The organism is Variovorax sp. P4_B11, from assembly GCF_056402355.1.
The window spans coordinates 273,543-328,079 of the sequence record NZ_JBFUHO010000001.1 but is presented as its reverse complement, the minus strand read 5'-3'; the positions used below and the strand labels follow the sequence as shown (position 1 = coordinate 328,079).

The following is a 54,537-nucleotide window of genomic DNA, read 5'->3' as shown; positions in this document are numbered from 1 at the left end:
ATACGCGCGGTCTTTGTTCACCGTCATCATCACAGCGTCATCGTGCCAGCTTCGCAGGGGCCGAAGTCGCAAGCCTTGAGGCTCTTGGAGGCCGCTGGAATCAGGAAGCTGATGACAGCAACGGCAGCGACCAGAACAGCGACGATGAGGGTCTTTTTCATGGGGATCTTCGAACTTTTAGTGGCCGCGATTTTGACAGACGCGCTGTATGCTGGCCCCCCATGAAGTTCCGAGAGCTCCCGGTCGGCGCAACCTTTCGCTTCTTCATGCGCGGCCACCTGCTGACGAAGACCTCCTCGACCACCTATGCGTCGGAAAGCGTGCGGAGTCAGGCGGCCAAGCCGGATGCAGAGGTGATTCCCGAAGACCTTGAACCGGGCCGGCCGGTGACCTTTGATCCCTACGGCGAGACCAACGAAGTCGATTTTCAGGGGCGAGCGGTGCGGCTCGATGGCGTGTTCAACGTGGCCCAGCTGGAGGCAGTGCTGGCCGATCTGAGGAAGAAGAAAGGGCCGTGAGCGGGCGCTATGCTGGCGCTCATGTCCTTCACCGACAACGGCATTCTGGCCTCGAGCCGAAGTAGCTATCCCGCTCCGACCAATGCGCCCCCGGCCTAGGCTGGGGGCGCATTTTGCGTTTGCATGATGGGCTCCGCCACTGGGGCGTGAATCGGTGAGGGTGCGGGCTCGGCCCCCTTGGCGTAGACACGCCGCAGCGCGAAGAAGGGCTTTTCCACGACGAAATAGGACAGGCTGCTGAGCCCGATGATGAGGGGGAGCGCCACCAGCGCGAGGTTCAAATACCACTCGCCGAAGACGTCCGCCGAGGTCGCCTTTTTCAACGCCATAAGGATGGGGAAGTGCCACACGTAGAGCGAAAAGCTGATCGATCCCAAATAGCACAGGACGCTGTCAACGCTACGGTTGAAATGCCATTTTTGGTTCAGGTAGGAGAGGGATAGCGCTGCCCAGAGCAGAGCTTCGATGGTCGGGGAAATGATCCAAGCGGCGCTAGTCGGGGAGTTCGCTCCATAGTAGCCACCTGTCCACCGATACCAGAGCATGGACCAGAGGTAGAGGGCTGCGGCGGAAGTTGCGAGCGCGAGCGGCGACGACAGAAAACCGCGCCGGCGCGCATACAAGACGGCTGCGAGCATGCCTACGCAAAATTGATCGATCCGTCCGAGGATCGTCCAGTAGGCCGCGTCTTTGATGGTGCCGTCGGTCAAAAACATCATCCCTCGAATGATGAGCGCGAGCACAACGAAGCCGGCGATGTACTTCGCGCCATATCTGCCAAGAAAGAGAACGAGAAAGGGGAAGACCAGGTAGAACTGGAACTCGACCGCGATGGTCCAAAGGTGAGTGAATGCGGGGAGGAGTGCGACGTTTGCGACCACTCCTACTGTCGACAGCATCGCGATGATGGACAGAAAGTCCATATGACGGCCACTCGAATAGGCGGCGACGCAGATCGCCAACACGTATAGCGGGTAGATGCGCAACAAGCGGTTGTAGAGGAAGTCCTTGTAGATGACAGCTTTGCCCAAGGAGATGCGGGTCAAAATGAATCCGCTGAGGACCATGAAGAGGCCTACGCCGGACTCGCCCTCACGGATCATCACCAGCAGCGGATTGATCGTGTCAGAGGTGACCGTTCCGCCGGCGAAATGGTAGGTGATAACCAGCAGCGCCGCCAGAAATCGAAGGTGGTCGAGCCTTGATATGTACGACGTATTCTTTGAAAGCACGGGGGGTGGCTACGCTTTGGGCGCCTGGTGGGGGATCAGCCCGCCAGCATAACCGGGCCAAGAATCACCGTCTGTCGAAGCGCGTCTCGGATTCCGGCGTGATATCGCCGTCGCCAATCTCGCGCACTTCCTTGCTACCCCGCACCATCACCAGGATCCGCAAGTCGCCCGCGGCGAAGGAGGGCGATGTCGCCATGCTGCTCTGGTACATCGACCAGTTGCAGGCCGAGCTCGGGCGCTACGACAACCTCGACCTGACGGCCGTCTTTACGAGACGATCCATCTCCTGGCACCGACGGGTGGTAACAATAGCCGCGTCCTGGAGGAAGGTCTCGCCGTCATGTTCTCCGAGGACTTCGTGGAGAGCACGTTTGGAATCTTGATACCTGGCACGGCGGCTAATTACGAGGAGGTGGCCAAAAAGGTGCGCTCGCTGTTGACAGCGGCGCCTCAAGCGATCAAGGCGCTGCGCGCGGTCGAGCCGTCGTTTGCCGCCATGACCAGCGAGACTTTCATGAAGGCAGGACTGAACCTGGACGCCAACTTCGTCGACCAGCTGCTCTCACCCTTCGCCGGCTGAGGCGACCCTTGGGCGAGCTTCCTTAGGAGCGTCCCGCGGCGGAAAAATCGGAACCGCTCACCTTTGGCCAACTCGCTGAATTTCATGTCTGCAGGGTGGAAATTGTTGGAATAAGCGCCAAGTGCTTAGAGGGAACGATAGCCAAAAAACCTGCCATCTTTGGAATATGAAAATTGGCTGAAACCCGCATGAATGCTCACTTCTTGCTCCGGCCTGCCACGCCGGGGGTCGCGGGTTCGAGTCCCGTCCACTTGTCAGGTCTTGGACGCAACTCGGGCGCCCCCAAACACGTAGTACTTGTTAAAAACGAAGGACAGCCCGAAGTACACGACGCCGGCGATGACCTGCGCCACACCCTCATGCCAGCCAAAGCGGCGGATCAGCAGCACGAGGACTCCAAGGTTGGCGAGGTAAGCCAGCAGGAAGATCGCCACGAACCGGATCATCTCCGCGCGACGTGCCCCTGAACTGCGAAACGTGAAGCTTCGATTCAGCGAGTACGAGACCACCAGTCCGACTGCATAGCCGAGGACGTTGCTGACCACGGCACCGAGCCCGAGCAAGTACATGCAACCGAAGATCACCGCGTAGCCCAGGGCCGTGTTCAACACCCCGACCATCGCGAACTTCAGCAACTGCCTCATCGGGCCTGGCCCGCGCTGACCCAGTACTGCCCTCCGAGCGGAAGCCACCCAAGGTGCTTTTCTAGAGGCATCAGCCAAGACAGCTTCGGGGGAACGAAAAGGCAATACGACTGCCGCATCAACTCGAGACCCGCGCCTCGAAACAGCGCGCGCAGCTCCGCCGGCTTGAGCAGCACCGCATCAGCGTCAAACGGGCACGTGCTCACGATCCGCCTTGTCACGGGATTGAAGGGGTTGTGCTCGAAGATGTCGATCGAGCCACCGGGCGCAAGCCGCCGCGCCAGTGTGCGCATGACCGTTGGTCGCTCGGGCGGCGGAATGTGGTGGAACACGCTCGCGACAAAGATCAAATCAAAAGCGCCTATGTCCAGCCCCTCACGCTCGACCTCGAATGGTGACTTCGGATGGGCCGCCCTTGCGATATCGAGACTCGCGGCTGAAACATCGGTGCCGACGATTTCGGCATCGGGAAACGCAGCCTGCAGATAAGCGATATTGCGGCCGGTTCCGCATCCGTATTCGAGGACTCGCCCGATCGGATGTCGGACTGCATCCTTGATCAGATCTACTTTGTAGCGTGCAAAGTACTCTGAATCTTCGGCGTAGAGCTTCGTGCTTTCATGCAGCAGCTCGTCATAATTCGTCGAGTAGTCGTCGAAGTCGATCTTTCCCGCCGCTGGATGGCTTTCGGCTACCTTCGATACGGTAGCAGTAGGGGGGGGCACACCTGCCCGGTGATTATTCCCAGACACGCCAGGGCGCCTTTCCATTGCTCCAATGTGCTTCAAGCTCTCGCTTGTCACGCAAGGTGTCGCATGGCTGCCAGAAGCCCGTGTGCTGGTAGGCGGCAAGCTGGCCATCACGCGCGAGATTCATGAGCGGGGCACGCTCCCAGGAGGTTGCATCGTCGGCAACGTAGCCAATCGCCGCAGGTTCGAGGATGAAGAACCCCCCGTTGATCCAGCCAATCTCGTCGCTGGGTTTTTCTTCGAAGCTGGACACGTGCTGATCCGCGTCGAGATTCAACACGCCAAAGCGGCCGGGTGGCTGCACCGCGAGCACGGTGGCGTGCTTGCCTTGGCGACGATGGAATTCAAGTTCCGCGCTGATGTCTACATTCGACAATCCGTCGCCGTAGGTCAGGCAGAAGGTCTCATTGTCGAGATACTTGGCGGCGCGCTTGAGACGACCACCGGTCATGGTCTCCGCGCCCGTATCCACGAGCGTGATGCGCCAGTCTTCCGCATGATTGTTGAGAATCTGGTGATCGCCCGTGCGGAGGTCGATGCGCATATCCGACATGTGCCGGTAGTAGTTGAAGAAAAACTCCTTGATCACATAGCCCTTGTAGCCGAGGCAGATCACGAAGTCGTTGATCCCGTGGTGGGCGTAGATCTTCATGATGTGCCACAGGAGCGGACGCCCGCCGATCTCCACCATGGGCTTCGGCTTGGTGTCGGACTCCTCGGCGATGCGCGTGCCGAGCCCGCCGGCAAGAATGACTGCTTTCATGTGCTTTTTTATCAACTAGAGCTTGAGTTCGTCCGGTCGCATGTTGAGACTGCGCTCGACAATGGCGATCGGGTCGGATCGAAGTACACGGTATATCCGCAAGATGTATTCGCCAATGATGCCCAGCAGAAACGCATTGAGCCCGATGCCGAACAACACCATCACCTGGATGCTCACAAAACCACGCGGAAGATCAGGTTGAAGCAAACGCAGGGTCACGTAGTACAAGGCACCGATCAGGCTGCCCGCCAAGATCACAATGCCCAGGAACGATGCCATGCGAAGAGGCACCGTCGAATGATTGAATACCGCGGTCAGCCCGAGCCGCATCAGCCGCCTCACGTCGAACTTGCTCTCGCCTGCGGTCCTCGCGTCGCGGTCATAGACGATGCCGGTCTGGTTGAAACCGAGGCCGGCGATCATGCCGCGCAGGTAGGGGTTGGCCGTGCGGAACCTGGCGATGGCCTCGATCACCGCACGATCGACCAGCCGGAAGTCGCCGACGTCGCGCGGAATCGGATGCTCGCTGACCTTGTCGATCACCCAGTAGCCGCACTTGCGGATCAGGTTGAGCATCCAACCTTCGGGCCGCTTGCGCCGGATGCCGTAGACCACATGAAAGCCCTGCTGCCACAGCGCGAAGAACTGCTCCAGCATCTCCGGCGGATCCTGCAGGTCGGCATCGATCTGCATGACCGCGTCGCCCCGCGCATGAAGATAGTTGGCGAGGATCGAACTCTGGAAGCCGAAGTTGCGCGAGAAGCGCATCGCACGCACGCGCGGGTCGGCAGCAGCGAGCTTGACCAGCATTGGCCAGGTTTCGTCGTCCGAGTGGTTGTCGGTGAAGACAAATTCGATGTCGCAGCGGTCCCCCATGCGATCGGCCAGGGCCGCGAGCCGCGTATAGAGCATGTCGATATTGCCGGCCTCGTTGAGGACCGGGATCGCGATCGAAACAAGCGGTCGGCGCGTAGGCACCTGCGTGGAGTCGTCGTTCATTCTTGGTCTGGTGAATCAGCCAGCACGGCCTGTACGTAGGCCGTCACGCCCTGCAGCGTCGGACGGAATTGGACTTGTCTGATCGCAGGCGGGCGCTGCAGCACGGTCGCGTAGTTGTCGTCGGGCGGCTCGGGGCGCGCGCCGATGCGCAGCAGGTCGACGCGTTCCATCGAAGTGAAAACACGAATTGCCAGTTCGCGCAGCGTGCAGGGTTCGCCGTGGCTCAACGCCGTGACGCCGGTCGTGCCGGCTGCGAGCACGGCATGTATCGCGGCCACGTCGTCGTCCACATGGTGGTATTCGCGCAGCTGGCGGCCCGGGGACATCTCGAACGGGCGCCTTTCGCGCAGCGCGCTGCAGAGCTGGCCGAGGAACATGAAGGGTGCGGGCTCGCCGCCGCCGTAGAGCGTATGCAGCTGCAGGTGCATGACGGCGTCGCCCATCGCGGCGCGCTCTGCCGCGAGACGACCCAATTCGGCCTTGGCGGCGATGTAGGCATTGGGGTGTTCGAGCAGCCGCTCCATCACCGTGCCGAAGGTCACCACGCGCAGCCCCGCAGCGCAGGCGCCTTCGATGACCCGCGCTGGTAGTTCGACGTTGACACGGCGGTGCTCGGCGCGCGGCAGCGCCGGATCCAGCAGGCCGGCCACGACCAGCACCACCGACCCGGGCGCCGCGGCCTCGAAGAAGCGGCCGATCGATGCGCCTGCATCGCCTTGCCACCAGTTCTTGTAGACCTCGCGGTCCAGCGCAACGATCTCTTCCTGCGGGCGCGATGCGCAGAGCGCGCGCCCGAGCCTGCCGCGTCCACCTATCACGTAGATCATGCGGCGATGTCCTTGCGCCAGGCGTCGATCTGCCCGAGCGTGAACGCCTTCGCGGTGTCGGGCGCCGCGTAGTAGTTGCGATACCAGGCCGCCGTCTCTTGGATCACGCGTTGCGTATCCCAGGCGGGCTGCCAGCCGAGTAGGTTGCGCGCCAGCGAACTGTCGAGCGCGAGTGCGCCAGCCTCCGGCAGCGGGTTATCCATGAACTCCAGTCCCGGGCGCTGCCACTCGCTGCTCATGCGTTCGAGGACCTCGCGAACGGGGTAGTGCTTGAGTTCTTGCGGCCCGAGGTTCCACGCGCGCGCGAAATCCTGAGCCCGTGGCCCCAGCAGCTTCGCCATCAGCAGCAGATAGCCGTGCACCAGTGCCAGGACGTGCTGCCAGGGTCGCGTGGCTTCGGGATAGCGCAGCGTGAGCTGGGTGCCGTTGACCACGCTGCGCACGAAATCGGGAATGAGCCGGTCTTCCGACCAATCCCCGCCTCCGACGATGTTGCCGCCACGCGCGGTCGCGATGGCCGGCCCCTTGCCCTCGGCGAAAGGATAGGACGCCGCATAGCTCTGGATCACCATCTCGGCTGCCGCCTTCGAGGCGCTGTAGGGATCCTTGCCACCGAGCGGGTCGTTCTCGCGATACGGCCACGGCCATTCGTTGTTGCGGTAGACCTTGTCGGTGGTCACGCAGACCACGCCGCGCACGCTGCCCACGCTGCGCGCCGCTTCTAGCACGTGGGCCGTGCCCTGGGCGTTGACCTGGAAAGTCCAGAGCGGCTCGCGGTAGGAGCGCCGCACGAGCGGCTGCGCGGCCAGGTGCAGCACGAGTTCCGGCTCGAACTTGCGCATTGCATCCAGAAGCGGTTCGTACTCACAAATATCACCGAGCGTGCTGGCGTGCATCTCGGCTCCGACGCCCGCCGCGGCGAAGAGCGATGGCGCGGTGTCAGCGGGCAACGAGTAGCCCGCGACCTTGGCACCGAGCGATTGCAGCCAGAGGCAGGCCCATCCGCCGGTGAATCCGGTATGGCCCGTAACGAAGACTTTGCGGCCCTTGAGCGCCGCTTCGAATTCCTTCACCATTGTCATTCGAACAGCTCCGCGTCATCCAGCGTCGAAGCCTGCTGGTCTTTCGCCGACAACTGGGGCGCCACACCGGTGCCCGGCCACTGGATGCCGAGGCGCTGGTCGTCCCATCGGATCGCCCGCTCATGCGCCGGAGCGTAGTAGTCAGTCGTCTTGTACAAGAAATCCGCCGTCTCGCTCAAGACAAGGAAGGCATGCGCGAATCCTACAGGCACCCACAGCTGCTTGTGGTTCTCTTCGTTGAGTTCAACACCAACCCATTGGCCGAACGTCGGCGAAGACTTGCGGATATCGACCGCGACATCGAAAACGGCGCCGCGCACGACGCGGACCAACTTCCCTTGCGGCTGTTGAATCTGATAATGCAGGCCGCGCAGTACACCCCTGGCCGACCTTGAATGATTGTCCTGCACGAAGTCGACGTGTTTGCCGATCGCCTCGTCAAAAGCCTTCTGATTGAAGCTCTCGAAAAAGAAGCCCCGGACATCCCCGAACACCTTGGGTTCGATGATGAGCACCTCGGGGATTGCAGTCGGCGTGACTTTCACGAACGTACCTCGTCCATCAAAAGGTGGTTCAGATACTTGCCATAGCCGCTCTTCTCCAGCGGCGCGGCCAGCCTGGCGAGTTGCTCGCGGTCGATGAACCCATTGCGCCACGCGATCTCTTCCGGACACGCAATCTTGAGCCCCTGCCGATGTTCGAGCGTCGCGATGAACTGCCCGGCTTCGAGCAGACTCTCGTGCGTGCCGGTATCGAGCCAGGCGTAGCCGCGCTGCATGATCTGGACATTGAGCTGCCCGAGATCCAGATAAGCTTGGTTGACGGCAGTGATCTCCAGTTCCCCGCGCGCGCTCGGCTTGACCGCCTTGGCAATGTCGATGACATGGTTGTCGTAGAAATAGAGCCCGGTGACCGCATAGCTGCTCTTGGGCTTGGCAGGCTTTTCCTCGATGCTGCTGGCCTTCCCCTTCGCATCGAACGCCACCACGCCGTAGCGCTCCGGGTCATGCACGTGATAGGCGAACACCGTGGCGCCCGCGTCCTTCGCATCGGCATCCGCCAGCAGGTGGACGAGGTCATGCCCGTAGAAGATGTTGTCGCCCAGCACCAGCGCGCTCGGCGAGTTGCCGACAAACTTCTCGCCGATGATGAAGGCCTGCGCCAGGCCATCGGGGCTCGGTTGCACGGCGTACTGCAGGTTGATCCCCCACTGGCTGCCGTCGCCCAGCAACTGCTGGAAGCGCGGCGTGTCCTGCGGCGTGCTGATGATCAGGATGTCGCGCATGCCGCCGAGCATCAGCGTGCTCAACGGGTAATAGATCATCGGCTTGTCATAGACGGGCAGGAGCTGCTTGCTCATCGCCAGGGTGGCCGGATGGAGACGGGTGCCGGAGCCGCCGGCCAGGATGATGCCTTTGCGTTGGGTCATGTGTTCTTCTTTGTGCGTGGGTCAGAGCGTTTCTCGCAGCATGCGCGCGACGCCGGCTTGCCAGTCCGGCAGGCTCAGACCGAAGGTCGATTGAAGCTTGGCGGCGTTCAACCGGGAGTTGCGCGGCCGCGTCGCCGGTGTCGGAAAGGCAGTCGTCGGGACGGGATCGACCGACGCCGGCGTCGCCTTGAGTTCGACGCCCGCCTGCGCCGCCTGCGCGAGCACGAAGCGCGCGTAGCCGTGCCACGTCGTCTCGCCGCCAGCCACGACGTGATACAGGCCCGCTTTGTCAGGATCGCGCAGCGTGTCGCGGATCGCGTGCGCCGTGACATCGGCCAGCAGCTCGGCGCCTGTCGGCGCGCCGAACTGGTCATCGATCACGGTGAGACGCTCGCGCTCCTGCGCCAGGCGCAGCATGGTCTTGGCGAAATTGCCGCCACGTGCCGCGTAGACCCAGCTGGTGCGAAAGATCAAGTGCCGGGCACAGTGCTGCGCCACCAACTGCTCGCCTTCGAGCTTGGTGCGGCCATACACGCTGAGCGGCCCCGTCGGGTCGTCTTCCCGCCAGGGCTTGCTGCCGCTGCCGTCGAAGACATAGTCGGTCGAATAGTGGACCATCAGCGCGCCGATCTGCTGCGCTGCCTGCGCGACCACGCCCGGCGACGTCGCGTTGAGCTTGCGGGCGAGCTCGGGCTCGCTTTCGGCCTTGTCGACGGCTGTGTGGGCGGCGGCATTGACGATCACGTCTGGCCGCACCTTCAGCACCGTCTCGGCCAGTTGTTCGGGCCGGCTGAAGTCGGCATGCAGATCGGTGCTGTCGTGATGCAGCGCCACCAGCTCGCCCAGCGGCGCCAGGCTGCGCTGCAGCTCCCAACCCACCTGCCCGCCCTTGCCGAGCAGCAGCAGCTTCATGCCGCCGCCTTTGCGGGCGCAGCCTCGTACTGCTTCTGCACCCAGTCGCGGTAGGCCCCGCTTTGCACGTTGGCCACCCACTCGCCGTTGGCCAGGTACCACTCGACGGTCTTGCGGATGCCGCTGTCGAAGGTCTCGGCCGGCTTCCAGCCGAGTTCGCGTTCGAGCTTGCGCGCATCGATCGCGTAGCGGCGGTCATGGCCGGGGCGGTCGGTGACGTAGCTGATCTGCTCGCGGTAGCGCTTGCCGTCGGCGCGCGGACGCAGCGCGTCGAGCAGCGCGCAGACCGTGTTGACGATCTCGATGTTGGGCTTCTCGTTCCAGCCGCCGACGTTGTAGGTCTCGCCGAGCCGGCCCGCTTCGAGCACACGGCGGATCGCGCTGCAGTGGTCCTTGACGTAGAGCCAGTCGCGCACCTGCATGCCGTCGCCGTACACCGGCAGCGCCTTGCCGGCGAGCGCGTTGACGATCATCAGCGGGATCAGCTTCTCCGGGAAATGGAAGGGGCCGTAGTTGTTCGAGCAGTTGGTCGTCAGCACCGGCAGGCCGTAGGTGTGGTGCCAGGCGCGCACCAGATGGTCGCTGGCCGCCTTGCTGGCCGAGTACGGGCTGTTCGGCTCGTACTTGTTCTCTTCGGTGAAGGCCGGGTCGGTGGCCGAGAGCGACCCGTACACCTCGTCGGTCGAGACGTGCAGGAAGCGGAAGGCCGATTTCTGCTCCGCAGGCAGGGCACCCCAGTAGCCCCGGACCGACTCGAGCAGCCGGAAGGTGCCGAGCACATTGGTCTGGACGAAGTCTTCCGGCCCATGGATCGAACGGTCGACGTGCGACTCGGCGGCGAAGTTGACCACGGCACGCGGCTTGTGCTCGGCCAGCAGCCGGTCGACCAGGGCGCTGTCGCCGATGTCGCCCTGCACGAAGACGTGCCTCGGTTTGCCCTTGAGGGACGCCAGCGTCTCGAGGTTGCCGGCGTAAGTCAGCTTGTCCAGGTTGACCACGGCTTCGTCGCCTTGGGCAACCCAGTCGAGAACGAAATTGGCGCCGATGAAGCCGGCGCCGCCGGTAACCAGGATCATGGGGGTCCCTCTTTGTTCGAATGTCAAATGTCGCCTACCGGCGCTCGAACCGCGGATTATCCCATCCGGGGAATGTGTCAATTCGCAGCTAGAACCTAGGCTCTAACCTCGAAGCGGCAACCCGGGCTAGAGTCTCGGTGCAACCTCAAGGAACCCCCATGCCGACCGAAGACGACGACAAACCCGCCGACCGCATCAAGGATTCCGCCCAGCAGATCTGGCTGGCCGGCCTCGGTGCCTTCGCCAAGATGCAGCAGGAAGGCAGCAAGGCCTTCGAGGCGCTCGTGAAGGACGGCGCGGGCGTGCAGAAGAAGACCCAGCAGGCCGCCGAAGAAACGCTGGCGCAGGCGCAGGCGCGAATGGCCGGCTTCGCCAGCGAGTTCGGCAGCAAGGCCGCAGGCGGATGGGGCAAGCTGGAGAACATCTTCGAAGAGCGCGTCGCACGCGCCCTGGCGAAGCTCGGGGTGCCGTCGGCCCAGGAAGTCGCGGCATTGCAGGCCCGGGTGGAAGCGCTCGAAGCGCAACTGAAGCGCCGCAGCGGCGCGGCCGCGCCCCCGGCCGCCGCAGCGCGCAAGACCGCAGCGCGCAAGACCCCGGATGCGACCAAGCCTTCGCGGCGGCATCCGGCAGGCGGCGGCGGTTGACGCCTTCCTGATCCGAAGCGGCGCGTCCTGGCGCCGCCGTCGGCGGGCGCCGCCCCCTCCCCCGCGCCGGCGAACTTGCGCTAGAGTGGTCCCCACGAGACACACCGGGGCTACGACATGGCCAAGAAAGCGCCACGCCGCACTGCGCAACGCATCCTCGAAGCCGCACTTGAGCTGTTCAACCGGTTTGGGGAGCCGAACGTCTCGACCACGCTGATCGCCGGCGAGCTCGGCATCAGCCCCGGCAACCTCTACTACCACTACCCCGCCAAGGACGAGCTGATCAACCGGCTCTACCAAGGCTACGAGACCGAGCTGCTCGAACTGCTGCATGCCAGCGAAGGCGTGCACGACGTCGAGGACGCCTGGTTCTTCATGCACAGCCTGTTCGAGCTGATCTGGCGCTATCGCTTCCTCTACCGCGACCTGAACGACCTGCTGAGCAAGAACCGGCACCTCGAGGCCCAGTTCCAGATGGTGCTCAAGAACAAGGCCCGCGCCATCCGCGCCCTGATCGCCGGCCTGGGCCATGCCGGCCACCTGGACATCGATGCGCGCGAGGTCGACACGCTGGCGCAGAGCATGGTGGTGGTGCTGACCTACTGGCTCAGCTACGAATACGTGCGCAACCCGCGCGAGGCGCTGGAGCCCGGGCATGCCCAGGGCGCCCTGATGCGCGGCGCCCATCACACGCTGCACCTGCTGGCGCCCTATCTGGCCGTCGAGCAACGCCGGCATCTGCTGACCCTCAGCAGCGCGTATGCTGGCGAAGATCAATCCGCGACGGTCTGATATTTCATCCTTCGAATGAATCCACCCGAACCGATCTCGCTGCTGTCGCCCGAAGCTACGGAAGCCGCGGGGCAATGGACCCGGCTTCCCTACCGCGACGTGCCTCGCTTCAGCGCCTGCGACCTGCATCGGCATTGGGAGCGGCTGCATGCCGGCCAGGGCCTCCCGCCGCCCGCGCAGGGCCCGCTGGCCGAGGGCTGGGCGCTCTATCACAGCGGTGAATTCGAAGCGGCCGCGGCGCTTGGCCTGGCGCACGCCCCCCACGGCCTCGCGCTCGCCAACCAGGCGACCGCCATCTACGCCAATTACCTCGAGCCGCGGGAATCCGTGCGGCTGGCGTTGTTCAAGCAGGTGGCCGAACGCGCCACCGCGCAAATCGCGGCCGACCCCGACAACTGCCAGGCGCTCTATTGGCAGGCCTATGCGCTGGGGCGCTACAGCCAGGGCATCAGCGTGGCCCGGGCCCTGGCGCAGGGCCTGGGGACCAAGGTCAAGGCCGCGCTCGAGCACGTGATCGAGCTGCGGCCGCACCATGCCGATGCCCACATCGCACTGGCCGCCTTTCACGCCGAGGTGATCGACAAGGTCGGCTCGCTGGTGGCGCGCATGACCTACGGGGCGCGGGCCGACACCGCGGTGGCGCTGTTCGAGCGCGGGCTCCAGCTCAACCCCCATTCGGCCAGCGCGCTGATCGAATACGCCCGCGGCCTGCTGATGCTGCACGGCGATTCGCGCCTGGCCGAGGCCACCCGGCTCTACGAAAAGGCGGCCCACCTCGAACCGGCCGACGCCCGCGAGCGGCTCGATGTCGAACTGGCGCGAGCCGGGATGTCCGATTGACTTATCTCAACGACGCCGTCACTTAAGATGGCGCTTCGTTCCTCTTCACGCATCCGTCCTTCATGTCCGACCTGAACGCCCTGTTCGAATCCGCCCAAGCCAATTCCAAACTGCTCGCCGAGCGCCCCGACAACCCCACCCTGCTCAAGATCTACGGCCTGTTCAAGCAGGCCACGGCCGGCGACAACACCGAAAAGAAGCCCAGCTTCAGCGACATCGTGGCCCGCGCCAAGTGGGATGCCTGGACCGCGCGCAAGGGCTTGGCCGCCACCGAGGCGAAGCAGCAGTACATCGACCTGATCGAATCGTTGAGATAGGCTCGCCCCCAGGTTGGGCTCGCTGCGTGTAGTCGGTCAGCGAATCGCTGCAAGCGGTGAAGCGGTTGGGGCCGGTGATTTCAACGCTTGCCGGCGCTGCGATTTCGGCATCTCCGCCAGCCGCTTGACCGCCGCGTAGAAGCGCGGCCAGTCCTCGCCTTCGCGCTCGAACAGGGCCTCGAAGCCCGGCACCAGTTCGTCGTAGGCGGCCTGGGCGCCGAACATCGCGTTGTTGGCGCGCGCCACCCAGCCGTCGTAGGCGCCTTGGCGCGGGCCGGTCCAGCCGGCGCGCAGCAGCGCATAGCGCTGGCGGAAGTCGGCCATCACGGCGGCTTTTCCGGCATCGACCGCAGGCCAGTCCTGCGCCTTGGCTTCGGCCGCGTTGTAGACCGCGTCCAGTGCGCGCCGCGTGTCGGCCGTCAGCGCCCGGAACTGCTGGCGCCGGGCATCGAATTGCGCGTAGTCGAGCCGGGCCACCTCGCTCGCCCGGGTCTGCAGCCAGCGCGCGCCGCCGATGCGCTCCACGGCGGTGGCGAAGGACTCGTTGAACATGGTGTCGTCGGGCACGTACAGCACCTGGTGCGCCAGTTCGTGGAACACCAGGCGCGCCAGTTCGCCCTCCGGATAGCCGATGAAGGTCGACAGCAGCGGATCGCCGCCGGCCCAGTTCGTCCAGCCCAGGGTCGAGTAGGCCGGCACCGGGTAGACCGCGGCTTCCATGCCCTGCCGCTGCTGGACGGCGGCCTCGGCGCTGGCGGCCGCCTCGTCGTAATAGCCGCGGTAGCCGACGCAGCCCGCGACCGGGAAGCACCAGGTCTTGAGCGTCAGCGAGTGCGGCGGCGCGGCCACCACGTTCCAGATCGCGGCATTGCGGTGCAGATCGGCATACGACTTGTAGCTGGCGTTGTCGGGCAGGCCGAGTTCGGCCACCGCGAACTGGCGGATGCGCTGGGTGAGCGCCAGCTTGGCCTTGAGCGCCTCGGAGGTCGCAGGGTCTTCCAGCCATTCCGGCACCGGGCGGGCCGCCCGCATGAGGCCCAGGTGGCCGCTGGCCGATTGCCAGTAGTAGCCGAGGTCGGCGCAGCCCGCCAGCAGCGCGGCGGCCGCGAGCACCGCCAGCGCCGCCGCACCGCGCCGGCCGAGCCTCATGACGCGACCGGTTCGGTGACGGCTTCGACCTCGACCAGGCAGTCGTAGAAGGTCGGTCCGCGACCGATGTCCGTCAGCCGCTGGCTGGTGAGCTGGTTGACGTTGGTGCCGTCCAGGCCGAGCTTGCGCCACCAGATGCCCAGGCCGTGCACCACGCCCGGCCGGGCACGGCGCGAGATCTCGGCGCGGCAGCGGTGCTCGCCACGCTGGTTGAAGACGCGCACCGTGGCGCCGTCGGCAATGCCGCGCGCCGCCGCGTCGGCCGCGTGGATCTCGAGCAGCGGCTCGCCCTCGATCGCGCGCAGGCTGCGCACGTTGACGAAAGTCGAGTTGAGGAAGTTGCGCGCCGGCGGCGAGATCATGGCCAGGGGGAAGGCGGTCGAACTGCCGGCCGGCTCGTAGTTGGGCAGGTGGTCTGGCAGGCCGTCCTGGCCCATCGCCGCCAGCCGCTCGCTGAAGAATTCGCAGCGTCCGGAGGGCGTCGGGAAGTTGCCTTCTGCATAAGGCGCATCGGGCAGCTTCAGCGTCGCGAAGCCCTGCGCCTGCAGCGCGCCGAAATCGACCACGTCGGCGGCGAAGGCGCTGCGGCAGATCGTCTCGTCGTCGTCGCTGAAGCAGGGCTCGTCGAAGCCCATGCGCCGCGCCAGTTCGCGAAACACCCAGGTGTTGCTGCGGGCCTGGCCGCGCGGCGCGATGGCCGGCCGGTTCAACAGGATGTCGGTGTGGCCATAGCTGGCGTGGATGTCCCAATGCTCGAGCTGCGTGGTGGCCGGCAACACGTAGTCGGCATAGTCCGCCGTGTCGGTCTGGAACTGCTCGAGCACCACGGTGAACAGGTCTTCGCGCGCGAAGCCCGCCACCACCTTGCCCGATTCGGGTGCCACCGCCACCGGGTTGCTGTTGTAGACGATCAGGGCCTCGATCGGGTTCGCGGTGTCGGCCAGCGCATCGCCGATCGCGCTCATGTTGATGGTGCGCGGGCGGCGCCCCGCCAGCAGGTCGGGCCGCTGCAGGGCCGCGCGGTCGACGGGGAAATGGCCCGAGCTGCTCAGCAGCAGGCCGCCTGCGCGCTCCCGCCAGGCGCCGACCAGCGCCGGCAGGCAGGCCACGGCGCGCGCCGCGTTGCCGCCRCCGCGCACGCGCTGCATGCCGTAGTTGAGCCGGATCGCGGCCGGCCTGGTCGTGCCGTAGGCCTGCGCCAGCGCCACGATCTGCGCCTCGGGCACGCGGCACACCGCGGCCGCACGGGCCGGCGGCCACTGGAGCGCGCGCTCGCGCAGCTTGTCCCAGCCGACGGTATGGCGCTCGATGTAGCCGTGATCGAGCCAGTCATGGACGATCAGCTCGTGCATCAGCGCCAGCGCCAGCGCGGCATCGGTGCCGGGCAGCAGCGCCACGTGCTCGTCGCACTTGTCGGCGGTCTCGGTCTTGCGCGGGTCGATGCACACCAGCCGCGCGCCGGCGCGCTTGGCGGCCTGGGCGTGGCGCCAGAAGTGCAGGTTGCTCGCGATCGAGTTGCTGCCCCAGATCAGGATCAGCCTGGCCTCGGCGAAAAACTCGACCCGCATGCCCACCTTGCCGCCCAGCGTAAGACTTAGGGCTTCACCACCAGCGGTCGAGCAGATCGTGCGGTCCAGCAGCGACGCGCCGAGCTTGTGGAAAAAACGACGGTCCATCGATTCGCCCTGCACAAGACCCATCGTTCCGGCGTAACTGTAGGGGAGAATCCTTTCGGGATTGTTACCTTTCAACACATCGAGGCGGGAAGCGATGTCGTCGAGCGCCGCGTCCCAGCTCACCGGCTCGAAGCGGCCGCTGCCCTTGGGACCGGCGCGCTTCATCGGCTGGACGAGGCGCTCGGGATGGTCGTTGCGCTCGATGTAGCGCGAGACCTTGGTGCAGAGCACGCCGGCGGTATGCCGGTGGTCGGGATTGCCTTGCAGCTTGACGGCGACGCCGTCCTGCACGGTGGTGACGAAGGCGCAGGTGTCGGGGCAGTCGTGCGGGCAGGCGCCGAGCACCTGGGTCACGGCGTGGGAGGGAGTGGGGGAAGTCATGATTCGACCTGGGCGAAGACCAACCGGCGAGTCTAGTTTGTACACAGCGAACACGCGCAAAGGGGTTTTCACGATGATCAACCGCAGGCACTTTTCGATCGCCACCGGCGCCGCGGCGCTGGCCGGCTTCCAGATGGCGCGGGCGCAGAGCGAGACGCCGATCATCCTCGGCCAGTCCGCCCCGTTCACCGGGCCGGCCGCGCAGCTGGGCATCCAGTTCTACGAAGGCGCCAAGCTCTACCTCGACCAGTACAACGCGCAGCCGGGCCATCGCGACGTGCAGATCAAGTTCCTGGACGACGGCTACGAGCCCGACCGCTGCGCGGCCAACACCAAAAAGCTGATCGACGAGGAGGCCTTCGCGCTGTTCGGCTACATCGGCACGCCGACCAGCCTGGCGGCGCTGCCGCTGGCGGTCAGCGCGAGGGTGCCGTTCATCGCCCCCTTCACCGGCGCGATGGCGTTGCGCGAGCCCTTCCACAAGAACGTCTTCCACCTGCGCGCCTCGTACAACGACGAGACCGCGCTGATCGTCAAGCAGCTCACCCACCTGGGCCTCAAGAAGATCGCGGTCTTCTACCAGAACGACGCCTACGGCAGGGCCGGCCTCGACGGCGTGACCCTGGCGCTGGCGCAGCTCGACCTGAAGCCGACCGCGCTCGCCACGGTCGAGCGCAACTCGGTGGACGTCGCCGCCGCGGTGAAGGCCATCGCCGCCGCGAAGCCCGACGCCGTGGTCCAGGTCAGCGCCTACAAGTCATGCGCCGCCTTCATTCGCGAGGCCCGCAAGGCGGGGTATGGCGGCACCTTCTTCAACGTGTCCTTCGTCGGCACGCAGGCGCTGTCGGACGAACTCGGCAAGGACGGCGCCGGCGTGGTCGTGACCCAGGTCGTGCCCTCGCCCTACAACGCGGCCAACGGCATCACGCGCGAGTTCAACGACGCGCAGCGCAAGAGCGGCGGCGCCACCAAGGCCAACTTCTCGAGCCTGGAAGGCTATATCGCGGCCAAGGTGCTGGTCGAGGGCTTGCGCCGGGCGCCGGGCAAGGCGACGCGCGAGGGCCTGATCGCGGGTCTCGAGAGCATCGACCGGCAGCAGTTCGGCGGCTTCGAGGTCTCGTTCTCGCCGCGCAACCACGTGGCATCGAAGTTCGTCGAACTGTCGATGATCACGGGCGACGGGCGAATTCGCACTTAGCTCGCCCCCAGGTTGCCCGGCACTTCGTGTCCGGGCGCCCACCCCCTACCGGGGGCGCAGTCAGCGGCCCGGCGAAGCCGGTTCCGCGACTGCCCACGAACGGGCCTGGCTGCGCCGGCCGAGAAAGAGGAGCAGCGCCGGTTTTCACGGCCGGCGCAGCCAGGCCCGTTGGTGAAACACCGCGGAACCGGCTTCGCCGGGCCGCTGGTGTTGCCCCCGGTAGGGGGTGGGAGGGCTACACGCAGTGAGCCCGACCTGGGGGCGAGCCCATTACCTCGGGGAGAGCCCATCTACCGCTTGGAACATGGCTTGGCGCGCCTGGCTGATGATCTGGCCGCGCCAGGCATCGGTGTCGGTGTAGAAGGCGTCCAGCATCCCGGCCCGGATCGCCGCCGCGCGTTCGGGCGGCGCTTCCGGATGCTTGTGCAGCCAGTGATCGGCCCGCAGCGCGCCCACCACCTCCACGATGGGCACGGTGCCGTACTCCAGCGCGATACCGGTGTACTCGGCCTGCGGGCATTCCTCGTAGATCGAGTTGCACATCAGGCCGGTCAGGAAGGCCGAGGTCGACGAACCGTCGTAGATCGAGGTCACCGGCGCGGCCGGCGTGCCCCACCACGCGTTGGCGCGCGCATAGGCGGCCTGGTCGTCGCGGCAGGAGAAGATCCGCTCCCCGAGCCCGTTGGGGCCCAGACCCGTGTGGAGATCGATCCAGGCGACCTGGCGCGCCGCCTGCACCTGCGTGCGCAGCACCTCGCGCAAGGTGCGATTGCTCCAGGTCGGCGCCTGGCCGCCGAAGAACAGGCCATCCTCGAACTGGTACTGGCCGCGGGTCACGGCGGCCTGGTAGGCGCCGGCGCCGTTGTTCTCGATCCAGGCCGCGATCGCGGCCTCGTTGGCCTCGGTCGGCGGCCACTGCGCGGGCAGCAGCAGCGCATGCAACTGGGCGTACGCCTCGTTCACCGGCAGCGGTTCGGCGAAATCGAAGAAGTTGCGGTTCAGGTCGCAGTGCTCGTTCGTCACGCGGCGGCCATGCGAGAAACCGTGCGGATTGAGCGCATGCACGTACAGCACGGCCACGCCCTGCGCGCGCGCCTTCTCGCGCCATTCGGCATCGTGCAGCGCGAACACCTGCACGCCGCTGCCGCAATGGCCTTCGACGCCATGGCAGGCACTGGTGACGATCAGCATGCGCTCGGCCTGTGGGTCGCCATCGAGCGCGACGTCCATCGCGAGTTCCTCGCCATCGCGGCCCTTGAGCGGATGGACACGGGAGCGCACTTCGAGCCCGGCACCGGCGCAGCCCTGCAGGAATTTCTGGCGCGCCTGGGCATAGCGCGGCGAGAAGGCTTCGCCGACGCCGATCATGCCGCGGCCCCTTCCGACAGCTTCGGGCCGTTGAGGAACTGTTCGGCCAGCTGCACCCAGCAGGTGGCGCCGAGTGGAATCAGGTCGTCGTTGAAGTCGTAGCTCGCGTTGTGCAGCATGCAGGGGCCGCCGCCGTGGTGCACGGCGCGGTGGCTGCCGTCGCCGTTGCCGATGAAGGCGTAGGCGCCGGGCTTGGCCAGCAGCATGAAGGCGAAGTCCTCGGCCGTCATCGCCGGCTCCTGCACCAGCACGTTGTCCTCGCCGACGATGCCCGCCATCACGCGGCGCGCGAAGTTGGCTTCAGCCGCGGAATTGAGGGTCGGCGGGTAGTTGCGATGGAAGTGGAAGTCGCACTGCGCCTCGTGGGCCGCGCAGATGTGCTCGGCGATGGTCTTCATGCGGGCCTCGATCAGGTCCAGCACCTCGAGCGAGAAGGTGCGCACCGTGCCCTTGAGCTCGCAGCTGTCCGGGATCACGTTGCTGGCCTCGCCGCCATGGATCATCGTGACCGAGATCACGCCGGCATCGGTCGGCTTCTTGTTGCGCGTGAGGATGGTCTGGAAGGCCTGCACCATCTCGCAGGCCACCGGCACCGGATCGATGCCGGTGTGCGGCAGCGCGGCATGGCCGCCCTTGCCCGTGATCCTGATCTTGAACTCGTTGCTCGACGCCATGGCCGGCCCGGGGCTGACCGCGAACTGTCCGGCCTTCATGCCGGGCCAGTTGTGCATGCCGAACACGGCTTCCATCGGGAACTGCTCGAACAGGCCGTCCTTGACCATCTCGCGGGCGCCGCCGCCGCCCTCCTCCGCAGGCTGGAAGATCAGGTAGACCGTGCCGTCGAAGTTGCGGTGCTTCGCCAGGTGCTGCGCCGCCGCCAGCAGCATGGCCGTGTGGCCGTCGTGGCCGCAGGCGTGCATCTTGCCGGGGTGCTTGCTGGCGTGCGCGAAGGTGTTGAGCTCGGTGACCGGCAGCGCGTCCATGTCGGCGCGCAGGCCGACAGCCCGGGCGCTGCTGCCGTTCTTGACGATGCCCACCACGCCGGTGGTGCCGAGCCCGCGGTGGATCGGGATCCCCCATTCGGTCAGCTTGGCCGCCACCACGTCGGCGGTACGGACTTCTTCGAAACAGAGTTCGGGATGGGCGTGGAGATCGCGTCGGACCGCGGCGATGCCGGCCGCCTGGGTGACCAGGGAATCGATGAGTTTCATGGACACGAGTCTAGACTTTGCGGATGGAGCCCGCAAAGATCGTGCCGCGTGGGGCCGCGCGACTGACGATTCAACGCACCTGCTGTTTCAGCCACGCTGCGCGCGCGGCCAGTGCCGTATCGGTGAAATCGGTGAAGACGCCGTCCACGCCCAGCCGGTAGTACACCAGGTACTCATTCGACGGATCTCCCTTGTAGTCCGCCGGCAGCCGCCGCGATTCGTTGCGGAAGGTGAAAGGATGGACGAACAGGCCGGCCTTGTGGGCGTCGGCGACCAGCGGGGTCGGGCCAAGGGTGGTGGCGTCGGCATCGTTGATCTTGCCGTCACCGTTGACGTCCACCGGCTTGCCATCGGGCCCGATGGTGCCTTTCATGCTCACGATGTAGCGCTTCCAGGGGCCGATGCCGTCCGCATAGGTCTTGATCTCGGCCAGGCCGGCGGGCGTCACCATCACGTCGAAATTGCGCCGGTCGCCTGCTTTGGTCCATTCGTAAGGACGATCGACCGGCACCGCATAGGTCATCGCGCCGCTCTTCATGTCGATGCCATCGCCATCGATCAGCTGGACGACGCGGGTGTTCAGGCCCTTGGCCTTCATGTATTTGAGGCTGCCGGGCTCGAAGGACTGGACGAACACCGGCGCCCCCTTGTTGTTCCAGCCGGCGGCCTCGAGCATCGCGATCAGCTTGTCTTCGAGCGGCAGGCCCAGGTCGCGGAAGTAGGTCGGGTTCTTGGTCTCCGGATAGATGCCGATGGTGCGGCCGCTTTCGCGCGACTTGGCCTTCGCGAGGTCGATCACCTGCTGGAAGGTCGGCACCTTGTACTGGCCATTGAACTGCTGCGGACGCTCGGCATCGGTAGAGATGGCCCCCAGCCGCTGGATCTCGGCCAAGGTGAAATCATTGCTGAACCAGCCGGTTTGCGTTTCGCCGTCGACCTGGATGGTCTTCTTGCGAGCCGCGAATTCGGGCCGGCGGGCGACGTCGGTGCTGATCGCCAGGTTGGGATCGTGGCGCGTGATCAACACGCCGTCCTTGGTCGAGACCAGGTCCATCTCGATGTAGTCGGCACCCAGTTCGATCGCGCGCGCGTAGGCCTCCAGCGTCTCCTCGGGCAGATAGCCCGAAGCGCCGCGGTGCGCGACCACCAGCGGCGGCCGGCCGTCCAGCGTCGGCAGGCCGGAGGTGGATTTGCCGCCCGGCGCACTGCAGCCCGCAAGGCAAAGCACAGCGGCCAGCGTGGCGGCTGCGATCGGGGTCTGGCTGGATGTCATGGTTCTTCTCCTTGGTGAATGCGACCGCACAGCCTACTCCAGCGCCATGACACTTCGGCGGCGCCGGCACGCCAGCCCCGACTTCCGGGACAATGCCCCGCATGCCACACGTGCTTTCCTCCCGCAGCCTCGAACTCGCGCAGACGCTGCTGCGCATGAACACGGTCAGTGCCAACAGCAATCTCGAGCTGATCGATTTCGCGCGCGACCACCTGGCCGGCCTCGGCGTGCGCAGCCGGCTGACTTACAACGCCGACAAGACCAAGGCCAACCTGTTCGCCACGCTGGGCGCCGGCAAGAAGGCCGGCGTGATCGTCTCGGGCCACACCGACACCGTGCCGTGGGACGGGCAGGACTGGAGCGTCGACCCGTTGTCGGGGATCGTGCAGGACTGGCCCGCGGACGATGCCGATGCCGAATCGGCGCGGATCGAGCCGCGCCTCTACGGCCGCGGCGCCGCCGACATGAAGAGCTTCATCGCGATCGCGCTGGCCAATGCCGAACGCTTCATCGAGAGCGACTCGCCGTTCGCGGTGCACTTCGCCTTCAGCTACGACGAGGAGGTCGGCTGCTTCGGCGTCAGGGAACTGATCGCCGACATGAAGGACCAGGGCATCAAGCCGCTGGCCTGCATCATCGGCGAGCCGACGCTGATGGTGCCGGCGATCGCGCACAAGGGCGTCTACCGCTACAAGTGCTGCGTGCGCGGCAAGGAGGCGCATTCGTCGCTGACACCGCAGTCGGTCAACGCGATCGAGATGGCGGCGCGGGTGGTCGGCAAGCTGCGCGACATGGCCGAGGGCTTCGAGCGCGACGAGCGGCGCTACGCGGGCTTCGACGTCCCCTTCAGCACCGCCAGCGTGGGCCAGTTCCATGGCGGCATCGCCGACAACGTGGTGCCGCGCGACGCCGAATTCCGCTATGAATTCCGCAACCTGCCGACGGCCGACGCGGCGCGGATGCAGAAGGAAATCACCGACTACGCCAGCCGCACCGAGACCGCCATGAAGAAAGTCGCCCCCGACGCCGGCTTCAGCTTCGAAACCATCTGCGAGATTCCGAGCTTCCTGAGTTCGGCCGACGAACCCGTGACCCGGCTCGCGCAGCGCCTGGCGAAGGAATCGCGTACCACGCTGGTGGCCTTCGGCACCGAGGCCGGCCTGTTCAAGAATGCCGGCATCCCGACCGTGGTCTGCGGCCCCGGCAGCATCGCGCAGGCGCACCAGCCCGACGAGTACGTGACGCTGGAGCAACTGGCGCGTTGCGAGCAGTTCCTGCAGGGTCTGGCCGCGACCCAGGAGATCCGCTGACCCGGCGCGCGCCATGAAGCGCGTCGCGCTGTCGCTGCTGGGCGCCGCCGCGCTGCTCTACGCGCTGGCGACCGCGCTGGAGCCCCGCCATCCGGCCTGGGGCTACGTGGCGGCCTTCGCCGAGGCCGCGATGGTCGGCGCGATCGCCGACTGGTTCGCGGTGGTGGCGCTGTTTCGCCACCCGCTGGGCCTGCCGATCCCGCACACCGCGATCATCCCGGCCAACAAGGACCGCATCGGCGCCAAGCTGGCCGGCTTCATCTGCAACAACTTCCTGAGCACGCCGCAAGTGCTGGCCAAGCTGGCCCAGTTCGACCCGGCCGCGCGGCTGGCGCACTGGCTCTCGCGGCCGGCGAGCGCCGAGAAGCTCGGCGGCCACCTGGTGGCCGCAGTGCGCTACGGGCTCACGGCCTTCGACGACGCCCGGGTGCGCGACTTCCTGGGCCGCCTGGCGGCGGCCGGGCTGGCCCAGGTGGACCTGGCCCGGCTGGCCGGCCAGGCGCTGGATGCACTGACGGCCGGCGGCCGCCATCACGCCCTGCTCGACGACGTGCTGCGGCAGGTCACGGCGGTGGTCGAGGGCGACGAAGTGCAGGAGCGGATCACCGAGGCGATCGCGCGCGAGATCAAGACGCTGCGCTACGTCGGCCTGGACCAGGTGGCGGCCCGGCTGGCGACGCGCAAGATCGTGGCCGCGGTGGTGCACACCCTGGGCGAGATGGCGGCCGAGCCGGACCATCCGCTGCGGCTGCGCTTCGATGCCGCCATGGCCGGCTTCGTCGAGCGGCTGAAGACCGACCCCGAATTCCAGCGCCGCGGCGAAGCGATCCGTGCCGAGCTGCAGGCGCATCCGGCGCTCGGCGACTACCTGCACGGCCTCTGGAGCGAACTGCTCGCGTGGCTGCACGACGACCTGGCGAGAAGCGATTCGAGCATCCGCCGGCGGCTGGTCGCGATGGCCGGCGCGCTCGGCGCCCGGCTCTCGGCCGACGAGGCGATGCGGCGCTGGATCAACGAGCAGATCGTGGATGCGGCGCCGCGCGCCATCGAGCGCTACCGCGAGGACATCCGGCGCTACATCGTGGAACGGGTGGCCGACTGGAACACCGGCGAGATGACGGTGGAGCTCGAGCGCCACATCGGCCGCGACCTGCAGTTCATCCGGGTCAACGGCACGCTGGTCGGCGGGCTGGTCGGCCTGGCGATCCACACCGCCACGCAGCTCTGGAGGGGCTGATCGAGCGGGAGCCGGCGCCATGCCCCTTCCGCGACGCGTGAGACCGGCGCAGCCCAAGTCCAGGGATACCGCGGAACCGGCTTCGCCGGGCCGCTGGTATCGCCCCCTGGGGGGCAGCGCCGAAGGCGCTTCGGGGGAGATTCAACTACCCCGGCAACAGCCGCTCCTGCGCGATCACCAGCAGCCCGTCCATGATCAGGCTGTCGACCAGTTCGAAGTCGCCGTTCATGCTCGGCGCCATCTTCCAGCCGGCGCCGCCGGTCATGTAGCAGGCCGGCTCGGCGCCGCAGTGCGCCCGCACGTGCTGCACCATGCGCTCGACCGCACCGGCGATGGCATAGGTGCCGCCGCTGGTCAGGGCGTCGCTGGTGTTGGTGGGGAACTCGCGCACCTCGCCGGTCGGCACGTGCAGACCGGCGGTGCCGGACTCGAGCGCGCGCAGCATGATGCCGTGACCCGGCAGGATCAGGCCGCCGAGGAACTTCCCGTGCACGTCGACCGCCTCGACCGTGACCGCGGTACCGATCATCACCACCACCATCGGTCGTGGCGCGCCTTGCGACATCATGCGATGGCGGGCCCCGATCATCGCCACCCAGCGATCGGCGCCCAGCCGGGTGGGATGGTCGTAGCCGTTGACGATGCCGGCCTCGGCGAGGCTCGACACCACCCAGCGCGGCGAACATTCGAAGCGCTCGACCAGCTGCTCCTCGGCGCGGCGCCGCACGGCATCGCCGGCCACCACGCAGCCGAGCATCGACTCGGGCGCGGGCAGCTCGGCCCAGGGGCCCTCGGCCAGCCGCTCGATGTGATCGAGGAACTCGGCGCCATGCGCGATCGGCACGGCGCCGGGACGCGCGGCGTCGTAGAGGGACCACTTGAGGCGGGTGTTGCCGATGTCGATCGCGAGGAATGCCATGCGCGGCATTATTGCGAGTTGTGCTTACGGGCGCTTGCACATGCGATGGCCGCCGACGCGAAAGCGCCATTTTCCGCCGTTAAAGTGGCCTGGTCCCATCAACCAATCAAAAGGAGAAACCATGGGTTTGCTGAGTTTCATCAAGGAGGCCGGAGAGAAGCTCTTCGGCGGTTCGGCGGCGCAGGCGGCGGAACCGGACAAGGACAAGGCGGCCGCGGCGGCCATCAAGACCTACATCGAGACCCAGAACCTGGGCCTCACAGGGCTGGAAGTCGGCTACGTCGCCGTCACCGGCATCGTGACGCTGTCGGGCAACGCGCCGTCGCAGGAAGCCAGCGAGAAAGCCTCGCTGGCCGCGGGCAATGTGGCCAACGTGACCCAGGTCGACAACAACCTGGTGGCACCGGCAGCCGACCCGGCGCAATACCACGACGTGGTCCGCGGCGACACGCTCTCGGCGATCTCGAAGAAGTTCTACGGCGACGCCAACAAGTACAACGTGATCTTCGAGGCCAACAAGCCGATGCTGAGCCATCCGGACAAGATCTATCCGGGGCAGAAGCTGCGCATACCGAAGCTCTGACTCGCCCCCCAGGTTGCCCCGCACTGCGTGTCGGGGCGCCCACCCCCCTACCGGGGGGCGCAGCCAGCGGCCCGGCAAAGCCGGTTCCGCGGCTGCCCACGAACAGGCGCGCTGCGCGCAGCCGTAGAAAAACCACAGCGCCGAATGCTTTGGCCGGCGCAGCCAGGCCCGTTGGTGGAACACCGCGGAACCGGCTTTGCCGGGCCGCTGGTGTTGCCCCCGGTAGGGGGTGGGCGCCCCGACACGAAGTGCGGGGCAACCTGGGGGAGAGCTAGTTCTGTTTCCAGGGCAGGCCGCGGAAGCGCCAGCCGCCTGTTCGGCCGCGGTGCCCGTCCGCATCGGCATCGCCCTCGAAACCTTCGAGGATGTTGTAGGCCTCGATGCCCAGTTCGGTCGCGCGCCTGGCGGCGGCGATCGAGCGCACGCCGCTGCGGCACAGCATCAAGGCCTTGGCGCCCGCCGGCATGGCGGCCCGCAAGCCTTCGTCGAAGCCCGAATTGAGCGCCATGCCGGGCCACTGTTTCCAGGCCAGGCCCACCGCGCCCGGCACATAGCCCACCCATTCGCGCTCGGCGTCGCTGCGAACGTCGACCAGGACACCCTCGCCGCTGGCCATCCATTGCGCCGCCTGCTCCGGCGTGACGTCGCCGGCATAGCCCGCGGCCGGCCTCACGCCGGCCCGATCAGCAGCCGGAGAAGACGTTGTCGCGTCGATTGGGGTCATTTCTTGTCTTGTCCTTGAAAACAGGGAGGGAAAAGAGCCGGGCCGATTCCTTCATCACTCGCGAAATCGGTCCGCCGCAGATCGAATTCTGCGCACTTCGTGAAAACCCTCTTCATCACAAAAGTTCACCTATGAAAGAAAATGTCAGAGTCTTCCAGGCATACCCACGGAGGCACGCCATGACAGAGCACTTAATGAGCCGTCGGCGCAGTCTTTTGAAAGGGGCCGCCGTCGCGGCCGGCACCCTGTCCGCGCCCATGGTCAGCATGGCACAGACCACTTCGATGCGATTCCAGAGCACCTGGCCGGCGAAGGATATCTTCCATGAATACGCCAACGACTTCGCCAAGAAGGTCAACGACATGGCGGGCGGCCGCCTGAAGATCGAGGTGCTGCCCTCGGGCGCCGTGGTGCCGGCCTTCCAGCTCCTCGAAGCGGTGAACAAGGGCACGCTGGACGGCGGCCATGGCGTCGTGGCCTACCACTATGGCAAGAATTCGGCGCTCGCGCTGTGGGGCTCGGGCCCGGGCTACGGCATGGATGCGAACATGGTGCTGGCCTGGCACTACTACGGCGGCGGCAAGGCGCTGCTCGAGGAAATCTACAAGTCGATCCACATGGACGTGGTGTCGTACCTCTATGGCCCGATGCCGACGCAGCCGCTGGGCTGGTTCAAGAAGCCGATCGCGCGCGTCGAGGACCTCAAGGGCCTGAAGTACCGCACCGTGGGTCTCGCGGTCGACATCTTCACCGAGCTGGGCGCGGCGGTGAACCCGCTGTCCGGCGGCGAGATCGTGCCTGCGCTCGATCGCGGCCTGATCGACGCGGCCGAGTTCAACAATGCGTCGAGCGATCGCGTGCTGGGTTTTCCCGACGTGGCGAAAAACTGCATGCTGCAGAGTTTTCACCAGAGCGGCGAGCAGTTCGAGATCCTGTTCAACAAGGGCAAGTACAACGCGTTGCCGCAGGAGCTTCGGTCCATCATCGACTACGCGGTGCAGGCCGCCAGCGCCGACATGAGCTGGAAGGCCGTGGACCGCAACACCAAGGACTACCAGGAGATGAAGAAGGCCGGCGTCAAGTTCTACAAGACGCCCGACGCCATCCTGCGCGCCCAGCTCGCCGCATGGGACAAGATCATTGCCCAGAAGGCGAAGGAGAACCCGCTGTTCCAGAAGGTGCTCGACTCGCAGAGAGCCTTTGCGCAGCCCGCCGGCCAATGGCAAAACGACTACATGGTCGATTTCAAGATGGCCTACAACCACTACTTCTCCTCGGCGAAGAAGGCCTGACGGCCATGCGCCTGCCCCGCCATCGCGGCGCCAGCCCTTCCGGTTGACCCCGGAAGGCTCCTTCTTGCCAGCTGCACGCCGCGACGCCGATGAAAACCCAACAACTGCTGCATGCCGCCGACCGCCTGAGCACCTGGGCCGGCAAGACTTTCGCATGGCTCATCGTGGCGCTCATGCTGGTGGTGTGCGCCGAGGTCTTCAAGCGCTATGCGCTCAACGCGCCCACGGCGTGGATCTACGACGTGAACAACATGCTCTACGGCACGCTCTTCATGATGTGCGGCGCCTACACGCTGTCGCAGGACGGCCATGTGCGCGGCGACTTCCTCTACGCCGGCATGAAGCCGCGCACCCAGGCCGCGCTGGACCTGGTGCTCTACATCGCCTTCTTCCTCCCCGGCATCGGCGCCCTGACCTGGGCCGGCTGGAGCTACTACCAGGACTCCCTGGCCATGCACGAACAGACCTTCAATGCCACGCCGCTGCCGGTGTATCCCTTCAAGTTCGTGATCCCGCTGGCCGGCGCCATCGTGATGCTGCAGGGGCTCGCCGAGATCCTGCGCTGCGTGGTGTGCCTGCGCACCGGCGCCTGGACGCCGCGGCTGAAGGACGCCGGCGAAATGGACGTGATCGAGCAGCAGCTCGCCAACAGCACCTTCGTGGACGAGGAGGCACGGCGCGACGCCATCGAGCGCGCCAAGGAGGTGGACGAAGCGGCGCGCCACCGCGGCAGGGAGGCGCTATGAGACGTCCCATGGCGATTCGCACCGCGGCGGCGCGCGGCGCAAGGGTTTGCGAATGACCCAGGCCGTACTCGGGCTCACGATGCTCGGCCTCATCGTGGTCGTCATCATGCTGGGCTTCCCCACCGCCTTCACCCTGATGGGGCTGGGCATGCTGTTCGGCTTCGTGGCGTTCTACGACCCCGCCGCGCCATGGTTCGACAACCACATCTTCGACCTGATGGTGCAGCGCACCTTCGGCGCGATGACCAACGAGACGCTGCTGTCGATCCCGCTGTTCGTGCTGATGGGCTACGTGATGGAACGCGGCGCGCTGGTCGACAAGATGTTCTACAGCGTGCAGCTCGCGTTCCGGCGCGTGCCGGGATCGCTGGCGGTCGCGACCCTGATCATCTGCACCTTCTGGGGCATCGCCAGCGGCCTGGTCGGCGCGGTGGTGGTGCTGATGGGCGTGATCGCGATGCGGCCGATGCTCGACGCCGGCTACGACACACGGCTCGCCGCCGGCGTGATCACCGCGGGCGGCACGCTGGGGATTCTGATCCCGCCGTCGGTGATGATCATCGTCTACGCCGCGGTGGCCGGGCAGTCGGTCGTCAAGCTCTACGCGGCGGCGATGTTTCCAGGCTTCTTTCTCGCGTTCCTCTATCTGATCTACGTCATCGCCTGGGCGCTGATCCAGCCCAAGGTGGCGCCGAAGCTGCCGCCCGAAGCACAGCGCGCGCCCGTCACGCCCCCGGTGGCGCACATCGCCGCCAGCTATTCGCAACGCCTGCTGCCGGCGCTCGCGACCGCGGTGCTTCGGCCCGGACGCGCAACGGGCGCGGCAGCCGCCGGCGTGCGGATCACGTGGTGGATGCTGGTGCGCTATCTGGCGCAGGCGCTCGTGCCGCTGCTTCTTGCGGCCGTGACGCTGGGCTCCGTCTGGTGGTACGTGACGATCTATTCGCAGAAAGACACCAACCCGCCGCCCACGGTGGCCGAGCAGTCCCGGCAGGCGCCGCAAGGCGGCAGCGCACTGGCCGAACCGCGGGCCCAGGGCTTGCAGGAGCCGCCCGCCGAAGGGCTGCAGGAGCCGCCCTCGTCCGAAGGCGTCCAGGAGCCGCCCGGCGCTGACAACCCCTCCCCCGGCGCCGGAGAAGGCCTGCAGGCGCTCGGCGAGCCAGTCGCCGCACCGCACGCGCAGGCGGTCCCCGCCGCCTTCTACACGGGCTTCTGGCTGACCTGCGCCTTCGTGCTGGTGCTGCTCGGCTGGTACTACGCGAAGCTGGACGCCGAGCAGTTCGAGATCCTGCGCCTGCTGGTGTCGTCGGTCATGCCGCTGGGCATCCTGACGCTGGTCGTGCTGGGCGTGATCCTGTTCGGCATCACGACCGCCACCGAGTCGGCGGCCGTCGGCGCGGCGGGCGCCTTCCTGATGGCCTGGCAGGCCAAGACGCTGAACTTCCAGCGCATCAAGGAGGCCGTGTTCCTGACCGCGAAGACCACGGCGATGGTCTGCTGGCTGTTCGTGGGATCCGCGCTGTTCTCGGCGGTCTTCGCGCTGCTCGGCGGCCAGCGCGTCATCGAAGGATGGGTGATGGGGATGGACCTGACGCCGCTGCAGTTCCTGCTGTTGTCGCAGGCGCTCATCTTCGTGCTCGGCTGGCCGCTCGAATGGACCGAGATCATCGTGATCTTCATCCCGATCTTCCTGCCGCTGCTGGCGCATTTCCAGATCGACCCGCTGCTCTTCGGCGTGCTGGTGTTCGTGAACCTGCAGGCCGCCTTCCTGTCGCCGCCGGTGGCGATGTCGGCCTTCTATCTGAAAGGGGTGTCGCCTTCGCACGTGACGCTCAACCAGATCTTCGCGGGGATGATGCCCTACATGCTCATCGTGATCCTGTGCATGGTGTTCATGTATCTCTGGCCCGGCCTGACGCTGTGGTTGCCCCAATACCTGTATGGAGGCTAGCCAAAGGTCAAAAAACCATCCATTGGGATGGTGTACAGATGGTGCTAGGATGGCGAAATGCAAAGTCATCCCGCGCCCGCCGCCCTGCGCGCCAAGCCGCCCGAGGCCGAGAAGATCACGATCAACCTCGGCTATGTCGATCTCGGCCAGGTCGACCTGCTGGTGGGCGAGGGCTTCTACTCGAACCGCACCGACTTCATCCGCACCGCCATCCGCAACCAGCTGGCGGTCCATGGCGATGCACTGAAGCAAGTGGTCGCCCGCAAGATGCTGGTGCTCGGACTGCAGCAGTTCAGCGCCGCCGACCTCGAGGCCGTGCGCCGCGCCGGCGAGCAGCTCGAGATCCGGGTGCTCGGCCTGGCCAGCATCTCCGCCGACGTGACGCCCGAGCTGGCACTCGAAACGATCGCTTCGGTCACCGTGCTCGGCGCCCTGCATGCGAGCGCCGCAGTCAAGGCCGCGCTGGCCGGCCGGCTGCGCTGATCCGCCTCTTTTTCCTCTCCGAAGGCCCCCAATGAATCCCCTGTTCGAACGCCTGATGCGCAAAGCCACCCTCCTCACCCAAAGGGGCAACCTGCAGGAAGCGACCCGGGCGATCCAGCGCGCCCTGCGCGGCGGCGCCGCGACGCCCGATGCGGCGGAGCGCGAGAGCCGCATGCCCGCGGCCAACGACGAAACCCTGGTCGTCGACGTCGAGGCCCGCCGGGTCGAACCGGCGCCGGAAGAGGCGCCCGCGCACGAAAGCGGCGGCATCGAGCCTGGAATCGAGCAATGGAGCGACGGACTGTTCGCCCACCAGCACCGGCCGATCGCGTACAAGCTCTTCGTGCCCGAGCAGGGCGCCGGCAGTCCCCGCCCGCTGCTGCTGATGCTGCATGGCTGCACCCAGAACCCGGAGGATTTCGCCGCCGGCACGCAGATGAACCGGCTGGCGCGCGCGCACGGATTCCTGGTCCTCTACCCGGCCCAGACCCAGCACGCCAACTCGTCCAGGTGCTGGAACTGGTTCAAGCCGCAGCACCAGCAGCGCGGGCGCGGAGAGCCGGCCCTGCTGGCCGCGCTGACCCGGTCGGTCATGGATTCGCACGATGTCGATCCCGCGCGCGTCTATGTCGCAGGCCTGTCGGCCGGCGGTGCGATGGCCGACATCCTCGGGCGCGGCTACCCCGACCTGTTCGCCGCGGTCGGCGTTCACTCGGGGCTGCCGAGCGGCGCGGCCAGCGACCTGATGTCGGCGCTGGCCGCGATGAGGAGCGGGCCCGCCAGTGCCGGGACGGGCGGCCCCGCCGTGCCCACCATCGTCTTCCACGGCGATGCCGACAGCACCGTGAACGCCCGCAACGGCGAGGCGCTGGTCGCGGCCGCGGTGGCGGGCCAGGACAGGGTCGCGACCCCGATGCAGGCATCCCCGGGCCGGTCGACGCAGGGCCGGGGCTTCACGCGGCAGGTGCATGCGGATGCCGATGGCGTGCCGACGGTCGAGCACTGGCTGCTGCACGGCGCCGGACACGCCTGGTCGGGCGGCGATGCGCGCGGCTCCTACACCGACCCGTCGGGCCCGGATGCCAGCGCCGAGATGCTGCGCTTCTTCCTGGGCCACCGGAACGCGCTCGCCAGCGCCATGCCCTGACAGCCGCTCCGCCCCGCGGTCGAGCGGCGGGCCGGCTTACATGCGGTTGCGTGCAGCGCTGAAATATTGCCCTGCTTTGCAAAGCGGACGCCAGCGCGGAGCCGCCCTCGCGCGTTGTATGCGAAGAGACGAAAGAGCCCTTCGATGATCCGCCCCTTCCCCGATCTTCGCGGCCGCACGGCCGCTTGGCTGCTGGGCCTGGCGTTGCTGCTGGCCGGCCTGCCCGCGGCCGCCCAGCAGGATCCCCCTGGCCGAGTCGGCAGCCTGAACTTCCAGCAGGGCACGGTCAGCTTCTCGCCGGCCGGCGAGAACGACTGGTTCGAACTGGGCCCCAACCGCCCGCTCACCGCCGGCGACCGGCTCTGGACCGACCACAATGCACGGGCCGAACTGCACCTCGGCGCCGACACGCTGCGACTCGACGAGCAGACCGGCATCACCCTCTCCGAGTTCGACGACGTCACGGCCCGCCTCACGGCCTCGCAAGGCAAGTTGCAGGTGCGGGTGCGCGAGGCGCTCGACGGCCGGCGCTTCGAGATCGACACCGCGAACCTCGCGGTGGTGGTCGAAGGCCCCGGCGACTACCGGATCGAGACCGACCCGGCCGCCGGCACCACCCGCGTCGCCGTGGCCGCGGGCCGGGTCACGCTGTTCGGTGACGGCGGCGAATCCGTCGACCTGGTTGCCCAGCAGCAGTTCATCGCCTCGGGCCGCAACCTGGCCGCCGCGAGCGGCGCACCGGTTCGAGCCGACAACGGCTTCGATCGATGGGTGGCCGAACGGGACCGCATCGAGGAGCTGTCGATCTCGGCCCGCTACGTCTCGCGCGAAGTGGTCGGCTACCAGCAGCTCGACGCCTACGGCGACTGGCAAAACGATCCGACCTACGGCAGCGTCTGGTATCCGCGCAATGTCGACCCCGACTGGGCGCCCTACCGCGACGGCCAATGGGTCGACGTGGCGCCCTGGGGCTGGACCTGGATCGACGCCGCGCCATGGGGCTTCGCGCCGGCGCATTACGGCCGCTGGGCGCGCATCGGTCCGCGCTGGGGCTGGGTGCCCGGCCAGCGGCACGCGCGCCCGGTGTACGCGCCCGCGCTGGTCGGCTTCGTGGGCGGTGCCGCCGGTGCCGGCGCGAGTCTCGCGATCGGCGGCGGCCGCAACGGCGTCGGCTGGTTCCCGCTGGCGCCCGGCGAGCCCTGGCGGCCGGGCTACCGCGCCAGCCAGCGCTATGTCGACGAGGCCAATCGCGCCGCCTTCCAGCGGCAGCTCGCGGCGCGCCGAGCCGGCTTCGCCAACCCGCAGTGGCCTGGCGCGGTCACGGTGGTGCCCACGGACGTCTTCGGCCGCGGCCCGATCGGCCGCCGCGATGTGGTCCGCCTGCCGGCCGACCGGATGACCGGCGTGCCGGTCGGGATGGGGGCGCCGATACCGCTCGGCGATCACGGGCGCGGTGGTTTCGGTCGCCCCGCCGCGCCGCCCCCGCCCCAGTCCGCGATGCAGCTTCGGCAGTTCCAGCAGGTGCGACCGTCGCAGCCAGCGCAGCAGCTTCAACAGGCTCAGCAGCAGATCCAGCAGCAACAGCAGCAACAGCAGCAACAGCAGTTGCAGCAGCGCGCGGCGCAAGCGCAGGCGGCGCAGGCGGCGCAGGCGGCGCAACAGATGCAGCAAGCGCAGCAACTGCAGCAGGCCCAGCGGCTGCAACAGGCACAACAGATGCAACAGGCCCAGCAGATGCAGCAGGCCCAGCGGCAACAGATCGAAGCCCAGCAACGCGCCGCGCAAGCAGCACAGGCACAGCAACAACTTCAACTGCAGCAGCAGGCCCAGCGCCAGCAGCAGGAGGCGCAGCAGCGTGCGGCCCAGGCGCAAGCCCAGCAATTGCAGGCCACGCAACAGATACAGGCCCAGCGCGCACAGCAGCTGATGCAGGCGCAACAGCAGATGCTGCACGCCCAGCAGGCACAACAGGCACAACAGGCACAACAGGCCAACACGGTCCGCCAGGCGCAGGAAATGCAGCAGCGCGCGCTACAGATGCAGCAGCCGGCCCGGGTGCCGGGTGAAGCTCGCGGGCCGCAGCGCTCGGGCATTCCGGTGCCCGACAGGCCTGGCGCGCCGCAGCAGGACCGCCCTTAGGGCCTGTTCACCCTATTTCCGGGGTCGCGAAGGCCTGCCAGGACGGGCCAATCAAGGCGCGCGACGCGGCATGTGCGTTGGCACATGCAAGGCGAAAGCCTTGCTGCGCGCAGGCGCCTTGCATCCAGCCCCTTCGCGTGGCAACGCGATCCCCGGAAATAGGGTGAACAGGCCCTTAGGCGCCGCCCAGCGGCAACGCCTCGCGCCGGCTACAGTCGGCGCGAAGGAGTTCCCATGCGCACCTACGACTTCGACCTTTTCGTCATCGGCGGCGGCAGCGGCGGCGTGCGCGCCGCACGGATGGCGGCCCAGCGCGGCGCCCGCGTGGCGCTGGCCGAATGCGCCGAACTGGGCGGCACCTGCGTCAACGTGGGCTGCATTCCCAAGAAGCTCTACAGCTACGCCGCCGGCTACGCGGAAGCCTTCGAGGAGGCGGCCGGCTTCGGCTGGGACCTCGGCGAGCGGCGCTTCGACTGGAACCGGCTGAAGGCCAACCGCGGGCGCGAGATCAAGCGGCTCAACGAGGTCTACCGCAGCCTGCTCGAAGGCGCCGGTGCAACGCTGATCCACGGCTGGGCGCAGCTGGCGGACGGCCACACCGTGCAGGTCGGCGAACGCAGCTGCACCGCCGAGCACGTGCTGCTGGCGACCGGCGGCATGCCCTACGTGCCGGACCTGCCCGGGCGCGAGCATGTCATCGTGTCCGACGCGATGTTCGATCTCGACCCCTTCCCGAAGCGGCTGCTGGTGGTGGGCGGCGGCTACATCGCCTGCGAGTTCGCCTCGATCTTCAACGGCCTGGGCGCCCAGGTGGTCCAGCTGCAGCGCAACGCCCACCTGCTGAGCGAATTCGACGAGGACATCCGCGAATTCCTGGCCAAGGAGATGCGGCGTGCCGGCGTCGACATCCGCTTCAACACCGAGATCGCCTCGATCCGCCGCCTCGACAGCGGCCTGTGCGCGATCCTGTCGCGGGGCCAGCGGGTGGAGGCCGACGCCATCCTGTTCGCCACCGGGCGGGTTCCGAACACCCAGGGCATGGGGCTGGAGGCCGTGGGGATCGCGCTCGACGAGCGCGGCCGCGTGGTGGTCGACACCCGCTACCGCAGCTCGGTGCCTTCGGTCTACGCGGTGGGCGACGTCTCCACCTCCCAGCAGCTCACGCCGGTGGCGCTGGCCGAGGCGATGGCCGTGGTCGACACGCTGTTCGGCAAGGGCCAGCGGCGGCTCGACTACGACTACACGCCCACCGCCGTCTTCACCCATCCCAACATCGGCACCTGCGGCTTCACCGAAGCCGCGGCGCGCATGAAGTTCGGTGCCATCACGCTCTATTCGAGCGAATTCCGGGCGCTGCGCCATACGCTGTCCGGCAGCCCGGAGCGCACCTTCATGAAGCTGATCGTCGACAAGGCCAGCGACCGCGTGGTCGGCCTGCACATGGTCGGCCCCGACGCCGGCGAGATCGTGCAGGGCTTCGCGGTCGCGATGCGCGCCGGCGCCACCAAGGCGATGTTCGACAGCACCATCGGCATCCACCCGACGGTGGCGGAGGAGTTCGTGACGATGCGGGAACCGATGCCGGGTTGAAACGAGCCCCCACGCTCCCTCACTGCGTGTGGTCGCTGCCCCCCGAGGGGGCCGCAGGCCGCCTTGGGGCGGCCCGGCGCCGGCCTGAGCCCTCCGGTGCCGAACGATCGGCACGGTCGCATCAGGCCTCTTCGCCGCGCGACTTCAGCCCCTCGTCCAGCACCCACTCGCGGAACGCCGCGAAGGCCGGCATGTCGAGGCGGTCGGGCCGATAGCAGAGGTAGTGCCCCTGGTCCACGTTCACGGGCGAACCACAGGGGCTGCACAGTGCGCCCTCGCCGAGTTCCTCGTGCACCAGCAGCCTGGGCACCAGGCCAATGCCCAGGCCACTGAGCGCCGCCTGGATCAGCGCCGAGTACTGGGCGAAGCGCGGGCCCGCCATCGTCTGCACCTCGGGCACGCCGTGCTGCGCGGCCCATTGCCGCCACGCGGTGGGCGCCCCCTCGTGATGCAGCAGCGTATGGCCCAGGATGTCGGCCGGCCGCGCGATCCGATGGCGGCTTTCGACCAGCGCCCGCGCCACGATCAGCACGAACTCCCGTCCCGCGATGTATTCGGAAACCACGCCGGGCCAGCCGTCGGGCCCGTAGCGAATGGCGGCATCGACGCCCGCGGGGATGCCGTCGCCGGGCTCCAGGTGCCGGCTGAAGCTCAGCATCACGTGGCGGCTCTTCTGGCTGAAGGCCGGCAGCCGCGGAATGAGCCATTTGGTCAGGAAGGTGGGCACGCTCGCGAGCGTCAGCAGCCCCGCGCCGGCATTGCCCGAGCGGGCTTCGAAGGTCGCCGTCTCGATGGCGCGCAGGCCGCCCGAGATCTTCTGCCAGTACACGCGCCCCTGCGGCGTGAGCTGGACGCCGCGGCCGTTCTTTTGCAGCAGCTCGCGCCCGAGAAAAGCCTCGAGCCCCGCGATCTGCTTGCTGACCGCGCTCACGGTGATGCACAAGGCACCGGCCGCGAGCGTGATGCTCTGGTGGCGCGCCACGGCGTCGAAGGCCAGCAACTCCTGGATGGTGGGGCAGTCACGCTTCATGCGGGGCTCCCATTGATGAAAATTCGGTGAAAAACATTTTCCAATTGCTCAAGCATCGTCATCCAACTTTCATCCATCGGCTTGTATGTGCTCTCTAAAATCGAATGAACGCTGCGGGCACTCCTTGTGCGGACAGTAGCGCATCCGGAAAGTATGCCGGGTGACCATGACACTGGAGACAACCCTTGGTTCGCGCCATCTCGCTCCTCTACGGCCTCTACCTGCTGCTGCCCATCGTCCTGCTGCTGGTCGGCAGCGTGGGCGGCAACTGGACCAACACGCTGCTGCCCACCGGCGTCACGGGGCAGTGGTACCTCGACCTCTGGCTCGACCGCTCGTTCCGCAAGGCCTTCGTGAGCAGCCTCGTGGTGGCGATGTCGGCCTGCGCGATCAACACGGTGCTGGCGTTGCCGCTGGCCTACGCGTTGCACCACGGCGCGCGGCGCAGCGGCAGCCTGGGCGCGCGCATCGTCAGCGCCACGCCGGTCGCGGTGCCCGCCATCACGCTGGCCTTCGGCTACATGATCGTCTTCAACACCGACCTCGCGCCGTGGCTCGGCTCGATGACGCTGCTGATCGCGGCGCACGCGATCCTCACGCTGCCGTACCTCACGAACACGCTGCTGACCGACCTGCGCCATCTCGACCTCGGCCGGCTCGAACAGGCGGCGGCGACGCTCGGCGCCTCGGGCTGGCAGCAGTTCACCGGCATCGTGCTGCCGAACCTGCGGCAGAGCCTGCTCAGCGGGCTGGTGATGGTCGCTGCCATCTCGGTCGGCGAGTTCGGCGTTTCGAATCTGCTCACGAGCTTCCAGAACCGCACCTATCCGGTGGTGCTGCTGCAGGCCTTCTATGGCGCGACCGGCTTCGCCTGTGCGGCCACGGTGATCCTGCTGGTGCTGGCGAGTGCGTCGGCCCTTCTTTCTTCCTCCTTGGCGAAGCAGCCCACGAGCCGCCGGGCCGCTCCCAAGGCCAGCGCCGCAGCGCGCGGCGCGAAGGTTGTCCAGCCATGAGCGCCGTGCCGGGCCGCCCCAAGCAAGCTCGCACCGCAGTGCGAAGCACGAAGGTACTCCAGTGAGCCTCCTCCTCGACAAGGTCAGCTACAACTACCCGGGCAGCACGCACGGCCTGCACGATGTCTCGCTCGACGTGCGCACCGGCGAGTTGGTGGCGGTGATCGGCCCCAGCGGCTCGGGCAAGTCGACGCTTCTGAAGCTGGTGTCCGGCCTGGAGACGGGCCACGCGGGCCGCATCGCGCTCGACGGCGAAGACATGTCGCGCCGGCCCGCGCACCAGCGGCACATCGGCATGGTGTTCCAGAGCTACGCGCTCTTTCCGCACCTGAGCGTGCTCGACAACGTGGCCTACGGGCTCAAGCTGCGCAAGGTGGCGACGCCGGAAAGGCGGCGCCGTGCGCAGGAACTGCTCGACATCGTGGGACTGGGCGACGAGGCGCAGCGCGCGGTGGCGCAGCTCTCCGGCGGGCAGCAGCAGCGCGTGGCACTGGCCCGCGCGCTCGCCATCGACCCCCGCGCCCTGCTGCTCGACGAGCCGCTTTCCGCCCTCGACGCCAGCGTGCGAGGCCATTTGCGCGACCAGATCCGGTCGATCCAGCAGCGCTTCAACGCGACCACGCTGCTGGTCACGCACGACCAGGAGGAAGCGCTCGTGATGGCCGACCGCGTGGCCATGCTCAAGGACGGCCGGCTGCTGCAGATCGCCACGCCCCGTGAAATCTACGAGCGCCCCGCGAGCCGCGCGGTGGCCGAGTTCGTGGGGCTGTCGACGATCCTGCCCGCGACGGTCAGCGGCGCCGACCGGCTGGACCTGGGTTTCGCCGAACTCTCCGCCCTCACCGGCAGCCGCGCCGTCGGCACCCCCGTGCACGTGCTGGTACGGCCCGAACACATCGAGCCCGATCCGCGGCCCGGGGGCGCGAACCGCCTGGCAGGCCGCAGCGTCGCGCAGCGCTACCTGGGCGCGCTCACGCGCTACGACTTCGAGGTGGCGGGCGCTGCCAGGCCTTTCCTCGCGGAATCGCCCGCACCCGCCACCGAGGCGATCGCCATCGCCCCCGAACATCTCCGCCTGCTCGACCACTGAGCACCGGCCTTCGTCATCACCCGTCCACCGAGGAGCCACCATGCAACGCAGACATCTGATCCAGGCCGCCGGCGCACTGCCGCTGGCCGCGCTCGCGGCCCGCACCGCCTTCGCCTTCGACGGCCCCGAGCTCTATGCGGGCGAGAAGGCGCTCTACGCCGAGGCGCAGAAGGAAGGCCTGTGCGTCTCCTTCGACACCGGCCCCGAGTGGGCCAACTGGAAATCGCTGTTCCGCGACTTCAAGAAGCGCTACCCGGAGATCGAGCTGACCTACAACGACATCGGTTCGGCCGCCACGGTGGTCGCGCTCGAGAAGACCCGGCGACGCCCGCAGGCCGACACCGCCTACTACTTCGCGGCCTCGGGCGTCGATGCCGCGAAGAAGGACGTGGTCGCGCCCTTCAAGCCGGTCAACTTCGACCAGCTCCCGCCCGTGTTCCGCGAGGCCGAGGGCCGCTGGTTCACGATCCATACGCTCAACATCGCCTTCCTGGTCAACAAGAAGCTGGTGAAGAACGTGCCCACCGGCTGGGCCGACCTGCTCAAGCCCGAGTTCAAGAGCACGGTGGTGTACCTCGACCCGCGCTCCACCGGCATCGGGCAGGTGCTGACCTTCGCCGCGGCCTATGCCAACGGCGGCAGCGTCGACAACGTGCAGCCCGGCACCGACTATCTCGGCAAGCTCCACGCGGCCGGCAACGTGCTGCGCGTGGAAGGCACGACGCCGTATGCCAAGTTCCTGAAGGGCGAGATCCCGGTCTGGATCAGCTACGAGAACGATGGCCTCAAGGCCAAGCATGTCGACGGCATGGGCGACGCGGTCGAAGTCGTGATTCCGAAGGAGGCCAGCGTGGCGGCGCCCTACGCGATCAGCCTGGTGAAGAACGGCCCCAACCCCAATGCCGGCAAGCTGTGGCTCAACTTCATCATGAGCGAGGCCGGCCAGTCGCTGTTCGCGCAGGGCTTCGTGCGCCCCGCCGTGCCGGGCACGCCCCTCGGCGCCGACGTCGCGGCCAAGATGCCGCCGGCGCCGCAGATCCGCCCGCTCGACGTGGTGAAGGCCTCGGAGCGCAAGGCCGAGGTGGACCGCCTCTGGGCCCAGGCCGCCTTGGGCAAGTAGGCCGGCATGCGACGCTTTGGCGCCTGGCCCGCCTGGGCCTTCATGGCGCTGTTCTTCGCGGCACCGCTGGCGGCACTGCTGCCCGAAGCCTTCAGCGGCGGCGGCAGCGCCTTCGGCCGGCTGTTCGGCAACCCGCTGTTCTTCGGCGCGCTGCGCAACACGCTGGTGCTCGGGCTGGCCGCCGGCGCGGTGTCGGCGCTGGTGGGCACCTGCATCGCGATCGAGCTCGCGCGCCAGCCTGCGGCGCGGCGCCAATGGATGATGACGCTGCTCGGCCTGCCGCTGGCCTTTTCGGGCCTGGTGATCGCCTACGGCTTCATCCTGGCCTTCGGCCGCGCCGGATTCGTGACGCAGCTGCTCGCGGGCCTGGGGGCCGACCCGGCGGCCATCGGCAGCTGGATCTACAGCGTCTCCGGCCTCGGCTTTGCCTATGCGTACTACCTGATTCCGCGCGTGGCGCTGTCGCTCTACCCCGTGTTCGCCAACCTCGACCCGCGTCCGGCGCAGGCGGCGCGCACGCTGGGCGCGTCGCGGGCGCGGGCCTTCTGGGACACGGTGGTGCCCGAGGTCGCGCCCTCGGTGCTGTCGAACGCCTGCATGGTGGCCGCGATCGCGATGGGCACCTACGGGACCGCGCTGGCGCTGGTGGGGACCCAGCTCAACATCCTGCCGCTGATGCTGCTCGCGCAGGTGGGTGACGGCGGTTCGGATTTCGCGGTGGCAGCGGCCTTGTCGCTGGTGCTGATGGTGGCGTGTGTGATCGTGATGGGAGTGGGTGATGTCGTTACGCGAAGGCGCGAGCGTGGTGCTGTCGGCGCCGGTCATTGAAGCGCTGGCGCGCCTCGCGCAGCAGCAGCGGGGGCCGATGCGCCACCTTCAGCCCGTGGCCATCCTCGGCCCCGGCGACGGCGGGCCGGCCGAGTGCGAGGCCGCCCATGCGGTGGCGCATGCGCTGGCTGGCGCGGGCATGGCGATCGTCTGCGGCGGCCGCGGCGGCGTGATGGCCGCGGCCTCGCGCGGCGCCACCGAAGCCGGCGGCATCGCCGTCGGCATCCTGCCCGAGGATGACGACCGCAACGCCAACGAATGGCTCAGCGTGGCCGTCCCCACGGGCATGGGCGAGATGCGCAATGCGATCATCGCGCGCAGCGGGGTGTGCCTGATCGCCATCGGCGGCAACATGGGGACGCTGTCGGAAATGGCGATGGGTCTCAAGTGGGGCAAGCCGGTGTTCGTGATGCATGGCGACATCGAACTGCCTGGCGCGGTACCGGCCACCGGCGTCGACGACATGCTCGCCAAGGTGCTGGCCTGCCTGCTGGCTCCGGCCTCGCCATGAGATGAAAAGCCCCCACGCTCATCGCTTCGCGTATCGCTGCCCCCCGAGGGGGTGCTCAGTGCCCTTCGGGCGGCCGGGCGGGCACTGAAAAGCCCCCACGCTCATCGCTTCGCGTATCGCTGCCCCCCGAGGGGGTGCTCAGTGCCCTTCGGGCGGCCGGGCGGGCACTGACATGACTTCGCGGCGGGTACCGCCGCATTGCACAATGACGGCATGCCCTACATGCCTGCCTTCATCGCGCCCGCCCGCTTCACCGATCCCGACGCCGCCCTGGAACAGATCCGCCTGATCTACAACGGCGGCCTGCAGCACCTGCGCGAGGCGATGCAGCGCTTCGTCGCCGGCGAGAGCCTGTCGGGCCGGGTGCGCGCCTGCTACCCCTTCGTTCGCGTCCACACGCACACGGTCTCGCGCCGCACGCCGGCAGCCAACGCCGGCCTGAGTTATGGCTTCGTCTCGGGCCCGGGCCGCTACGAGACCACGCTGACCCGCCCCGACCTGTTCTCGCGCTACTACCGCGAACAGTTCCGGCTGCTGCTCGAGAACCACCAGGTCGAGCTCGAGATCGGCACCAGCACGCAGCCGATCCCGATCCACTTCTCCTTTGCCGAGAACGACCACATCGAAGGCACCATGAGCGCCGAACGCCGGGCGCTGATGCGCGACGTGTTCGACCTGCCCGACCTCGGCGCCATGGACGACGGCATCGCCAACGGCACCTACGAGGCCCGGCCCGGCGAAGCGCAGCCGCTGTCGCTGTTCACCGCAGCGCGGGTCGACTACTCGCTGCACCGGCTGCGCCACTACAGCGGCACGGCGCCCGAGTGGTTCCAGAACTTCGTGCTGTTCACCAACTACCAGTTCTACATCGACGAATTCGTGCGCCTCGGCCACGAGGCGATGACCGACCCGAACAGCGAGTACATCGCCTTCATCGAACCCGGCAACGTGGTCACGCGGCGCCGCGGGCTGGCCGCGGGTTCGAGCCCGATATTCGGCGATCTGCTCGACGGCTCCCAGGGCACGGCACCACCGCGCCTGCCGCAGATGCCCGGCTACCACCTGGTGCGCGAGGACTGCACCGGCATCAGCATGGTCAACATCGGCGTCGGCCCGGCCAATGCCAAGACCATCACCGACCACGTGGCGGTGCTGCGCCCGCACGCCTGGGTGATGCTCGGCCACTGCGCCGGCCTGCGCCAAGGGCAGCAGCTCGGCGACTACGTGCTGGCCCATGCCTACGTGCGCGAGGACCACGTGCTCGACGAGGAACTGCCGCTGTGGGTGCCGATCCCGGCGCTGTCGGAAATCCAGCTCGCGCTCGAGAAGGCGGTCGAGGAAGTCACCGGCACGCAGGGCCCCGAACTCAAGAAGATCATGCGCACCGGCACCGTGGCGAGCACCGACAACCGCAACTGGGAACTGCTGCCGGGCAACCAGCCGCAGCGCCGCTTCAGCCAGAGCCGGGCGGTCGCGCTCGACATGGAAAGCGCGACCATCGCGGCCAATGGCTTCCGCTTCCGGGTGCCCTACGGCACCTTGCTGTGCGTCAGCGACAAGCCGCTGCACGGCGAGATCAAGCTGCCCGGCATGGCCAACCAGTTCTACCGCGAGCGAGTTGAGCAGCACTTGCGCATCGGCATGGCGGCGATCGACATCCTGCGCCAGGAAGGCTCGAGCCGGCTGCACAGCCGAAAGCTGCGCAGCTTCGCGGAAGTGGCGTTTCAGTAGCCGAACAGCGCCGGCACCTCGCGCCGCGCCCGCGGCATCAGGGCCAGCGCACGGCTGTCCAGGTCTTGCCGCACCCAGCCGCGCTGCAAGGAAAGCTGTAGCAGCGCGGCACCCAGCGCGCCGCCCAGATGCGGGCGTCGCTCGCTCCAGTCCAGGCAGGCGCAGGCGAATCGACGGCGCTTGCCGCGGGCGGCGCGGACGTCGAGGCCCAGGGCCTCGAGCGCGCGCTCGCCGTCCGGCGTCAGGTCGTAGGCCTGCCCCTCGCCGCTCGACGGCTGGAGCCAGCCCCGGGCATGAAGATGATCGTGCAACGCCACGCCGGCGGTCCCCGCCATGTGGTCGTAGCAGGTGCGCGCCGCCCGCAACGGGCTGGGCGCGCGGGGCTTGAAGAGGCTGCGCGAGACGCCCGCCACCACCAGCAGGCTCTCCAGCGCCGCGGCGACCTCACCACCCGCCAGCCGGAAATAGCGATGCTTGCCCTGCGGCACCGAGTCGATGAGACGCTGCGCCTTGAGCCGCGCCAGGTGCGAACTGGCGGTCGACGCAGCCACATCGGCGACCGCCGCCAGTTCGGTCGCGGTGCGCGCATGGCCGTCCATCAGGCAGCAGAGCATGCGCGCCCGCGCAGGCTCGGCAATCGCACCGGCCAGGCGCGCGAGATGGGTATCGGCAGTGGATGCATCCATGGTTCGATCGTAAGCGAAGCGTGTCGACAGGAAAAGCAGAGACTGCAAAGCATGAAAAACACTGCTTCGCCGGCCGACGCGATCGCCGCCGTCACCCACACGAACCCGTACCCCTGGTACGCCACCCTGCGCGGCGGTCCGGCGCTGGCCTTCGACGAAGGCCGGCAGCTCTGGATCGCGAGCCGCGCCGAGGTCGTGCGCGAGGTGCTCGCCAGTCCCGACCTCGGCGTGCGTCCCGGCGCCGAACCGGTGCCGCGCGCGATTGCCGGCAGCCCCGCCGGCGAGGTGTTCGGCCAGCTCGTTCGCATGAACGACGGCGCGCCGCACGCGGCGCTCCGTCCGGCGTTGCAAGCCGGGTTGGCTGGGCTCGATCCCGCCGCCACGCATGCTGCCGCGCTTCGGGTCGCCCGAGCCATGCCGGCGAACGCGACATCTCACGCCTGCCTGGCCATGCCGGTCCGCACCGTCGCGCATCTGCTCGGTTTCGCGGACGACGCGTTGCCGCGGGTCTCGGACTGGATGACCGACTTCGTCGACTGCCTGTCGCCGTTGTCGACGCCGGCACAGCTCGCCGCCGCCAACGTGGCGGCCGAGGCCCTGATGGCGCGCTTCGACGACCTGGTCCACGCCCGCTCCGCGACGCGCGGCAGCCTGCTGGCGTCGGTGCAGGCGCGGGCACCCGACGCCACCTCGCGCGCGCTGCAGGCCAACCTGGTCGGCCTGCTCTCGCAGACCTGCGAGGCCACCGCCGGCCTGCTGGGCAACAGCCTGGTGGCCCTGGTGCGCGAACCCGGACTGCGCCGCAAGATCGGCACGCGCATCGACCTGCTGCCCTCGCTCGTGGCCGAAGTCGCTCGCCATGATCCGTCGGTGCAGAACACGCGCCGCTTCGTTATGCGGCCCACGCGCGTCGCCGGCATCGAACTGGCGCCGGGCGACGCGGTGCTGCTGGTGCTGGCCGCCGCCAACCGCGACCCGGCGCTGAACCCGGCACCCGCGACTTTCGAGCTGATGCGCGCCGAGCGCCGGACGCTGGGCTTCGGCCACGGGCCGCATGCCTGCCCCGGCCAGGCCCTGGCTTGCACGATCGCCGCCGCCGGACTCGAGGCGCTGCTCGAAGGCGGCGCGGACACCGGTGCGTTGGGCGAAGGCGGCTGGGACTACCGCCCATCGGTCAACGCACGGATCCCGGTCTTTCGCTGAGCGGCAGCCGATTCAGTTGGCTTCGGGCCAGCGCCCGGTGGCGGCCAGGTACGGCGACAGTTGCGCGCGGCCCCAGCGCAGCGGCAGCGCGGCGGGCCGGTGCAGCACCGAGACCACCTGCATGCGCAGCAACCGCTCGGCGCCCTCGAAGGCAGCCAGCGCCGGTCCCTCCCAGACCACCTCCGCCGTGACGGCGAGCTGCAGCAGGTCGCCGCTGTCGAAGTCGACGAACAGCAGGCCGGCGCGCGGATTCACCGCGATGTTGCCCAGTGTGTTGAAGAAGCTGTTGCCGACGAAGTCGGGCGCGGTCAGCGTGCCTTCGCCGCTCACGCGCACGAAGCCCGGGCGGCCGCCGCGGTGCGAGACGTCGACCCCTTGCGCCGCGCCGTCCCGCCCGGCCGACGGGTGCGACGTGGCGATGAAAAAGGTGTCGGCCTCGACGATCAGCCGCCGCGCCGCGGCATCCAGGCGATCGGCCCGCCGCGGCGCCGCAATCGGCCCGGTGGCATCGACGAAGACCGGCTCGCGGGCCTGGATGTACTTCGGGCAATTGCCGAAGCTCTGCTTCACCTCGACCGAGAAGCCGGCGGCGTCGATGCGCTCGACCATGCCGTTCATGCGGTTGCGCCGCCGCGTATGCGGCTCGATGCCGAGCAGTCCGATCGACGCACCGGGCGCCAGCGACGCAGCGAGCGGGTCCTCGTCCGCCGGCCGCGCGTCGACGCGCAGCCGATGCGGGTCGGGCGAATGCGCGAAGCCCGGCGGCGCCGCCAGCACGCTGGCCCACGGTTGCGAAGCGGCGTCGACGCTGCCGGCGACCAGGAACGGAAGCTGGGCGAAGAAGTCCCGATGCTGGTCAGGCATGTGATCGCGGATGACTCGCGCGCCGAATGCCTGCATCCGTTCTCGCACCCCGGCCCGGGTCTGCATCGCGCGCTCGCCCTCATGCCAGGGCGACGCTTCGATGGCGGTGTTCATTAGGCAACCTCCGTGCTTCGCACTGCGGTGCGAGCTGGCTTGGGGCGGCCCGGCGCGGCGCATTCGGATACCTCCGCGCTTCGCACTGCGGTGCGAGCTTGCTTGGGGCGGCCCGGCGCGGCGCATTCGGATACCTCCGTGCTTCGCACTGCGGTGCGAGCTGGCTTGGGGCGGCCCGGCGCGGCGCTCACTGGAGTACCTTCGCGCACCAGCGCTTCGGTATTCGCCTTGGGAGCGGCCCGGCGGCTCATGCCCGCAGCCCGATGCGTGAAGCCACCATCGGCACGAAGCCCGGCAGCGCCTCGACGCGCGCCAGCCATGCGCGCACCTGGGGATAGGCCTCGAGCGACACGTTGCCCTCCGGCGCGTGCGCCACGTAGCTGTAGTTGGCGATGTCGGCCAGGGTGACGGACCCGCCCGCCAGGAAGGGTCGCGCCGTGAGTTCGCCCTCCATCACGCGCAGCAGGTCGTGCGAGCGCGCAATCACCTCGGCCGGGTCTCGGGCCAGCCCGAACAGCACGATCACGCGGGCCACCGCGGGGCCGGCCGCCAGCGGGCCGGCGGCCACCGACAGCCAGCGCTGCACCTGGGCCGCGGCGAACGGATCGCGCGGAATCCAGCGCGCCGGATCGGCGGCGTAGCGCTCGTTGAGGTACACCAGGATCGCGTTGGAGTCGCACACCGTGACATCGCCATCCTCGATCACCGGCACCTGGCCGAAGGCGTTGCGGCGCAGGAAGCCGGGGCGCTTGTGCTCGCCTGCGCGCAAGTCCACCTCGAGGGTCTCGAAGGGCAGGCCGAGCAGCGACAGAAACAGGCGCACGCGGTGCGAGTGGCCGGAAATCGCCGAGCTGTAGACCTTGATCGGCGCGGCGGGACGGGATGCGGTCATGGGGCTTTCTCCTGGGAAGTTGGGGGAACGCCTCGATTCTTGTTTGTTTCTCGTCGCGAAGTAATGGCAAGGAGCGCATTTGACTGCTGCGTTTTCCGGTCTAATCGCCCGATGGATCGCCTCAAAGCCATGCAGACCTTCGTGCAGATCGCCGACCAGGGCAGCCTCACCCGGGCCGCGGATGCGCTCGGCAGCTCGCTGCCGGCCGTGGTGCGCTCGCTGGCCGCGCTCGAATCACACCTGGGCGTGCGCCTGTTCCACCGCACCACGCGGCGCATCTCGCTGACCGAAGAGGGTCGCGGCTACCTGCACGACGCGCGCGAGGTGCTGGCCGCGGCCGATGCCGCCGACCGCGCGCTCAGCGTCGATGCGGCCGAGCCCGCAGGGCAGCTCACGGTCACGGCGCCGGTGTTGTTCGGCCACATGTACGTGGCGCCGGCAATCGTCCGCTTCCTGCAGCGCTACGAGCGCATTCGCTGCAGCGTGCTGCTGCACGACCGCCCGGTCAATCTGCTGGAGGAAGGCGTCGATGTCGGCATCCGGATCAGCAGGCTGGACGATTCGTCGCTGGTGGCGCAGCAGCTCGGCAGCATCCGCCGCGTCGTGGTCGCGAGCCCGGCCTGGCTGCGCGCGCACGGCCGCCCGGCACATCCGCGCGAGCTGTCGCGCATCAACTGCGTCTGCGTACAGCCGAATACCGGCGGCCAGTGGATGTTCCGCGACAACGGCCGGCCGCTGGCCGTGGCGGTCAAGGGCAACATCGAGTTCAACCACATCGCGCCGGCGATCGAGACCTGCGCCGCGGGCATGGGCTGCGGCATGTTCCTGTCCTACCAGGTGCTGCCCCTGGTGGCCCAGGGCCGGCTCGAGATCCTGCTCGAGGACTTCGAGGCGCCGCCGCGGCCGGTGAGCGTGATCTACCCGCATGCGCGGTTGCTGCCGGCGCGCACGCGGGCCTTCATCGACTGGATGAAGCAGGAGTTCAGCGGCCTGCGGCTCTGAGCCGGGCCGCACGGCGCTTGCGCCACAATGCGCCGGTGCCGAATCCCCTCTTCCACGCCAGCCACCTGCGCAAGCGCTACGGCGACACCACGGTGGTCGACGACCTGTCCTTCGAGATCGCGCCCGGCGAGTGCCTCGGCGTGATCGGCCCCAACGGCGCCGGCAAGACCACCACCATCCGCATGTGCCTCGGGCTCACGGCGCCCGACGGCGGCACGATCGAAGCGCTCGGCGGCCTCTCGATGCCGCGCGACGCCCGCGCCATCAAGGCCCAGCTCGGCGTGGTCAGCCAGTTCGACACCCTCGACCCCGACTTCAGCTGCGCCGAGAACCTGATGGTCTACGCGCGCTACTTCGGCATGCGCCGCGCCGAGATCGCGCCGCGCATCCCGCAGCTGCTCGAGTTCGCGGCGCTCTCGCACAAGGCCGACGCCAGGCCCGGCGAGCTGTCGGGCGGCATGCGGCGGCGGCTCTCGCTGGCGCGCGCGCTGGTCAACGACCCGAAACTGCTGATGCTCGACGAGCCCACCACCGGGCTCGACCCGCAGGCCCGGCACCTGATGTGGGAGCGGCTGCAGGTGCTGCTGCAGCAGGGCAAGTCGATCCTGCTCACGACCCACTTCATGGACGAGGCCGAGCGCCTGTGCTCGCGGCTGCTGGTGCTCGACCATGGCCGCAAGATCGCCGAGGGCCGGCCACGCGACCTGATCGCCGAGCACCTGGAGCCCGACGTGGTCGAGCTCTACGGCGACGGCGCGCTCGAACTCGCGCAGTCGCCGCTGAAGGACTTCGCGGCCCGGGTCGAGGTCAGCGGCGAGACCGTGTTCTTCTACACTCAGGACGCGCGCGGCCTGATGGCGGCGCTGGGCGACCGCAGCGGCCTGCGCACCTTCCACCGGCCCGCCAACCTCGAGGACCTGTTCCTCAAGCTGACCGGCCGGCAGATCAGAGAGGACGGCTGAATGAACTCGCCCCCCAGCCTCGCCCACTTCGTGTGGCTCGGACACCAGGCGGCCGCCAGAGGCGGCTGCTCTTCGGACACGTCCAAGCCTGCGCAGGCAGGCTTGGAGCCGCGGCCCTCAGCCCCTGCCGGGGGGCAATCCCTGCGGCCCGGCGAAGCCGGTTCCGCGGGATTCCTGGAAAAGAAGGTTCGCTGATGTCTGCGGTGATCCTCGCCTCCCCTTCGATCTGGCGGCCGCCCGAGCTCTCGATGCGCTGGTGGCCGGTGTTCCTGCGCAACCTGCTGGTGTGGCGCAAGCTGGCGATCCCGAGCCTGATCGGCAACATCGCCGAACCGCTGATCTGGCTGGTGGCCTTCGGCTACGGCATGGGGGCGCTGGTCGGGCAGGTGCAGGTCGACGGCACGCGCGTGCCCTACATCCTGTTCCTGGCCAGCGGCTCGATCTGCATGAGCGCGATGAACGCGGCTTCGTTCGAGGCGCTCTATTCGGCCTTCTCGCGCATGCACGTGCAGAAGACCTGGGACGGCATCATGAACGCGCCGGTCGGCCTCGACGACGTCGTGCTGGCCGAGATGCTCTGGGCCGGCTTCAAGGCGATCTTCACCACCACCGCGATCCTGTTCGTGATGCTGGCGCTGGGCATCAGCCACAGCCCGAAGCTGATCGTCGCCTGGTTCGTGCTGGTCGGCGTCGGCGTCACCTTCTCGTGCATCGCGCTGATCTTCAACGCGCTGGCCAAGGGCTACGACTTCTTCACCTATTACTTCACACTGTTCATGACGCCGATGATGTTTCTCTCGGGCGTCTTCTTTCCGCTGGAGCAGCTGCCGGGCGCGGTGCGCAGCATCGCGGGGTGGCTGCCCCTGGCCAGTGCGGTGGCGCTGGTGCGGCCGCTCTTCATGGACCAGTGGCCGGCCGACTGGTGGCGCCACGCGCTGGTGCTCGCGGCTTACACGGTGGCCGCGTTCTGGATCGCGCTGGGATTGACGCGAAGGCGCTTCAGGGCGTGATGAGCCCCCACGCTCCCCCACTGCGTGTGGGTCGCTGCCCCCCGAGGGGGCCGCAGGCCGCCTTGGGGCGGCCCGGCGCCGGCCTGAACGCGCCCTTGTCCCCCGTGTGACTGCAAAGCCGGCCTGCACTGTTAGGGTCCGTTCACAACGAGGAGACAACATGAACCGCATCCTGAGCGGCGCCCTGCTGGCGTCGACGCTCGCCTTCGGCGCCTGCACCACCGTCACCGCACCGCCCAGCCGCCCCGCCGCCTGGGCCGCACCGGAAGCGATCGTCGCACCCTCTTCGTTCGCCGGCGTGCACGGCTTGGCGGTCGACCGCCAGGGCCGGCTGCTCGCCGGCTCGGTGGTCGGCAACACGCTGTGGGAAGTCGACCGCCAGAGCGGCGCCGCCCGCGTGCTGGTCAAGGGACCCGAGGGCCAGGCCGACGACATCGCGATCGGCCCCAAAGGCGAACTCGCCTGGACCAACTACCTGATGGGCGCCCTGCGCATGCGCGACAGCGACGCCGCACCGATGCGCGTGGTCGCCAAGGACCTGCCGGGCCTCAATTCGCTCGACTTCGACCGCCGCAACGGCAAGCTCTATGCGTCGCAGGTGTTCCTCGGCGACGCCCTGTGGGAGATCGACCCCGCCGGCCAGAAGCCGCCGCGCCTGATCAAGAAGGACATGGGCGGCTTCAACGGCTTCGAGGTCGGCCCCGACGGCATGCTCTACGGCCCGTTGTGGTTCAAGGGCCAGGTGGTGAAGATCGATCCGTCCAACGGCGCCATGACCGTGATCGCCGATGGCTTCAAGATCCCGGCCGCCGCCAACCTCGACGGCAAGGGCAACCTGTGGGTGGTCGACGCGCGCAGCGGCGAACTGGTGCGGGTCGAACTGGCCAGCGGCCGCAAGACGGTGGCCAAGCAGCTCAAGCCCTCGCTCGACAACCTGGCGATCGCGCCCGAAGGCACGATCTATGTTTCGAACATGGCCGACAACTCGGTCGAGGCCTTCAACCCCGCCACCGGCGAGCTGCGGCTGCTGACCGGCGGCAAGCTGGCGGTGCCGGCCGGGCTCAAGATCGACGGCAACGACCTCTTCGTGGCCGACATCTTCGGCTTCCGGCAAGTCGATGCCAAGACTGGCGCGGTGCGCGACATCTTCCGGATGCAGCGCGATCCGGAGCTCGAGTACCCGTTCGCGGTCGGCCTGTCGGCGACGCATTTCGCGCTCAGCTCGTGGTTCACCGGCACCGTGCAGCTGGTCGACCGCAAGACGCTCAAGACCACGGCCGTGATCCACGGCCTGAAGGCGCCGGTCGACGCCATCCCGATGGCCGACGGCAGCGTCCTCGTGGCCGAGCTCGCGACCGGCAGCGTGACGCGTGCGAGCGGCCCCAGGTTCGAGGACCGGCAGGTGCTGGCCAGCGGGCTCGGCGGCCCGGTGCAGATGATCGTCGGCAAGGACGGCGCGCTCTATGTCACCGAGGCCGCGGGCAAGCTCACGCGCATCCCGCTCGATGCCAGCGCGCCGCTGCGTGCGGTGGCCGAGGGGCTGGCAATGCCCGAGGGCGTCGCGCAGACGCCCTGGGGCAGCTTCATCGTGGCGGAAACCGCGGCCCGGCGGCTGGTCGAGATCGACCCGGCGAGCGGCAGCCGCCGCACGGTCGCCGAAGACCTGCCGATCGGACTGGAACCGGGTCCCGGCATGCCGCCTCCCTATGTGCAGACCGGCGTCGCCGTCGGCAGCGACGGCACGATCTACATGACGGCGGACCGGAACAACGCGCTCTACCGGATCCGGCCGCAGCGCTGAGGCTCAGCCGCCGCAGTAGGCGGTGAAGGTGCTCACGAGGTGCGCGAAGGTGGCGCGCACACGGCGCACGCGACGCAGGTCCTCGTGCATCGTGATCCAGGTCTCGAGACCGTGGCTGAAGGCCTCCGGCAGCACCGCCACCAGCGACGGATCGCGCCGCGCGATCGCCTTCTGGCAGATGCCGATGCCGAGGCCGGCCCGAATGGCCCCCAGCTGCGCGAGCTGGCTGTCGGTGCGGCAGCTGAACTTCGAGCGGGTCAGGCGCAGGCCGAGGGCATTCAGCGCACGCAGGTCGGCGGTCTCCCGGTCCGGCCCGATCAGCGCGAAGCGATCCAGTTCGTCCAGGCTCGCCGGCAGGCCGCTCTTCGCCAGGTAGTCCGCCCTGGCGAACAGCCCCAGCGCGACCGACCCGACCCGCGTGGCGACCATCGCGGCCTGCGTCGGCCGGATCATCCGCACCGCGATGTCGGCCTCGTGCCGCAGCAGGTCCTCGTTTCGGTTGGTCAGGCTGAGCTCGAACACCAGGCCCGGCTGCGCGTCGCGCAAACCGGCCAGCAGCCCCGGCAGCACCTCGGCGCCGACCACGTCGCTGGCGGTGATGCGCACCGTACCGCTTGCCGCATCGGTGTCGGCCGAGGTGGCGCGGGCGAAGGCGTCGGCCGCCGCGGCCATCGCCTCGGCGTGGCCGCCGAGTTCGCGCGCCGCGTCGGTCGGCGACAGGCCGCTGGGCGAGCGTGTGAACAGGGCGACGCCGATCGAGCGCTCCAGCGCCTCGAGCCGGCGCCGCACGGTCGGCTGCGCGACACCCAGGGCGCGTGCCGCGGCCGACAGGCTGCCCTCGCGCAGCACCGCGAGGAAGGCACGCTGGTTCTCCCAGTCCAACGGATTCAGGCTCATACATTTCATACTAGCCGATCGCATCGTTACGACAATTGTGTTTACTCACCCTCGGTTCAAGAATCGCGTCCTCAACGAAAGGAAACAGTCATGGAACGAGGTACGGCACTGGTGCTCGGTGCGACGGGCGGAATCGGCGGCGAAACAACGGCGGCCCTGCTGCGGCGGGGCTGGCGGGTGCGGGCGCTGGCTCGCGACCCGGCCGGGGCAGCCGCCCGGTGGCCGGCCGGCGCCGCGCGCCCGCAATGGGTGGCGGGCGACGCCATGGACGCCGACAGCGTGATCGCCGCCGCCCGCGGCGCAACGCTGATCGTCCACGCGGTCAATCCGCCCGGCTACCGGAACTGGGGTGCGCTGGTGCTGCCGATGCTCGACAGCACGATCCGCGCGGCGCAGGCCTCGGGCGCCCGCATCGTGCTGCCCGGCACGGTCTACAACTACGGGCCCGATGCCTTCCCGGACATCGCCGAGGACGCGCCGCAGCATCCGCGGACGCGCAAGGGCGCGATCCGGGTCGAGATGGAGGAACGCCTTCGAGCAGCGGCCGATCGTGGCGTGCGCACGCTGATCGTGCGGGCCGGCGACTTCTTCGGTCCGCGCGCGGGCAACAACTGGTTCTCGCAGGGCCTGGTGAAGCCCGGCCAGCCGCTGGCCGCCATCACCGACCCGGCGCGGCAGGGCGTCGGCCACCAGTGGGCCTACCTGCCCGACGTCGCCGAGACCATCGCGCAACTGGTCGAGCGCGAGGCCTCCCTGCAGGCCTTCGAGCGCGTCCACATGGAAGGCCACTGGGATGCCGACGGCACCCGCATGCAGGCCGCGATCCGGCACGCCTGCGGCGACGCCGAGCTACCGGTGAAGCGCTTCCCCTGGTGGCTGCTGGCGCTGGGCTCGCCGGTCGTGCCCGTGTTCCGCGAGCTGCGCGAGATGCGCTACCTCTGGCAGCAGCCGGTGCGCCTGCGCAGCGGACGGCTGCGGGCGCTGCTCGGCAGCGAAGCGCACACGCCGCTCGACCAGGCCGTCGCGGCCACGCTCGAGGGCCTGGGTTGCCTGGGGCCGGCAGCCGCCGCGGCCGCGCTCGCCGAAAGCCGCAGCTAGCCACTTCCCGCAAGCGCGGCGGTCCGGGTCGCCCTAGAGTGATCGACACTGACCACAGGACCGACCGGAGACAGGCCTTGAACTACACGCACGAACACCTCGAGATCCAGAAGACGATGCGCCGCTTCATCGACGAGGAGATCAACCCGCACGTCGACGAATGGGAAGCCGCCGAGGCCTTCCCGGCCCACGCGGTGTTCGCCCGGCTCGGCGCGCTCGGCCTGCTGGGCCTCAACAAGCCCGAGGCATACGGCGGCGCCGGCCTCGACTACTCCTACGCGATGGCGATGGCCGAGGCGCTGGGCCACGTGCGCTGCGGCGGCGTGCCGATGGCCATCGGCGTGCAGACCGACATGTGCACCCCCGCGCTGGCGCGCTTCGGCAGCGACGACCTGCGGCGCGAGTTCCTGGCGCCGGCCATCGCCGGCCAGACCGTCGGCTGCATCGGCGTCAGCGAGCCCGGTGCCGGCAGCGACGTCGCCGGCCTCAAGAGCCACGCGCGCAAGGACGGCGGCGACTATCTCATCAGCGGCCAGAAGATGTGGATCACCAACAGCCTGCAGGCCGACTGGATGTGCATGCTGGTCAACACCAGCGACGGCCCGGCGCACCGCAACAAGTCGCTCGTCATGGTGCCGATGGACAGCCCCGGCATCGAGCGCGCGCAGAAGATCCGCAAGATCGGCATGCATTCGAGCGACACCGGCCTGATCTACTTCGACAACGTGCGGGTGCCGCAGCGCTATCGCATCGGCGAGGAGGGCCAGGGCTTCGTCTACCAGATGCAGCAGTTCCAGGAAGAGCGCCTGTGGTGCGCCGCCAGCTCGCTGGTGCCGCTCGACGAATGCATCGCCGACACCATCGAATGGGCGCAGCAGCGCAAGCTATTCGGCGGCACCTTGGC

56 protein-coding genes and 1 tRNA gene (2 of these 57 running past the window's edge) are annotated in these 54,537 nt (G+C 68.1%); 31 read left to right on the top strand and 26 right to left on the bottom strand.

Translation table 11 applies throughout. The features are described 5' to 3' along the window. Positions 1 to 30 carry the 5' end (the start) of a hypothetical protein gene (locus AC1DYD_RS01725; protein WP_478171007.1) on the bottom strand. Its footprint begins 1,848 nt before the window's first position, so the window shows 30 of its 1,878 coding nt (coding positions 1-30); its start codon is at positions 28 to 30; the stop codon falls past the left edge of the window. Then, a complete protein-coding gene (locus AC1DYD_RS01720; protein WP_478171006.1) occupies positions 30 to 161 on the bottom strand; it encodes a hypothetical protein in 132 nt (43 codons plus the stop codon). Before AC1DYD_RS01720 ends, AC1DYD_RS01725 begins: the two co-directional genes overlap by 1 nt. Positions 162 to 221: 60 nt before the next feature. On the opposite strand from AC1DYD_RS01720, the gene AC1DYD_RS01715 reads away from it, so the two are divergent. Beyond that, entirely contained in the window at positions 222 to 518 is a 297-nt protein-coding gene (locus AC1DYD_RS01715; protein ID WP_478171005.1) for a hypothetical protein, read from the top strand. Positions 519 to 613: 95 nt separating this feature from the next. Here the strand turns inward: AC1DYD_RS01715 and AC1DYD_RS01710 are convergent, their stop codons facing one another. After that, entirely contained in the window at positions 614 to 1,750 is a 1,137-nt protein-coding gene (locus tag AC1DYD_RS01710; RefSeq protein ID WP_478171004.1) for an acyltransferase family protein, read from the bottom strand. Positions 1,751 to 1,814: 64 nt separating this feature from the next. Next, entirely contained in the window at positions 1,815 to 1,946 is a 132-nt protein-coding gene (locus AC1DYD_RS01705) for a hypothetical protein (RefSeq protein WP_478171003.1), read from the bottom strand. Between the two features lie 144 nt (positions 1,947 to 2,090). Between AC1DYD_RS01705 and AC1DYD_RS01700 the strand changes: the two genes are divergently transcribed. Together AC1DYD_RS01700 and AC1DYD_RS01695 are read left to right on the top strand one after the other, a co-directional pair. Then, positions 2,091 to 2,330 (top strand): hypothetical protein, encoded by a 240-nt coding sequence (locus tag AC1DYD_RS01700; protein ID WP_478171002.1) that lies wholly within the window; start codon positions 2,091 to 2,093, stop codon positions 2,328 to 2,330. Between the two features lie 117 nt (positions 2,331 to 2,447). Further along, positions 2,448 to 2,586: transfer RNA gene (locus AC1DYD_RS01695), tRNA-Gly, on the top strand. On the opposite strand, the gene AC1DYD_RS01690 is transcribed toward AC1DYD_RS01695, so the two are convergent. Genes AC1DYD_RS01690 through rfbB form a run of 10 tightly spaced genes read right to left on the bottom strand, consistent with a single transcriptional unit; the run spans position 2,585 to position 10,811 of the window. After that, on the bottom strand, positions 2,585 to 2,974 hold the full coding sequence (locus AC1DYD_RS01690) for a GtrA family protein (RefSeq protein ID WP_478171001.1): 390 nt from the start codon (positions 2,972 to 2,974) through the stop codon (positions 2,585 to 2,587). The genes AC1DYD_RS01695 and AC1DYD_RS01690 overlap by 2 nt on opposite strands. Then, entirely contained in the window at positions 2,971 to 3,762 is a 792-nt protein-coding gene (locus AC1DYD_RS01685; RefSeq protein WP_478171000.1) for a class I SAM-dependent methyltransferase, read from the bottom strand. The genes AC1DYD_RS01690 and AC1DYD_RS01685 overlap by 4 nt, the downstream gene beginning before the upstream one ends. Next, positions 3,713 to 4,486: a glucose-1-phosphate cytidylyltransferase gene (gene rfbF, locus AC1DYD_RS01680; protein WP_478170999.1), complete on the bottom strand. Its 774-nt coding sequence runs from the start codon at positions 4,484 to 4,486 to the stop codon at positions 3,713 to 3,715. The genes AC1DYD_RS01685 and rfbF overlap by 50 nt, the downstream gene beginning before the upstream one ends. Positions 4,487 to 4,501: 15 nt before the next feature. Continuing rightward, positions 4,502 to 5,485, bottom strand: coding sequence for a glycosyltransferase family 2 protein (locus tag AC1DYD_RS01675; RefSeq protein WP_478170998.1), 984 nt, complete (start codon positions 5,483 to 5,485; stop codon positions 4,502 to 4,504). Next, positions 5,482 to 6,312, bottom strand: a complete 831-nt coding sequence (locus AC1DYD_RS01670; RefSeq protein ID WP_478170997.1) for an NAD-dependent epimerase/dehydratase family protein — start codon at positions 6,310 to 6,312, stop codon at positions 5,482 to 5,484. The genes AC1DYD_RS01675 and AC1DYD_RS01670 overlap by 4 nt, the downstream gene beginning before the upstream one ends. Next, positions 6,309 to 7,394 (bottom strand): CDP-glucose 4,6-dehydratase, encoded by a 1,086-nt coding sequence (gene rfbG, locus AC1DYD_RS01665; RefSeq protein ID WP_478170996.1) that lies wholly within the window; start codon positions 7,392 to 7,394, stop codon positions 6,309 to 6,311. Before rfbG ends, AC1DYD_RS01670 begins: the two co-directional genes overlap by 4 nt. Beyond that, the gene (rfbC, locus tag AC1DYD_RS01660; protein ID WP_478170995.1) at positions 7,391 to 7,939 is read right to left on the bottom strand and encodes a dTDP-4-dehydrorhamnose 3,5-epimerase; all 549 of its coding nucleotides are present in this window, start codon (positions 7,937 to 7,939) and stop codon (positions 7,391 to 7,393) included. The genes rfbG and rfbC overlap by 4 nt, the downstream gene beginning before the upstream one ends. Continuing rightward, on the bottom strand, positions 7,936 to 8,823 hold the full coding sequence (gene rfbA / locus AC1DYD_RS01655) for a glucose-1-phosphate thymidylyltransferase RfbA (protein ID WP_478170994.1): 888 nt from the start codon (positions 8,821 to 8,823) through the stop codon (positions 7,936 to 7,938). Before rfbA ends, rfbC begins: the two co-directional genes overlap by 4 nt. Positions 8,824 to 8,844: 21 nt before the next feature. Continuing rightward, positions 8,845 to 9,735 carry a dTDP-4-dehydrorhamnose reductase gene (gene rfbD, locus AC1DYD_RS01650; protein WP_478170993.1) on the bottom strand — a complete coding sequence of 297 codons (891 nt, stop codon included), beginning with the start codon at positions 9,733 to 9,735 and terminating at the stop codon, positions 8,845 to 8,847. Then, entirely contained in the window at positions 9,732 to 10,811 is a 1,080-nt protein-coding gene (gene rfbB, locus AC1DYD_RS01645) for a dTDP-glucose 4,6-dehydratase (protein WP_478170992.1), read from the bottom strand. The genes rfbD and rfbB overlap by 4 nt, the downstream gene beginning before the upstream one ends. Before the next feature lie 158 nt (positions 10,812 to 10,969). Here rfbB and AC1DYD_RS01640 point away from each other — a divergent pair, with 158 nt between their 5' ends. From AC1DYD_RS01640 to AC1DYD_RS01625, 4 genes are all read left to right on the top strand, one after another. Continuing rightward, positions 10,970 to 11,455, top strand: a complete 486-nt coding sequence (locus AC1DYD_RS01640) for a phasin family protein (protein ID WP_478170991.1) — start codon at positions 10,970 to 10,972, stop codon at positions 11,453 to 11,455. A gap of 117 nt (positions 11,456 to 11,572) precedes the next feature. After that, on the top strand, positions 11,573 to 12,247 hold the full coding sequence (locus AC1DYD_RS01635) for a TetR/AcrR family transcriptional regulator (protein WP_478170990.1): 675 nt from the start codon (positions 11,573 to 11,575) through the stop codon (positions 12,245 to 12,247). Between the two features lie 15 nt (positions 12,248 to 12,262). Then, positions 12,263 to 13,087: a hypothetical protein gene (locus tag AC1DYD_RS01630; protein ID WP_478170989.1), complete on the top strand. Its 825-nt coding sequence runs from the start codon at positions 12,263 to 12,265 to the stop codon at positions 13,085 to 13,087. Positions 13,088 to 13,149: 62 nt separating this feature from the next. Next, complete coding sequence (locus tag AC1DYD_RS01625) at positions 13,150 to 13,404, top strand: acyl-CoA-binding protein (protein ID WP_478170988.1); 255 nt, start codon at positions 13,150 to 13,152, stop codon at positions 13,402 to 13,404. A gap of 36 nt (positions 13,405 to 13,440) precedes the next feature. Here AC1DYD_RS01625 and AC1DYD_RS01620 read toward each other — a convergent pair whose 3' ends face one another. After that, positions 13,441 to 14,553, bottom strand: coding sequence for an aminopeptidase (locus AC1DYD_RS01620; RefSeq protein WP_478170987.1), 1,113 nt, complete (start codon positions 14,551 to 14,553; stop codon positions 13,441 to 13,443). Next, positions 14,550 to 16,610, bottom strand: a complete 2,061-nt coding sequence (locus AC1DYD_RS01615; protein ID WP_478170986.1) for a molybdopterin-containing oxidoreductase family protein — start codon at positions 16,608 to 16,610, stop codon at positions 14,550 to 14,552. Before AC1DYD_RS01615 ends, AC1DYD_RS01620 begins: the two co-directional genes overlap by 4 nt. Positions 16,611 to 16,683: 73 nt before the next feature. On the opposite strand from AC1DYD_RS01615, the gene AC1DYD_RS01610 reads away from it, so the two are divergent. Further along, positions 16,684 to 17,808 (top strand): ABC transporter substrate-binding protein, encoded by a 1,125-nt coding sequence (locus AC1DYD_RS01610; RefSeq protein WP_478170985.1) that lies wholly within the window; start codon positions 16,684 to 16,686, stop codon positions 17,806 to 17,808. A 270-nt stretch (positions 17,809 to 18,078) separates the two neighbouring features. Here AC1DYD_RS01610 and AC1DYD_RS01605 read toward each other — a convergent pair whose 3' ends face one another. From AC1DYD_RS01605 to AC1DYD_RS01595, 3 genes are all read right to left on the bottom strand, one after another. Then, entirely contained in the window at positions 18,079 to 19,176 is a 1,098-nt protein-coding gene (locus tag AC1DYD_RS01605) for a M14 family metallopeptidase (RefSeq protein ID WP_478170984.1), read from the bottom strand. Further along, the gene (locus tag AC1DYD_RS01600; protein WP_478170983.1) at positions 19,173 to 20,387 is read right to left on the bottom strand and encodes a M20 aminoacylase family protein; all 1,215 of its coding nucleotides are present in this window, start codon (positions 20,385 to 20,387) and stop codon (positions 19,173 to 19,175) included. Before AC1DYD_RS01600 ends, AC1DYD_RS01605 begins: the two co-directional genes overlap by 4 nt. Before the next feature lie 70 nt (positions 20,388 to 20,457). Next, a complete protein-coding gene (locus AC1DYD_RS01595) occupies positions 20,458 to 21,660 on the bottom strand; it encodes a glycerophosphodiester phosphodiesterase (RefSeq protein ID WP_478170982.1) in 1,203 nt (400 codons plus the stop codon). 101 nt (positions 21,661 to 21,761) lie between these two features. On the opposite strand from AC1DYD_RS01595, the gene argE reads away from it, so the two are divergent. Both argE and AC1DYD_RS01585 read left to right on the top strand, forming a co-directional pair. Continuing rightward, positions 21,762 to 22,970 (top strand): acetylornithine deacetylase, encoded by a 1,209-nt coding sequence (argE, locus tag AC1DYD_RS01590; protein WP_478170981.1) that lies wholly within the window; start codon positions 21,762 to 21,764, stop codon positions 22,968 to 22,970. A 13-nt stretch (positions 22,971 to 22,983) separates the two neighbouring features. Then, positions 22,984 to 24,207 carry a DUF445 domain-containing protein gene (locus AC1DYD_RS01585; RefSeq protein ID WP_478170980.1) on the top strand — a complete coding sequence of 408 codons (1,224 nt, stop codon included), beginning with the start codon at positions 22,984 to 22,986 and terminating at the stop codon, positions 24,205 to 24,207. A gap of 145 nt (positions 24,208 to 24,352) precedes the next feature. On the opposite strand, the gene AC1DYD_RS01580 is transcribed toward AC1DYD_RS01585, so the two are convergent. Continuing rightward, positions 24,353 to 25,126: a type III pantothenate kinase gene (locus AC1DYD_RS01580; RefSeq protein WP_478170979.1), complete on the bottom strand. Its 774-nt coding sequence runs from the start codon at positions 25,124 to 25,126 to the stop codon at positions 24,353 to 24,355. A 121-nt stretch (positions 25,127 to 25,247) separates the two neighbouring features. On the opposite strand from AC1DYD_RS01580, the gene lysM reads away from it, so the two are divergent. Beyond that, positions 25,248 to 25,709 carry a peptidoglycan-binding protein LysM gene (gene lysM, locus AC1DYD_RS01575; RefSeq protein ID WP_478170978.1) on the top strand — a complete coding sequence of 154 codons (462 nt, stop codon included), beginning with the start codon at positions 25,248 to 25,250 and terminating at the stop codon, positions 25,707 to 25,709. A 271-nt stretch (positions 25,710 to 25,980) separates the two neighbouring features. On the opposite strand, the gene AC1DYD_RS01570 is transcribed toward lysM, so the two are convergent. Beyond that, complete coding sequence (locus tag AC1DYD_RS01570) at positions 25,981 to 26,433, bottom strand: rhodanese-like domain-containing protein (RefSeq protein ID WP_478170977.1); 453 nt, start codon at positions 26,431 to 26,433, stop codon at positions 25,981 to 25,983. 179 nt (positions 26,434 to 26,612) lie between these two features. Between AC1DYD_RS01570 and AC1DYD_RS01565 the strand changes: the two genes are divergently transcribed. From AC1DYD_RS01565 to gorA, 7 genes are all read left to right on the top strand, one after another. After that, the gene (locus AC1DYD_RS01565) at positions 26,613 to 27,725 is read left to right on the top strand and encodes a TRAP transporter substrate-binding protein (RefSeq protein ID WP_478170976.1); all 1,113 of its coding nucleotides are present in this window, start codon (positions 26,613 to 26,615) and stop codon (positions 27,723 to 27,725) included. A gap of 89 nt (positions 27,726 to 27,814) precedes the next feature. Next, a complete protein-coding gene (locus AC1DYD_RS01560) occupies positions 27,815 to 28,471 on the top strand; it encodes a TRAP transporter small permease subunit (RefSeq protein ID WP_478170975.1) in 657 nt (218 codons plus the stop codon). A gap of 52 nt (positions 28,472 to 28,523) precedes the next feature. Beyond that, the gene (locus AC1DYD_RS01555; RefSeq protein ID WP_478170974.1) at positions 28,524 to 30,422 is read left to right on the top strand and encodes a TRAP transporter large permease; all 1,899 of its coding nucleotides are present in this window, start codon (positions 28,524 to 28,526) and stop codon (positions 30,420 to 30,422) included. A gap of 57 nt (positions 30,423 to 30,479) precedes the next feature. Next, positions 30,480 to 30,905: a CopG family transcriptional regulator gene (locus tag AC1DYD_RS01550; protein ID WP_478170973.1), complete on the top strand. Its 426-nt coding sequence runs from the start codon at positions 30,480 to 30,482 to the stop codon at positions 30,903 to 30,905. Positions 30,906 to 30,936: 31 nt separating this feature from the next. Continuing rightward, positions 30,937 to 32,052 (top strand): extracellular catalytic domain type 1 short-chain-length polyhydroxyalkanoate depolymerase, encoded by a 1,116-nt coding sequence (locus tag AC1DYD_RS01545; RefSeq protein WP_478170972.1) that lies wholly within the window; start codon positions 30,937 to 30,939, stop codon positions 32,050 to 32,052. A 144-nt stretch (positions 32,053 to 32,196) separates the two neighbouring features. Next, entirely contained in the window at positions 32,197 to 34,191 is a 1,995-nt protein-coding gene (locus tag AC1DYD_RS01540) for a DUF6600 domain-containing protein (RefSeq protein WP_478170971.1), read from the top strand. Between the two features lie 234 nt (positions 34,192 to 34,425). Beyond that, complete coding sequence (gene gorA, locus AC1DYD_RS01535; protein WP_478170970.1) at positions 34,426 to 35,781, top strand: glutathione-disulfide reductase; 1,356 nt, start codon at positions 34,426 to 34,428, stop codon at positions 35,779 to 35,781. Positions 35,782 to 35,902: 121 nt separating this feature from the next. On the opposite strand, the gene AC1DYD_RS01530 is transcribed toward gorA, so the two are convergent. Then, positions 35,903 to 36,811, bottom strand: a complete 909-nt coding sequence (locus AC1DYD_RS01530) for a LysR substrate-binding domain-containing protein (protein WP_478170969.1) — start codon at positions 36,809 to 36,811, stop codon at positions 35,903 to 35,905. A gap of 185 nt (positions 36,812 to 36,996) precedes the next feature. On the opposite strand from AC1DYD_RS01530, the gene AC1DYD_RS01525 reads away from it, so the two are divergent. From AC1DYD_RS01525 to AC1DYD_RS01500, 6 genes are all read left to right on the top strand, one after another. After that, a complete protein-coding gene (locus tag AC1DYD_RS01525) occupies positions 36,997 to 37,824 on the top strand; it encodes an ABC transporter permease (RefSeq protein ID WP_478170968.1) in 828 nt (275 codons plus the stop codon). A gap of 61 nt (positions 37,825 to 37,885) precedes the next feature. Continuing rightward, a complete protein-coding gene (locus AC1DYD_RS01520; RefSeq protein ID WP_478170967.1) occupies positions 37,886 to 38,914 on the top strand; it encodes an ABC transporter ATP-binding protein in 1,029 nt (342 codons plus the stop codon). 40 nt (positions 38,915 to 38,954) lie between these two features. Continuing rightward, complete coding sequence (locus tag AC1DYD_RS01515) at positions 38,955 to 40,034, top strand: extracellular solute-binding protein (RefSeq protein ID WP_478170966.1); 1,080 nt, start codon at positions 38,955 to 38,957, stop codon at positions 40,032 to 40,034. A gap of 6 nt (positions 40,035 to 40,040) precedes the next feature. Further along, positions 40,041 to 40,862: an ABC transporter permease gene (locus tag AC1DYD_RS01510; RefSeq protein WP_478170965.1), complete on the top strand. Its 822-nt coding sequence runs from the start codon at positions 40,041 to 40,043 to the stop codon at positions 40,860 to 40,862. Then, the gene (locus tag AC1DYD_RS01505; RefSeq protein WP_478170964.1) at positions 40,813 to 41,373 is read left to right on the top strand and encodes a TIGR00725 family protein; all 561 of its coding nucleotides are present in this window, start codon (positions 40,813 to 40,815) and stop codon (positions 41,371 to 41,373) included. The genes AC1DYD_RS01510 and AC1DYD_RS01505 overlap by 50 nt, the downstream gene beginning before the upstream one ends. Before the next feature lie 213 nt (positions 41,374 to 41,586). Further along, a complete protein-coding gene (locus tag AC1DYD_RS01500; RefSeq protein ID WP_478170963.1) occupies positions 41,587 to 43,104 on the top strand; it encodes an AMP nucleosidase in 1,518 nt (505 codons plus the stop codon). Here the strand turns inward: AC1DYD_RS01500 and AC1DYD_RS01495 are convergent. Further along, positions 43,098 to 43,790: an ArsR/SmtB family transcription factor gene (locus AC1DYD_RS01495; protein ID WP_478170962.1), complete on the bottom strand. Its 693-nt coding sequence runs from the start codon at positions 43,788 to 43,790 to the stop codon at positions 43,098 to 43,100. The two genes, AC1DYD_RS01500 and AC1DYD_RS01495, sit on opposite strands and share 7 nt — an antisense overlap. A 51-nt stretch (positions 43,791 to 43,841) precedes the next feature. Between AC1DYD_RS01495 and AC1DYD_RS01490 the strand changes: the two genes are divergently transcribed. Next, positions 43,842 to 44,993 carry a cytochrome P450 gene (locus tag AC1DYD_RS01490; RefSeq protein WP_478170961.1) on the top strand — a complete coding sequence of 384 codons (1,152 nt, stop codon included), beginning with the start codon at positions 43,842 to 43,844 and terminating at the stop codon, positions 44,991 to 44,993. A 12-nt stretch (positions 44,994 to 45,005) separates the two neighbouring features. On the opposite strand, the gene AC1DYD_RS01485 is transcribed toward AC1DYD_RS01490, so the two are convergent. After that, positions 45,006 to 45,959: a flavin-nucleotide-binding protein gene (locus AC1DYD_RS01485; RefSeq protein WP_478171099.1), complete on the bottom strand. Its 954-nt coding sequence runs from the start codon at positions 45,957 to 45,959 to the stop codon at positions 45,006 to 45,008. A 259-nt stretch (positions 45,960 to 46,218) separates the two neighbouring features. Next, positions 46,219 to 46,863 (bottom strand): glutathione S-transferase family protein, encoded by a 645-nt coding sequence (locus tag AC1DYD_RS01480; protein WP_478170960.1) that lies wholly within the window; start codon positions 46,861 to 46,863, stop codon positions 46,219 to 46,221. A gap of 111 nt (positions 46,864 to 46,974) precedes the next feature. Here AC1DYD_RS01480 and AC1DYD_RS01475 point away from each other — a divergent pair, with 111 nt between their 5' ends. The 4 genes from AC1DYD_RS01475 to AC1DYD_RS01460 all read left to right on the top strand — a co-directional run bounded on the left by AC1DYD_RS01475 (position 46,975) and on the right by AC1DYD_RS01460 (position 51,638). Further along, positions 46,975 to 47,865 carry a LysR family transcriptional regulator gene (locus AC1DYD_RS01475; RefSeq protein ID WP_478170959.1) on the top strand — a complete coding sequence of 297 codons (891 nt, stop codon included), beginning with the start codon at positions 46,975 to 46,977 and terminating at the stop codon, positions 47,863 to 47,865. A gap of 35 nt (positions 47,866 to 47,900) precedes the next feature. Next, positions 47,901 to 48,827 (top strand): ATP-binding cassette domain-containing protein, encoded by a 927-nt coding sequence (locus AC1DYD_RS01470; protein WP_478170958.1) that lies wholly within the window; start codon positions 47,901 to 47,903, stop codon positions 48,825 to 48,827. Between the two features lie 194 nt (positions 48,828 to 49,021). Next, the gene (locus AC1DYD_RS01465; RefSeq protein WP_478170957.1) at positions 49,022 to 49,837 is read left to right on the top strand and encodes an ABC transporter permease; all 816 of its coding nucleotides are present in this window, start codon (positions 49,022 to 49,024) and stop codon (positions 49,835 to 49,837) included. A gap of 160 nt (positions 49,838 to 49,997) precedes the next feature. Beyond that, positions 49,998 to 51,638, top strand: a complete 1,641-nt coding sequence (locus AC1DYD_RS01460; protein WP_478170956.1) for a Vgb family protein — start codon at positions 49,998 to 50,000, stop codon at positions 51,636 to 51,638. Between the two features lie 3 nt (positions 51,639 to 51,641). Here the strand turns inward: AC1DYD_RS01460 and AC1DYD_RS01455 are convergent, their stop codons facing one another. Further along, complete coding sequence (locus tag AC1DYD_RS01455; RefSeq protein WP_478170955.1) at positions 51,642 to 52,535, bottom strand: LysR family transcriptional regulator; 894 nt, start codon at positions 52,533 to 52,535, stop codon at positions 51,642 to 51,644. A 90-nt stretch (positions 52,536 to 52,625) separates the two neighbouring features. Here AC1DYD_RS01455 and AC1DYD_RS01450 point away from each other — a divergent pair, with 90 nt between their 5' ends. Both AC1DYD_RS01450 and AC1DYD_RS01445 read left to right on the top strand, forming a co-directional pair. After that, entirely contained in the window at positions 52,626 to 53,633 is a 1,008-nt protein-coding gene (locus AC1DYD_RS01450) for an NAD-dependent epimerase/dehydratase family protein (protein WP_478170954.1), read from the top strand. A 77-nt stretch (positions 53,634 to 53,710) separates the two neighbouring features. Beyond that, positions 53,711 to 54,537: the 5' portion of an acyl-CoA dehydrogenase family protein gene (locus AC1DYD_RS01445; protein WP_478170953.1), read on the top strand. Its footprint extends 334 nt past the window's final position; the window shows 827 of its 1,161 coding nt (coding positions 1-827); the start codon lies at positions 53,711 to 53,713; the stop codon falls past the right edge of the window.

Excerpts from the sequence above, each read along its gene's own strand:
- AC1DYD_RS01720 (WP_478171006.1), bottom strand. The coding sequence starts at position 161 with ATGAAAAAGACCCTCATCGTCGCTGTTCTGGTCGCTGCCGTTGCTGTC.
- AC1DYD_RS01715 (WP_478171005.1), top strand. The coding sequence starts at position 222 with ATGAAGTTCCGAGAGCTCCCGGTCGGCGCAACCTTTCGCTTCTTCATG.
- AC1DYD_RS01705 (WP_478171003.1), bottom strand. The coding sequence starts at position 1,946 with ATGGCGACATCGCCCTCCTTCGCCGCGGGCGACTTGCGGATCCTGGTG.
- AC1DYD_RS01700 (WP_478171002.1), top strand. The coding sequence starts at position 2,091 with ATGTTCTCCGAGGACTTCGTGGAGAGCACGTTTGGAATCTTGATACCT.
- AC1DYD_RS01690 (WP_478171001.1), bottom strand. The coding sequence starts at position 2,974 with ATGAGGCAGTTGCTGAAGTTCGCGATGGTCGGGGTGTTGAACACGGCC.
- rfbF (WP_478170999.1), bottom strand. The coding sequence starts at position 4,486 with ATGAAAGCAGTCATTCTTGCCGGCGGGCTCGGCACGCGCATCGCCGAG.
- AC1DYD_RS01675 (WP_478170998.1), bottom strand. The coding sequence starts at position 5,485 with ATGAACGACGACTCCACGCAGGTGCCTACGCGCCGACCGCTTGTTTCG.
- AC1DYD_RS01670 (WP_478170997.1), bottom strand. The coding sequence starts at position 6,312 with ATGATCTACGTGATAGGTGGACGCGGCAGGCTCGGGCGCGCGCTCTGC.
- rfbG (WP_478170996.1), bottom strand. The coding sequence starts at position 7,394 with ATGACAATGGTGAAGGAATTCGAAGCGGCGCTCAAGGGCCGCAAAGTC.
- rfbA (WP_478170994.1), bottom strand. The coding sequence starts at position 8,823 with ATGACCCAACGCAAAGGCATCATCCTGGCCGGCGGCTCCGGCACCCGT.
- rfbD (WP_478170993.1), bottom strand. The coding sequence starts at position 9,735 with ATGAAGCTGCTGCTGCTCGGCAAGGGCGGGCAGGTGGGTTGGGAGCTG.
- rfbB (WP_478170992.1), bottom strand. The coding sequence starts at position 10,811 with ATGATCCTGGTTACCGGCGGCGCCGGCTTCATCGGCGCCAATTTCGTT.
- AC1DYD_RS01640 (WP_478170991.1), top strand. The coding sequence starts at position 10,970 with ATGCCGACCGAAGACGACGACAAACCCGCCGACCGCATCAAGGATTCC.
- AC1DYD_RS01635 (WP_478170990.1), top strand. The coding sequence starts at position 11,573 with ATGGCCAAGAAAGCGCCACGCCGCACTGCGCAACGCATCCTCGAAGCC.
- AC1DYD_RS01630 (WP_478170989.1), top strand. The coding sequence starts at position 12,263 with ATGAATCCACCCGAACCGATCTCGCTGCTGTCGCCCGAAGCTACGGAA.
- AC1DYD_RS01625 (WP_478170988.1), top strand. The coding sequence starts at position 13,150 with ATGTCCGACCTGAACGCCCTGTTCGAATCCGCCCAAGCCAATTCCAAA.
- AC1DYD_RS01620 (WP_478170987.1), bottom strand. The coding sequence starts at position 14,553 with ATGAGGCTCGGCCGGCGCGGTGCGGCGGCGCTGGCGGTGCTCGCGGCC.
- AC1DYD_RS01610 (WP_478170985.1), top strand. The coding sequence starts at position 16,684 with ATGATCAACCGCAGGCACTTTTCGATCGCCACCGGCGCCGCGGCGCTG.
- AC1DYD_RS01605 (WP_478170984.1), bottom strand. The coding sequence starts at position 19,176 with ATGATCGGCGTCGGCGAAGCCTTCTCGCCGCGCTATGCCCAGGCGCGC.
- AC1DYD_RS01600 (WP_478170983.1), bottom strand. The coding sequence starts at position 20,387 with ATGAAACTCATCGATTCCCTGGTCACCCAGGCGGCCGGCATCGCCGCG.
- AC1DYD_RS01595 (WP_478170982.1), bottom strand. The coding sequence starts at position 21,660 with ATGACATCCAGCCAGACCCCGATCGCAGCCGCCACGCTGGCCGCTGTG.
- argE (WP_478170981.1), top strand. The coding sequence starts at position 21,762 with ATGCCACACGTGCTTTCCTCCCGCAGCCTCGAACTCGCGCAGACGCTG.
- AC1DYD_RS01585 (WP_478170980.1), top strand. The coding sequence starts at position 22,984 with ATGAAGCGCGTCGCGCTGTCGCTGCTGGGCGCCGCCGCGCTGCTCTAC.
- AC1DYD_RS01580 (WP_478170979.1), bottom strand. The coding sequence starts at position 25,126 with ATGGCATTCCTCGCGATCGACATCGGCAACACCCGCCTCAAGTGGTCC.
- lysM (WP_478170978.1), top strand. The coding sequence starts at position 25,248 with ATGGGTTTGCTGAGTTTCATCAAGGAGGCCGGAGAGAAGCTCTTCGGC.
- AC1DYD_RS01570 (WP_478170977.1), bottom strand. The coding sequence starts at position 26,433 with ATGACCCCAATCGACGCGACAACGTCTTCTCCGGCTGCTGATCGGGCC.
- AC1DYD_RS01565 (WP_478170976.1), top strand. The coding sequence starts at position 26,613 with ATGACAGAGCACTTAATGAGCCGTCGGCGCAGTCTTTTGAAAGGGGCC.
- AC1DYD_RS01560 (WP_478170975.1), top strand. The coding sequence starts at position 27,815 with ATGAAAACCCAACAACTGCTGCATGCCGCCGACCGCCTGAGCACCTGG.
- AC1DYD_RS01555 (WP_478170974.1), top strand. The coding sequence starts at position 28,524 with ATGACCCAGGCCGTACTCGGGCTCACGATGCTCGGCCTCATCGTGGTC.
- AC1DYD_RS01550 (WP_478170973.1), top strand. The coding sequence starts at position 30,480 with ATGCAAAGTCATCCCGCGCCCGCCGCCCTGCGCGCCAAGCCGCCCGAG.
- AC1DYD_RS01545 (WP_478170972.1), top strand. The coding sequence starts at position 30,937 with ATGAATCCCCTGTTCGAACGCCTGATGCGCAAAGCCACCCTCCTCACC.
- AC1DYD_RS01540 (WP_478170971.1), top strand. The coding sequence starts at position 32,197 with ATGATCCGCCCCTTCCCCGATCTTCGCGGCCGCACGGCCGCTTGGCTG.
- gorA (WP_478170970.1), top strand. The coding sequence starts at position 34,426 with ATGCGCACCTACGACTTCGACCTTTTCGTCATCGGCGGCGGCAGCGGC.
- AC1DYD_RS01530 (WP_478170969.1), bottom strand. The coding sequence starts at position 36,811 with ATGAAGCGTGACTGCCCCACCATCCAGGAGTTGCTGGCCTTCGACGCC.
- AC1DYD_RS01515 (WP_478170966.1), top strand. The coding sequence starts at position 38,955 with ATGCAACGCAGACATCTGATCCAGGCCGCCGGCGCACTGCCGCTGGCC.
- AC1DYD_RS01510 (WP_478170965.1), top strand. The coding sequence starts at position 40,041 with ATGCGACGCTTTGGCGCCTGGCCCGCCTGGGCCTTCATGGCGCTGTTC.
- AC1DYD_RS01505 (WP_478170964.1), top strand. The coding sequence starts at position 40,813 with ATGTCGTTACGCGAAGGCGCGAGCGTGGTGCTGTCGGCGCCGGTCATT.
- AC1DYD_RS01500 (WP_478170963.1), top strand. The coding sequence starts at position 41,587 with ATGCCCTACATGCCTGCCTTCATCGCGCCCGCCCGCTTCACCGATCCC.
- AC1DYD_RS01495 (WP_478170962.1), bottom strand. The coding sequence starts at position 43,790 with ATGGATGCATCCACTGCCGATACCCATCTCGCGCGCCTGGCCGGTGCG.
- AC1DYD_RS01490 (WP_478170961.1), top strand. The coding sequence starts at position 43,842 with ATGAAAAACACTGCTTCGCCGGCCGACGCGATCGCCGCCGTCACCCAC.
- AC1DYD_RS01480 (WP_478170960.1), bottom strand. The coding sequence starts at position 46,863 with ATGACCGCATCCCGTCCCGCCGCGCCGATCAAGGTCTACAGCTCGGCG.
- AC1DYD_RS01475 (WP_478170959.1), top strand. The coding sequence starts at position 46,975 with ATGGATCGCCTCAAAGCCATGCAGACCTTCGTGCAGATCGCCGACCAG.
- AC1DYD_RS01465 (WP_478170957.1), top strand. The coding sequence starts at position 49,022 with ATGTCTGCGGTGATCCTCGCCTCCCCTTCGATCTGGCGGCCGCCCGAG.
- AC1DYD_RS01460 (WP_478170956.1), top strand. The coding sequence starts at position 49,998 with ATGAACCGCATCCTGAGCGGCGCCCTGCTGGCGTCGACGCTCGCCTTC.
- AC1DYD_RS01455 (WP_478170955.1), bottom strand. The coding sequence starts at position 52,535 with ATGAGCCTGAATCCGTTGGACTGGGAGAACCAGCGTGCCTTCCTCGCG.
- AC1DYD_RS01450 (WP_478170954.1), top strand. The coding sequence starts at position 52,626 with ATGGAACGAGGTACGGCACTGGTGCTCGGTGCGACGGGCGGAATCGGC.